The sequence below is a fragment of the Pseudoalteromonas sp. G5_S1_54_S4 genome (assembly GCF_054968565.1).
Map to the genome: position 1 here is coordinate 1 of NZ_JBQKUL010000020.1, position 57,671 is coordinate 57,671.

Annotated in this window: 48 protein-coding genes (1 of these 48 running past the window's edge); 15 read left to right on the plus strand and 33 right to left on the minus strand. The window is 40.2% G+C overall.

Going from position 1 to position 57,671, the window contains the following annotated elements; genetic code table 11:
- Positions 1–81: 81 nt before the first annotated feature.
- Positions 82–939 carry a tetratricopeptide repeat protein gene (locus tag ACTRWE_RS09375; RefSeq protein ID WP_013464241.1) on the minus strand — a complete coding sequence of 286 codons (858 nt, stop codon included), beginning with the start codon at positions 937–939 and terminating at the stop codon, positions 82–84.
- Between the two features lie 109 nt (positions 940–1,048).
- Between ACTRWE_RS09375 and ACTRWE_RS09380 the strand changes: the two genes are divergently transcribed.
- Positions 1,049–2,359, plus strand: a complete 1,311-nt coding sequence (locus tag ACTRWE_RS09380) for a M20 metallopeptidase family protein (protein WP_462879901.1) — start codon at positions 1,049–1,051, stop codon at positions 2,357–2,359.
- 28 nt (positions 2,360–2,387) lie between these two features.
- On the opposite strand, the gene ACTRWE_RS09385 is transcribed toward ACTRWE_RS09380, so the two are convergent.
- The 4 genes from ACTRWE_RS09385 to pomA form a co-directional block, all read right to left on the minus strand.
- Positions 2,388–4,328, minus strand: coding sequence for a DNA topoisomerase III (locus ACTRWE_RS09385; protein ID WP_013464239.1), 1,941 nt, complete (start codon positions 4,326–4,328; stop codon positions 2,388–2,390).
- A gap of 75 nt (positions 4,329–4,403) precedes the next feature.
- On the minus strand, positions 4,404–4,889 hold the full coding sequence (locus ACTRWE_RS09390) for a hypothetical protein (protein WP_462879902.1): 486 nt from the start codon (positions 4,887–4,889) through the stop codon (positions 4,404–4,406).
- A 147-nt stretch (positions 4,890–5,036) separates the two neighbouring features.
- On the minus strand, positions 5,037–5,957 hold the full coding sequence (locus ACTRWE_RS09395; RefSeq protein WP_028834921.1) for a flagellar motor protein MotB: 921 nt from the start codon (positions 5,955–5,957) through the stop codon (positions 5,037–5,039).
- Positions 5,958–5,959: 2 nt separating this feature from the next.
- On the minus strand, positions 5,960–6,727 hold the full coding sequence (gene pomA / locus ACTRWE_RS09400) for a flagellar motor protein PomA (RefSeq protein WP_016900636.1): 768 nt from the start codon (positions 6,725–6,727) through the stop codon (positions 5,960–5,962).
- A 303-nt stretch (positions 6,728–7,030) separates the two neighbouring features.
- On the opposite strand from pomA, the gene xseB reads away from it, so the two are divergent.
- The 3 genes from xseB to dxs all read left to right on the plus strand — a co-directional run bounded on the left by xseB (position 7,031) and on the right by dxs (position 10,141).
- A complete protein-coding gene (gene xseB / locus ACTRWE_RS09405) occupies positions 7,031–7,273 on the plus strand; it encodes an exodeoxyribonuclease VII small subunit (protein ID WP_262976184.1) in 243 nt (80 codons plus the stop codon).
- A gap of 2 nt (positions 7,274–7,275) precedes the next feature.
- Positions 7,276–8,163: a (2E,6E)-farnesyl diphosphate synthase gene (gene ispA, locus ACTRWE_RS09410; protein WP_013464235.1), complete on the plus strand. Its 888-nt coding sequence runs from the start codon at positions 7,276–7,278 to the stop codon at positions 8,161–8,163.
- Positions 8,164–8,278: 115 nt separating this feature from the next.
- Positions 8,279–10,141: a 1-deoxy-D-xylulose-5-phosphate synthase gene (dxs, locus tag ACTRWE_RS09415; protein WP_350607947.1), complete on the plus strand. Its 1,863-nt coding sequence runs from the start codon at positions 8,279–8,281 to the stop codon at positions 10,139–10,141.
- A gap of 62 nt (positions 10,142–10,203) precedes the next feature.
- Here the strand turns inward: dxs and ACTRWE_RS09420 are convergent, their stop codons facing one another.
- The 14 genes from ACTRWE_RS09420 to ACTRWE_RS09485 form a co-directional block, all read right to left on the minus strand.
- Positions 10,204–13,290: a diguanylate cyclase domain-containing protein gene (locus ACTRWE_RS09420; protein WP_462879903.1), complete on the minus strand. Its 3,087-nt coding sequence runs from the start codon at positions 13,288–13,290 to the stop codon at positions 10,204–10,206.
- A 31-nt stretch (positions 13,291–13,321) separates the two neighbouring features.
- Positions 13,322–13,807 carry a phosphatidylglycerophosphatase A family protein gene (locus ACTRWE_RS09425; RefSeq protein ID WP_008110211.1) on the minus strand — a complete coding sequence of 162 codons (486 nt, stop codon included), beginning with the start codon at positions 13,805–13,807 and terminating at the stop codon, positions 13,322–13,324.
- Positions 13,804–14,778, minus strand: a complete 975-nt coding sequence (thiL, locus tag ACTRWE_RS09430; RefSeq protein ID WP_008110214.1) for a thiamine-phosphate kinase — start codon at positions 14,776–14,778, stop codon at positions 13,804–13,806. The genes ACTRWE_RS09425 and thiL overlap by 4 nt, the downstream gene beginning before the upstream one ends.
- Positions 14,779–14,862: 84 nt before the next feature.
- Entirely contained in the window at positions 14,863–15,276 is a 414-nt protein-coding gene (gene nusB / locus ACTRWE_RS09435) for a transcription antitermination factor NusB (protein WP_008110215.1), read from the minus strand.
- 15 nt (positions 15,277–15,291) lie between these two features.
- Positions 15,292–15,756, minus strand: a complete 465-nt coding sequence (gene ribH / locus ACTRWE_RS09440; protein ID WP_008110216.1) for a 6,7-dimethyl-8-ribityllumazine synthase — start codon at positions 15,754–15,756, stop codon at positions 15,292–15,294.
- 98 nt (positions 15,757–15,854) lie between these two features.
- On the minus strand, positions 15,855–16,967 hold the full coding sequence (gene ribBA, locus ACTRWE_RS09445) for a bifunctional 3,4-dihydroxy-2-butanone-4-phosphate synthase/GTP cyclohydrolase II (RefSeq protein ID WP_013464232.1): 1,113 nt from the start codon (positions 16,965–16,967) through the stop codon (positions 15,855–15,857).
- 28 nt (positions 16,968–16,995) lie between these two features.
- Positions 16,996–17,649 carry a riboflavin synthase gene (locus ACTRWE_RS09450; RefSeq protein WP_128583396.1) on the minus strand — a complete coding sequence of 218 codons (654 nt, stop codon included), beginning with the start codon at positions 17,647–17,649 and terminating at the stop codon, positions 16,996–16,998.
- Positions 17,650–17,673: 24 nt separating this feature from the next.
- Complete coding sequence (gene ribD / locus ACTRWE_RS09455) at positions 17,674–18,801, minus strand: bifunctional diaminohydroxyphosphoribosylaminopyrimidine deaminase/5-amino-6-(5-phosphoribosylamino)uracil reductase RibD (RefSeq protein WP_462879904.1); 1,128 nt, start codon at positions 18,799–18,801, stop codon at positions 17,674–17,676.
- A gap of 2 nt (positions 18,802–18,803) precedes the next feature.
- Entirely contained in the window at positions 18,804–19,253 is a 450-nt protein-coding gene (nrdR, locus tag ACTRWE_RS09460; RefSeq protein WP_010390928.1) for a transcriptional regulator NrdR, read from the minus strand.
- Between the two features lie 107 nt (positions 19,254–19,360).
- Positions 19,361–20,617: a serine hydroxymethyltransferase gene (glyA, locus tag ACTRWE_RS09465; RefSeq protein ID WP_013464229.1), complete on the minus strand. Its 1,257-nt coding sequence runs from the start codon at positions 20,615–20,617 to the stop codon at positions 19,361–19,363.
- Positions 20,618–20,885: 268 nt separating this feature from the next.
- On the minus strand, positions 20,886–22,169 hold the full coding sequence (gene thrC, locus ACTRWE_RS09470) for a threonine synthase (RefSeq protein ID WP_138764576.1): 1,284 nt from the start codon (positions 22,167–22,169) through the stop codon (positions 20,886–20,888).
- A gap of 11 nt (positions 22,170–22,180) precedes the next feature.
- Positions 22,181–23,116 carry a homoserine kinase gene (gene thrB / locus ACTRWE_RS09475; RefSeq protein WP_013464227.1) on the minus strand — a complete coding sequence of 312 codons (936 nt, stop codon included), beginning with the start codon at positions 23,114–23,116 and terminating at the stop codon, positions 22,181–22,183.
- A 9-nt stretch (positions 23,117–23,125) separates the two neighbouring features.
- Positions 23,126–25,543 carry a bifunctional aspartate kinase/homoserine dehydrogenase I gene (gene thrA, locus ACTRWE_RS09480; RefSeq protein WP_427684030.1) on the minus strand — a complete coding sequence of 806 codons (2,418 nt, stop codon included), beginning with the start codon at positions 25,541–25,543 and terminating at the stop codon, positions 23,126–23,128.
- Between the two features lie 229 nt (positions 25,544–25,772).
- Complete coding sequence (locus tag ACTRWE_RS09485; protein WP_013464225.1) at positions 25,773–26,141, minus strand: response regulator; 369 nt, start codon at positions 26,139–26,141, stop codon at positions 25,773–25,775.
- 376 nt (positions 26,142–26,517) lie between these two features.
- Here ACTRWE_RS09485 and ACTRWE_RS09490 point away from each other — a divergent pair, with 376 nt between their 5' ends.
- Positions 26,518–28,284 (plus strand): ATP-binding protein, encoded by a 1,767-nt coding sequence (locus tag ACTRWE_RS09490; RefSeq protein ID WP_013464224.1) that lies wholly within the window; start codon positions 26,518–26,520, stop codon positions 28,282–28,284.
- Between the two features lie 73 nt (positions 28,285–28,357).
- A complete protein-coding gene (gene rdgC / locus ACTRWE_RS09495; protein WP_008111993.1) occupies positions 28,358–29,269 on the plus strand; it encodes a recombination-associated protein RdgC in 912 nt (303 codons plus the stop codon).
- 232 nt (positions 29,270–29,501) lie between these two features.
- Here the strand turns inward: rdgC and ACTRWE_RS09500 are convergent, their stop codons facing one another.
- Positions 29,502–30,341 carry an HDOD domain-containing protein gene (locus ACTRWE_RS09500; RefSeq protein ID WP_013464223.1) on the minus strand — a complete coding sequence of 280 codons (840 nt, stop codon included), beginning with the start codon at positions 30,339–30,341 and terminating at the stop codon, positions 29,502–29,504.
- Positions 30,342–30,622: 281 nt separating this feature from the next.
- Between ACTRWE_RS09500 and ACTRWE_RS09505 the strand changes: the two genes are divergently transcribed.
- Positions 30,623–32,323 carry a dipeptidyl-peptidase 3 family protein gene (locus tag ACTRWE_RS09505; RefSeq protein ID WP_013464222.1) on the plus strand — a complete coding sequence of 567 codons (1,701 nt, stop codon included), beginning with the start codon at positions 30,623–30,625 and terminating at the stop codon, positions 32,321–32,323.
- A 382-nt stretch (positions 32,324–32,705) separates the two neighbouring features.
- Here the strand turns inward: ACTRWE_RS09505 and ACTRWE_RS09510 are convergent, their stop codons facing one another.
- Together ACTRWE_RS09510 and ACTRWE_RS09515 are read right to left on the minus strand one after the other, a co-directional pair.
- Positions 32,706–33,236: a protein tyrosine phosphatase family protein gene (locus ACTRWE_RS09510; RefSeq protein ID WP_013464221.1), complete on the minus strand. Its 531-nt coding sequence runs from the start codon at positions 33,234–33,236 to the stop codon at positions 32,706–32,708.
- A gap of 31 nt (positions 33,237–33,267) precedes the next feature.
- Positions 33,268–33,666 (minus strand): HIT domain-containing protein, encoded by a 399-nt coding sequence (locus tag ACTRWE_RS09515; protein ID WP_013464220.1) that lies wholly within the window; start codon positions 33,664–33,666, stop codon positions 33,268–33,270.
- A 107-nt stretch (positions 33,667–33,773) separates the two neighbouring features.
- On the opposite strand from ACTRWE_RS09515, the gene ACTRWE_RS09520 reads away from it, so the two are divergent.
- Both ACTRWE_RS09520 and ACTRWE_RS09525 read left to right on the plus strand, forming a co-directional pair.
- Positions 33,774–35,999 carry a S9 family peptidase gene (locus ACTRWE_RS09520; RefSeq protein ID WP_462879906.1) on the plus strand — a complete coding sequence of 742 codons (2,226 nt, stop codon included), beginning with the start codon at positions 33,774–33,776 and terminating at the stop codon, positions 35,997–35,999.
- A 273-nt stretch (positions 36,000–36,272) separates the two neighbouring features.
- Positions 36,273–37,910 carry a methyl-accepting chemotaxis protein gene (locus tag ACTRWE_RS09525; RefSeq protein WP_462879907.1) on the plus strand — a complete coding sequence of 546 codons (1,638 nt, stop codon included), beginning with the start codon at positions 36,273–36,275 and terminating at the stop codon, positions 37,908–37,910.
- Positions 37,911–37,990: 80 nt separating this feature from the next.
- Here the strand turns inward: ACTRWE_RS09525 and ACTRWE_RS09530 are convergent, their stop codons facing one another.
- The 3 genes from ACTRWE_RS09530 to ACTRWE_RS09540 all read right to left on the minus strand — a co-directional run bounded on the left by ACTRWE_RS09530 (position 37,991) and on the right by ACTRWE_RS09540 (position 40,941).
- A complete protein-coding gene (locus tag ACTRWE_RS09530; RefSeq protein WP_462879908.1) occupies positions 37,991–39,526 on the minus strand; it encodes a M17 family metallopeptidase in 1,536 nt (511 codons plus the stop codon).
- A gap of 110 nt (positions 39,527–39,636) precedes the next feature.
- On the minus strand, positions 39,637–40,692 hold the full coding sequence (gene dinB, locus ACTRWE_RS09535; RefSeq protein ID WP_462879909.1) for a DNA polymerase IV: 1,056 nt from the start codon (positions 40,690–40,692) through the stop codon (positions 39,637–39,639).
- 72 nt (positions 40,693–40,764) lie between these two features.
- On the minus strand, positions 40,765–40,941 hold the full coding sequence (locus ACTRWE_RS09540) for a hypothetical protein (RefSeq protein ID WP_013464196.1): 177 nt from the start codon (positions 40,939–40,941) through the stop codon (positions 40,765–40,767).
- Positions 40,942–41,257: 316 nt separating this feature from the next.
- Here ACTRWE_RS09540 and ACTRWE_RS09545 point away from each other — a divergent pair, with 316 nt between their 5' ends.
- The 3 genes from ACTRWE_RS09545 to ACTRWE_RS09555 all read left to right on the plus strand — a co-directional run bounded on the left by ACTRWE_RS09545 (position 41,258) and on the right by ACTRWE_RS09555 (position 43,810).
- Positions 41,258–41,689: an acyl-CoA thioesterase gene (locus tag ACTRWE_RS09545; RefSeq protein WP_076922037.1), complete on the plus strand. Its 432-nt coding sequence runs from the start codon at positions 41,258–41,260 to the stop codon at positions 41,687–41,689.
- Positions 41,690–41,701: 12 nt separating this feature from the next.
- Positions 41,702–42,754: an aldo/keto reductase gene (locus ACTRWE_RS09550; RefSeq protein ID WP_462879911.1), complete on the plus strand. Its 1,053-nt coding sequence runs from the start codon at positions 41,702–41,704 to the stop codon at positions 42,752–42,754.
- Between the two features lie 123 nt (positions 42,755–42,877).
- Positions 42,878–43,810: an ABC transporter substrate-binding protein gene (locus ACTRWE_RS09555; RefSeq protein WP_096038191.1), complete on the plus strand. Its 933-nt coding sequence runs from the start codon at positions 42,878–42,880 to the stop codon at positions 43,808–43,810.
- Here the strand turns inward: ACTRWE_RS09555 and ACTRWE_RS09560 are convergent.
- The 3 genes from ACTRWE_RS09560 to ACTRWE_RS09570 all read right to left on the minus strand — a co-directional run bounded on the left by ACTRWE_RS09560 (position 43,743) and on the right by ACTRWE_RS09570 (position 48,392).
- The gene (locus ACTRWE_RS09560) at positions 43,743–44,363 is read right to left on the minus strand and encodes a fumarylacetoacetate hydrolase family protein (RefSeq protein WP_350654941.1); all 621 of its coding nucleotides are present in this window, start codon (positions 44,361–44,363) and stop codon (positions 43,743–43,745) included. The genes ACTRWE_RS09555 and ACTRWE_RS09560 overlap by 68 nt on opposite strands.
- A gap of 230 nt (positions 44,364–44,593) precedes the next feature.
- Positions 44,594–47,110 (minus strand): glycoside hydrolase family 3 protein, encoded by a 2,517-nt coding sequence (locus ACTRWE_RS09565; RefSeq protein WP_427684020.1) that lies wholly within the window; start codon positions 47,108–47,110, stop codon positions 44,594–44,596.
- 16 nt (positions 47,111–47,126) lie between these two features.
- The gene (locus tag ACTRWE_RS09570; protein ID WP_427684018.1) at positions 47,127–48,392 is read right to left on the minus strand and encodes a sugar MFS transporter; all 1,266 of its coding nucleotides are present in this window, start codon (positions 48,390–48,392) and stop codon (positions 47,127–47,129) included.
- Positions 48,393–48,643: 251 nt separating this feature from the next.
- Between ACTRWE_RS09570 and ACTRWE_RS09575 the strand changes: the two genes are divergently transcribed.
- The 3 genes from ACTRWE_RS09575 to ACTRWE_RS09585 are packed head-to-tail and all read left to right on the plus strand — an operon-like array spanning position 48,644 to position 52,335.
- The gene (locus ACTRWE_RS09575) at positions 48,644–49,978 is read left to right on the plus strand and encodes a GH1 family beta-glucosidase (RefSeq protein WP_427684016.1); all 1,335 of its coding nucleotides are present in this window, start codon (positions 48,644–48,646) and stop codon (positions 49,976–49,978) included.
- A gap of 15 nt (positions 49,979–49,993) precedes the next feature.
- Positions 49,994–51,322, plus strand: a complete 1,329-nt coding sequence (locus ACTRWE_RS09580; protein WP_024601541.1) for a glycoside-pentoside-hexuronide (GPH):cation symporter — start codon at positions 49,994–49,996, stop codon at positions 51,320–51,322.
- Positions 51,323–51,333: 11 nt separating this feature from the next.
- Positions 51,334–52,335 (plus strand): LacI family DNA-binding transcriptional regulator, encoded by a 1,002-nt coding sequence (locus ACTRWE_RS09585; protein ID WP_290191750.1) that lies wholly within the window; start codon positions 51,334–51,336, stop codon positions 52,333–52,335.
- Positions 52,336–52,367: 32 nt separating this feature from the next.
- Here ACTRWE_RS09585 and ACTRWE_RS09590 read toward each other — a convergent pair whose 3' ends face one another.
- The 5 genes in view from ACTRWE_RS09590 to ACTRWE_RS09610 are tightly spaced (at most 25 nt apart) and all read right to left on the minus strand, a layout consistent with a single transcriptional unit that may run on beyond the window.
- Positions 52,368–54,329, minus strand: a complete 1,962-nt coding sequence (locus ACTRWE_RS09590) for an ATP-binding response regulator (protein ID WP_462879912.1) — start codon at positions 54,327–54,329, stop codon at positions 52,368–52,370.
- A 25-nt stretch (positions 54,330–54,354) separates the two neighbouring features.
- Complete coding sequence (locus ACTRWE_RS09595; protein ID WP_250653179.1) at positions 54,355–54,816, minus strand: response regulator; 462 nt, start codon at positions 54,814–54,816, stop codon at positions 54,355–54,357.
- A gap of 1 nt (position 54,817) precedes the next feature.
- Positions 54,818–56,302: a sensor histidine kinase gene (locus tag ACTRWE_RS09600; protein WP_248474113.1), complete on the minus strand. Its 1,485-nt coding sequence runs from the start codon at positions 56,300–56,302 to the stop codon at positions 54,818–54,820.
- 18 nt (positions 56,303–56,320) lie between these two features.
- Positions 56,321–56,530 (minus strand): hypothetical protein, encoded by a 210-nt coding sequence (locus ACTRWE_RS09605; protein ID WP_028834349.1) that lies wholly within the window; start codon positions 56,528–56,530, stop codon positions 56,321–56,323.
- 17 nt (positions 56,531–56,547) lie between these two features.
- A protein-coding gene (locus ACTRWE_RS09610) for a sigma-54-dependent transcriptional regulator (RefSeq protein ID WP_462879913.1) crosses the window boundary here: on the minus strand, positions 56,548–57,671 show its 3' portion. It continues 217 nt past the right edge of the window; 1,124 of the gene's 1,341 nt are visible here — the last part of the coding sequence; the start codon falls outside the window, past its right edge; it ends in the stop codon at positions 56,548–56,550.

Here is a 57,671-nt window from a genome sequence, read left to right on the forward strand (position 1 = left end):
CCTGCATTTGTCCTCTTTTTAAATGTAGAAAACAAAAAAGCATCTTTAGTTAGATGCTTTTATAAAGGTTCTAATTAGCCGTTAATATAAAATACTATAGAGCTTGCGGCGATATTTAGCGGCTAATGCATCGCCGTCAGGTAAAGAGGCGATTATTGCTAAGAAGTTTGGTTTGGCTTCATCATAGTTAAGATCCTTTTTAAGGATAGTAAAGAGTGCTTCTAATGCCTCTTCTTTCCTTCCCGCTTCATTTAAAAGGTTACTTAGCTGCATTTGCAAATCAAGTTCATTTGGATGTTTAGCGACTTTTTCTTGAAGTTCTTTTATCTGCGGTGAATCGGTTGCCTCTAATGCGGCCTCACATTTTGCCTTAATATTATTAAAGTATGCATCTTGCTCTTTTACATCTATTGTTTCTATTAACGCAGCGGCTTCATCGAGTTTGTGGATTTGTATACATATATCTGCCAGTACTAATTTAATCCTCGCATTTCGACTATCAAGTTCATACGCTTGTTTGGCATAAGTAAACGCGGCATTTAAGTCGCTATTAATCAGTGCTTGCTTAGCCTGCTCTAATAATAAGTCTTGTTGAGCTGGTAAATGTTTAGATAATGCATCACGAACTTGGCTTTCTGTTTGAGCACCCGCTAATACATCAACTGGAGCTGAGTCTTTTAATAATACTAAAGTAGGTAAGGTTTGCAATCCAACTTGTTGGGCAAGTTGAGAGGCAAGTGCCTGCTCTGCATCGCAGTCTAAGTTTGCGACTACTATATAGTTGCTGTATTCAGCAGCTAACTTATCTAAAATAGCTGCTTGGCTAATACACTCTGGGCTTTGTGGAGAAAAAAAGTTAAGTAGTACTAACTTTTGTTGTGATGTTTCACCCAATACTTGCTGAAGGTTTTGTGCGTTAAGACTAACTATATTGCTCATTGAATTATTGCCATGTTCATCTATTTAGGTTTTTATATGGTGATGAAGATAATAATTACAAGTCATCTGTTTAAATCATTTAAATACAATAGAAGGTAGTGAGGGAAATATGAAATTAGCGTATGTAAGTGCATTGTGTTTATTAGTCAGCCCATTATTGAATGCGCAAGCACTTAAGTTGGATCTTGATACCAGCATGCTGGCAATAGAAAAACTTTACTTAGACCTACATCAATCACCTGAATTGTCATATAAGGAAAAGCAAACAGGTAAAAAAATCGCTGAACGACTTCAGAAATTAGGGTTTGACGTAACCGATAATGTAGGTGGTTATGGTGTAGTCGGAATTTACAAAAATGGTCAAGGCCCTACCGTCATGATCAGAACTGATACCGATGGCCTGCCTATAACAGAGCAAACAGGCAAAACTTACGCATCAACTATTACCACAATTAATGATCAAGGTAGTGAAGTTGGCGTTATGCATGGCTGTGGTCATGATATTCATATGAGCTCTTTTATTGGCACTGCAGAGCAATTAATTACGCATAAAAATAAGTGGCAAGGTACTTTAATGATGGTTGCTCAACCCGCTGAAGAAGTAGGCGGTGGTGCAAAAGCAATGCTCAAGGAAGGATTATTTAACAAATACGCTAAACCAGATCATATTATTGCTTTGCATGTAAGCGCTAGCGTTGCTGCGGGTAAAGTGGCAATGAAAAATGAATACACCATGGCCAGTGTTGATTCTGTTGATATTAGTATAAAAGGCAAAGGTGGCCATGGTGCTTACCCGCATACAACTATTGACCCTGTGATCATCGCAGCTCGAACAATACTTGCACTACAAACAATTACTAGTCGAGAGCTTTCTCCACTTGAACCTTCAGTGATAACGGTGGGTTCCATTCATGGTGGCTCTAAACACAATGTTATTTCTGATGAAGTTAAGTTACAACTTACGCTACGCAGCTACAATCCAGATGTACGTAACGCACAAATAGCGGCAATTAAACGTATTACTGCAGGTTTAGCACAAAGTGCAGGCCTCGAGGAATCTCTCTACCCTGTAGTGAAAGTTCATGAAGATGAATCAATTCCATCAACTTACAATAACCCAGTACAAACTAACCTTGTTCGAAACGCTATAAAAAGTGCGATAGGTGATGCAAACGTGCTCGAAACAGAAGCGGTAATGGCCGGTGAAGACTTTGGATTATACGGGCGCACCGACGAAAATATTCCTATCACCTTATTTTGGCTAGGTGGCGTTAACCAACAGCAGTACGCCAAGGCAATAAAAAATAACGAAACACTGCCCTCGTTACATTCAAGTAAATTTGCGCCTGATTATAAAGTAGCACTGCCTACAGGAATAAAGGCAATGAGTAACGCCGCTGTGGCACTATTCAATCAGTAACCTCCAACGCTATATGTAAGCCCTGCGATTAATTTACCGCAGGGCTTTTTTTATAACTCGACTTTTTATACGGCGCTTTTTTTGTACGTTTGGCAAAGCGCTTTTTAGGTGACGTTTTAGGTAACAGTGCAAATGCCTGACTATTGCAGTTCGCCGCTTGGCTTACAAAATTAGTTAAATCGGCTAATAAAGGTTGTATAAACTGCTGATAACTCATTGCTTGCTGTGCAATATCACCTAAACTCGACTCCCATTTTGCAGTTAAGTCGGGGCTTGATAACCCCTCTGGTAATACACTAATTAATGCCAGACCTGTTTCAGTTGCTTTAATTGCTTTTCCCTCACGTTTTAAAAAGCGACGTTTAAATAACAGCTCAATAATGCCTGCACGCGTTGCTTCTGTACCGAGGCCATCTGTTTCTTTTAATATTTTTTTGATTTGCAGGTCTTTTACATAACGGCTAATTCCCGTCATAGCAGCAAGTAAGGTTGCATCGGTAAAATGAGCCGGAGGAGATGTATGCTTTTGCACCACTTCACCTTTAGTACAAGTAAGTGCCATGCCTTTTTCTAAATAAGGTAATGTAGCTTCTTCTTTAAGTTCCGACTTACCCATGAGCAATTTAAAACCTAAGCTTACATCTTGCTTTGCACTTGCTTTAAATAAACCACCGGCTATGGTTACCTCTACTTTGCTTTCGTTGTAAATGTAGTCGGGATAAAACTGAATTAAATAGTGTCGACTTATTAACTGATAAATTTTTGCTTCATCATTGGCTAAACTCACACTTTTTAACTGTTTAGCTGTCGGCACAATGGCGTGATGAGCGGCCACTTTTGCATCATTAAAACATTTACTACGTTGTTTTGCATTTGCCTCATTTACCAGCTCTACTGACTGCCCACCATTTACGGCTATCGCTTTTAAAATAGCAGGTGCGTCTTGGTGATGCTCTCTCGGTAAGTAACGGTTATCTGAGCGTGGGTAGGTAATTAATTTATGACGTTCATATAAAACTTGGCAAATATCGAGTACTTTTTGTGCTGGCATCCCAAAAGCTTTAGCAGCATCTATTTGTAAAGCAGATAAGTTATAAGGAAGAGGCGCGGTTTGTTTTTTTTGCTTTTGCTCAAGCGCTGTTACATTTGCGGGCTGATTAGCAATGCGTGAAGTCACATTTTCGGCTAAGGCTTTATTAAGTACTCTGCCCTCTTCATCTTGATATGGTTCGCACGCTTTACTCGGTATCCACTTAGCAGTAAATGATTGCTGCTCAGGTGTAACAAGATGAGCAAGTACTTCATAAAATGGTTTGGATACAAAATTTGCGATTTCATTATCACGATTTACAACTAAACCTAAAATAGGTGTTTGTACTCGCCCAACCGACAACACATTACCAAAGCCCGCTTTTTGCCCAGCTAGCGTATAAGCTCGCGTTAAATTCATACCAAACAACCAATCAGCACGAGACCGCGCTAAAGCAGATACACTTAAAGGGATAAAATCACGGTTAGCCCGCATAGCGTTGAGTGATTTTTTTACCGCAGTTAAGTTTAAATCACTGATCAATAAGCGTTGAATACTTTGCTTTTTGGTTTGACTAATTTTTGTTTGCTCGATTACTTCATCAACCAGTAGCTGACCCTCACGATCAGGATCGCCAGCATGCACGAGTGTTGTAGCCTGCTTAATTAATTTTTTTAAAATGGTAAGCTGCTTACGGGTTTTTGTTTTAGCTTTTAATTGCCAGTGTTCAGGCACAATAGGTAAATGCTCAAATTGCCATTTTTTAAAACGTTCATCATAGTCATCAGGTTCTGCTTGCTCGAGCAAATGACCTATGCACCAAGACACACAATCACCATTCGCCACTTCAATATAACCATCGTGTTTTTTATGAGGTTTTGGAAGCGCATCTGCAATAGCACGCCCTAATGAAGGTTTTTCAGCAATATAAAGTTTCATAACCACACCCTAACACTGTTCATATAGACAGTAGTTTAGCATATCAGTTTAAAACGGGGGATTTTTTTATAATTTCTAACTTAAAGCTTTATTTCGCTTATTAACAAAAATATATAAAAGAGGCAGGTAACACACTATAACTGTGCCAACATTAATGAGTGGCAGTAAAGTTTTATACATATAAGTGCTATATGATAATTCCCAAAGATGGCGGTCAACTAAACGAAATAATTGTAAAATGGGTGCACCAATAACCACAAGCTGACCCAGTACGCATTGCCACAAATAAACTTTATCTTTGATACCTAAATAAGCAATCAAAGCCATCCAAGATAGATCGTTTAATGCCCAAACTACATAACGGTATATGTAAGTGCCGTCATCAAACTCTTTGAGCGATGAATGAATTAAAGCACCAAAAAGAAAAAAAGAAGCCGTTAATAAAGTAAACCTTAAAGCACAGAGATCTTTTCGTAAATAAAAAACAAAAATAGCTGGGCTCAAAATAAGCACCCAGCTACTGTTTAAAATTTCTAAGATTTTATCAAACCAATCAGGCATGATTACTTGGTAAAATTCGTTTTTTTATCATCGTCATCGCCAGTACCGTTACCAGGCATATTACAATACTTAGTTAACATATTCGCTCCATTACATTTGTTAAGAATGTTGCATTCTATGCTAAAAAAGGTACATAGCCAAGTCATTCTATCTTACATCAATTGGCGCTGACTCTTTTGCCTTACCTTGTAAAATAGATATTTCTACACGACGATTGCGTCTGCGATCTTCGCGGGAATCATTAGGTACTAAAGGTCGCGTTTCTGCACGTCCTACCACCATCATTCTGGTTTTATCAAAACCTGGAACTTTTTGTAATTCACTCGCTACCGCAACTGCGCGTTTAGATGATAAATCCCAGTTATTAATGTAAAGCTCGTTGGATACCTGAAAATCATCCGTATGGCCAGACACCGTAATTTCACCGGGTACATCTTTAAGTAATCGGCCAATATCTTGAATGATAGGTTTAAATTGTGGTTGTAAAAATGCACTCCCCGATGGAAACGAGCCATTTTCTCTAATACGAATTATGATTTGCTGCCCTAAAGATTCAAGCTCAATAGCCCCATCAATAATTTGCTTTTCAAGCTGTTGCGCAATTTTTTTAACTAAGTCATTTATTTGCTCTTGATCAGCAGCAGACACTGCCGTAGCTGCAGCAACTTCCTCTGAGGTACTGCTTGATTCACCACCTCGCTTTTCACCACGTTGCTCTTGACGTCCACCTGCGGAGCTTTCATCTCCCGCCTGAAACTCAAGCATTTGTTGGGTCATTTCAACCGTTTGTTGCTGAATGGTTTCTATAGGAGTTGGCTCAGGTTTACCCGGCGTAAACTCCATAGCAATAACAGATGTCCCTTTTGGAATGTCTTTTACTTCTATTTTATTTTGTACACCAAAAGCAAACTTCATTGAGCCTGCAATTTGTTTAAATTTAAGTACATCCATTTCAGAAAATGCGAGTAAAAGTACGAAAAAGCACATTAATAATGACATTAAATCGGCAAACGTTCCCATCCACGCAGGAAGTCCTGGAGGTGGGCATTTGCACTCTTCATCTGACATAATTATTCCTCAGTATTGACTGCGCGTTTTGATTCAGCTAGATAATTTTTCAAGATCCCTTCAATTACTTTAGGATTTTGCCCGTCTTGAATACCTAATACTGCATCTAAAATTAAGCGCTGATTCATGGCCTCTTCGTCTTTACGCAGTTCAAGTTTTACCTGAATAGGAATGGCTACAACGTTTGCTAAAAACGCACCGTATAATGTGGTTAACAACGCAACCGCCATTGCCGGTCCGATAGCTTTGGGGTCATCCATGTTCGAGAGCATAGCCACTAAGCCTATCAACGTACCGATCATCCCCATTGCAGGTGCAATATCACCTAATGATTTAAATAAGGTTGCCCCCATTTCATGGCGAGTGGTGGTTAACGAAATATCTTTTTGTAATGTTGCACGTACCACATCAGCATCATGCCCATCTACTAGCATATCAACGCCTTTGCGCATAAAAGGATTTGGGATTTCGGCTTCTTCTAAGGCTAAAAACCCGCCTTTTCGAGCAGAGTCAGCTAATTCTACCGCTTTTTCGATTAATGCTTCAGGAGGCTCAATTTTAAACATAAACGCTTTTGCACATACTTTACCAATGCCAAGAAATTGCGACATGGTAAAATTAGATAAAACGATAAAAAGGGAACCACCAAATACAATAACCACAGAAGGGGTATTGTAAAACATAGCGACTTCACCGCTACTACTCATAAACATGGACATGACAATTAAGCCAATTGCGCCAAGGATCCCAATAATGGTTGCTAAATCCACATTCCCTCCAAAGGTTTTATATTTTTTCTTCGCAAGCGTTGTTATTAATTGTTTATCGGCAAGATACTGAAATACTTAAGTGATTTTTATGATAAACGGTAAAATTAAGATTAGTTATATTTTAGATCAACATAGGTAATCAATCTAATTAATCAAAATTAATAATTTTAAAAAATAACGTTGAAACGCAATAAAACCCAATCAACAGCATTTATCTATCAAAAAACAATATCATTCTTTGACCTAGTTTAGCATTCCCCCTAAAATTGGCGTCTAAATTTATTATGTAAGTTGAAAATAAAGATGGCGACTAAAAAACCTGAAAATTTAAGTTTCGAACAAGCACTAGAAGAGTTAACAACAATTGTCAGTGAAATGGAACAAGGTGATTTATCGCTTGAACAGTCTTTAAAGCAATTTGAGCGCGGTATTGCACTTGCGAGCGCATCTTCAGGCAAACTTCAACAAGCTGAGCAAAAGGTGTCGATATTAATGGGTAATGACGAAAAAGCACCGCTTACTCACTTTGATAACGATATGGAATAATCGTGAGCATAAAAGAACAAATAAAACTCGCTCAAGATGATGTAGCTAATACGCTCAACCTTTATTTTGAACAACCTCTTGAAAGCGACAATACTATAAAAGAAGCCACACATTACAGTGTAATGAATGGTGGTAAAAGACTGCGCCCGTTTTTAGTGTACACCACAGGTAAAATACTCGGTGCTGACAAGCGTGATTTAGATGTACTTGCCGCAGCCATTGAATGTATTCATAGTTATTCATTAGTGCATGACGACTTACCCGCTATGGATGATGATGATTTACGCCGTGGTCGCCCTACATGTCATATTGTATATGGTGAAGCACAAGCGATTTTAGCTGGAGATGCACTGCAAACTTTAGCATTTGAACTTATTGCTAAGCACACATTTAAATGTTCGACTGAAGCACAATTAAAAATGATCGCAGCACTAGCGCATGCATCGGGGTTACAAGGTATGGTTGCCGGACAAGGCCGCGATATTGCAGCAACCGATAAGGTTATTACTGTTGATGAGTTAGAACGCATTCATAAACTTAAAACCGGTGCGCTAATAAATTGTGCGATCACTCTTGGCGCACTGTGCGCTCCTAATACAAGCCAACAAACTTTAGATAACTTATCAACTTTTGGATACGCTATAGGGCTTGCATTTCAAGTTCATGACGATATTTTAGATGTTGAGGGTGATACGCTTACTTTAGGCAAGCCACAAGGGTCAGATATTGCAGCGAATAAAGCGACATACCCCGCTTTATTAGGTATGCTAGGCGCTAAGCAAAAAGCACAAAATTTAATACAACAAGCCCATGAGGCATTAGCTAACATTGACGCAGACACAACAGATTTAGCGGCATTGGCTAACTATTTAATTGAACGTGACCATTAAATACAGCTAAAACGTATTAACTCTTAGTATAAAATTATTACTGAATATTAAGTCGCCTTTTAAACCTCGTTTGTTTTGAGGAGGGTTAATATTAGCGAAGGATATATAAAAAACCATGACACTTGATAGCAGCAAGTATCCATTACTTGATTTGGTGAACGAACCAGCCCACTTGCGAGACTTAGCACAAGATAAGCTTCCTGCATTTAGCCATGAATTGCGTGACTATTTACTCAATTCGGTATCGCAAAGTAGCGGTCATTTAGCGTCTGGTTTAGGAACCGTAGAACTTACCGTTGCACTACATTATGTATACAACACACCCGAAGACCGCTTGGTCTGGGATGTGGGTCATCAAGCTTATCCGCATAAAATACTGACTGGCCGTCGTGATCAAATGCATACCATTCGCCAAAAAGACGGATTGCATCCTTTCCCTTTTAGAGATGAAAGTGAATACGACACCTTTAGTGTTGGCCATTCAAGTACCTCAATTTCTGCGGCGTTAGGTATGTCTATTGCTGCACAAAAAGAAGGCAAAGGGCGTAAAACAGTCGCGGTAATAGGCGATGGCGCAATTACTGCTGGTATGGCCTTTGAAGCAATGAACCACCTTGGCGATGTTAAATCAGACATGCTGATCATTTTGAACGATAACGAAATGTCGATATCTGAAAATGTCGGTGCGTTAACCAATCATTTTGCGCGTATTTTATCAGGTAGCTTTTATACCAACATCCGCGAAGGCAGTAAAAAGCTGCTCTCTGGTGTACCGCCGGTAAAAGAGCTTGCCAGCCGTATGGAAGAACACATTAAAGGGATGATGATCCCGGGTACTTTTTTTGAAGAATTAGGTCTAAATTACATTGGCCCAATTGATGGACATGATGTGAATATGTTGGTTGATACGCTGCGCAATATGCGTAACTTAAAAGGCCCACAGCTTTTACATATAAAAACCCAGAAAGGCAAAGGTTACAAGCCTGCCGAAGCCGATCCGATTGGTTATCATGGCGTACCAAAATTTGATCCTGCAACATCAAGCTTACCAAAATCTAAGCCAGGTGCGGCGACTTTCTCAAATGTGTTTGGTGATTGGCTTTGTGACATGGCCGAGCAAGACAGTAAGCTCATGGCAATCACGCCAGCTATGCGTGAAGGTTCAGGCATGGTACGTTTTTCTAAAGAGTATCCAGAACAATACTTTGACGTAGCAATAGCAGAACAACACGCTGTTACTCTTGCTGCAGGTTTTGCTTGTGAGGGCTTAAAGCCCGTTGTGGCTATCTATTCTAGCTTTTTACAACGCGCGTACGATCAACTAATTCACGACGTTGCACTGCAAAACCTACCGGTATTATTTGCTATAGACCGCGCCGGTATTGTTGGAGCCGATGGTGAAACCCATCAAGGCGCCTACGACTTAAGCTTTATGCGCTGTATACCTAATATGGTCATTATGGCCCCAAGTGATACTAACGAATGCCGTCATATGCTTTATACAGGCTATCAAGCTAATTGTCCTGTTGCTGTTCGTTACCCGCGTGGTAGTGCAGGCTCAACAGACATTCAAAGCACTATGCAACAACTTGAAATGGGTAAAGCAAATGTAATTAAAAAAGGTACTAAAGTGGCTATATTGTCATTTGGTACCTTGCTTGAAAACGCACAACTTGCCACTGATGAGCTCAATGCCACTCTAGTAAACATGCGATTTATTAAGCCACTTGATACGGCATTAATTGATGAGCTGATTAATGATCACGATATTATTGTAACCCTAGAAGATAACGCGATTGCGGGCGGTGCAGGCTCTGCAGTTAATGAATATTTATCGAGCATTAAAGCCGATGTAAAAGTGCTTAACTTAGGTATTCCTGATGAATTCATTAAACATGGCACACAACAGCAAATGCACGATGAAATGGGGTTAGGTGAACACGGTATTTTAACTTCAATTAAATCATTTATGAGCTAACACTTATCGTGTTTAATAAAAAAGGAGCCATTGGCTCCTTTTTTATTGCTCATCTATAACCTCTAGCGCATCCATACCTTAATATCGGCTAGACCATTGCTTTGTAACAAACCAATTTGCTGTTCAACATTGGGGTTTTGCTCAAACTCAAATGCATCTAATTGCTCGTCAAAGGTAATATTAGCGACGCCATCGCCGCCGCGTTTTTTAACTTGATGTAATGCTATGTCAGCTAGATTAATTGATGTTTCCCAGCTAATAACTTGCCCACCTAAGAGAGGTAACGGATAGAACGACCACCCGACTGACGCTGTTATATTGGTTGTTTCACCGTTAGGAAGCTGAAACGAATAATCAGCAATTGCTTGGCATAATTCATATACATAGCTGTCGATTAAATTACATTTAAAATCGCGCAATAACAGTAAAAACTCATCACCACTCCAACGGGCAACATAATCAGAACCTTGGGTACGCGAGTTAAGTAATGCCGCTACTTGTTGTAAACAGCTATCTCCAGCAATAGGACCATAGGCATCGTTAATGCGGCTAAAGTTATCTAAATTAATAATTAACAACACCAACGATTTACCTTGAGCCTGCAATGACTGCGAGTTACGCTGAAAATGCTCAATATCTTTTGGTAGTTGATCAAACAAAAAACGGCGACTTCTCAGCCCTGTTAGCTCATCAGAGTGACTAACAAGTTTAAGCTGAGAGTTTACTTGGTTTAATTTATCGTTTGCTTGGCGAAGCTCAAGGGTTCGCTCAGTAATAAGCCCCTCAAGAACCTGCTGCTTACGTCGCTCTTGAACTTTAAATACCCAAAACACCAAATAAAAGAGCAACACAAAACCACTGGTGATCAGTAATCTAAAATATATAGTTTCACCAAATCGTTCAGGCACCACAAAAGCGTATTCGGCCGATTGCGCTTTGCCCCAATCTTCACCTTGACGTTTTGTCTCTAATTCAAATAAAAACATACCTGCTGGTAAGTTAGTGTAAATTGCTTCTCGGCGGGTATTTGCATAGCGCCAATCATTATCAAGTCCATTGAGTTTATACCTAAACTCTATACTTGCAGGTGCATAATAATCGATAGCGGTATAGGTAAGCGTTACATCACGCTCGTCAGTTTTAAGTACTGGCTTTTTACCTAACGCAGCCGCAGCAAGTTTTCGTGATGGCGTGGTTAAAGTTTCTATAGTTGGTTTAAGTGAACGCAGTCCAAATAATTCTACGTCTTTAGGAATTTCTACAACGCCTTGCAAGCTGGGATACCAAATTGAATTATCCATATCAACCACCGCATCATGGCCTAAACCATTACAGCATTGACTTGCTTTACCATCGAGCTGTCGATCAAATGAAGAGATCACTTCCTCCACTTTTAGGCTTTCAATGTTGGCTTTGAATTGCTCAACTGGCATGCGATAAACCCCTTTCATGGTGCTTACCCAAATGCGTTTTGTAGTATCATCGTACTCAAGACTAAATATAGAACCATATGGCAGCCCATTGGCGGCATCTAATTGCTGCCACTGCCCTTGTCCACTGCGATAAAACAAACCATCATTCAACGAGCCAATTAAAATCCCCACGCCTTTAATGTGTAAAATGCTAGTAACGTACGCACTTTCCAAAGTGGTTTGGTCGCCTATTTTTTCTATCCCGCGTTCAGTAAAGTAATACGCCCCTTTACTGGTACCAATCACCCCAAAATTTGGTTTATCTAAAACATAGGTTACAAACTTACTGCCTAAAAAAGCATTGTACGCAAAAGGGTTTAACCCGTTGTAATTTAAACGATATAAGCCTCGCCCAGTGCCCACCCAAAAGCCGCCTTTAGTCGACGTACTAATAGCAAATACAGGATTATCACTTAGCGCACGGGCAGGGAAACTATATAAGGTATTCGACTCGTAGAAAAACAAACCTCTACCAGTGGCAACATAAAGACGATTGCCGTCAAACTGTAAGTCATGTACTGAGGCGTTACCATACTTGGTACTGTTGATGACATTGATAAACGTTTTATCGGCATCGAAATAACCTACGCCGCTTTTGTTGGCAATCCATAACTTACCATCTGGTGATTTACTAATGGCCATAACCGCTTCGGTCATTTTAGAAATGGCTGAATGGCGCTCTATTCGCCCTTCGTGAGCAAGCCAAAGTCCCTCACTAAAACTCGCTAACCATATATTATTTTCATCATCTCTAAATATATCGGCAAACCAAATACTTTGATCTAATTGACTGGGCTCAACCCATTGCCAATCATCCGACTTCCCTCTGAACAATAAGCGCCCATAAGTCGATACCCACAAGCCACCATTGCCATCACTCATAAACTTATAAACGGCTGAGTTGTTAGCGTTAGGCAGCGGAAATGGGCGTAGCTCATCATCTAAATCTAAAAAGTAAGCGCCTAGCTCAGAAGCAAGATATAAATTGCCATTTAAAAAGGATAAGTCGTGAACAATTGTTTGTGCTAAACGATCAGGCAAGGCCACTTTAGCGGTAAGCTCTAAGCGCAATTTAGAAAAATCAGACGCGCTTTGCGTCAGGCGTAATAAATTACGGTCGTTAACCAGCCAAATTCCCTCTGGTGAGAGCGCCATTTTACTGACTGACCCTACTATTTGGGTGATCGCAGTGGCATTTACGATAGGGCTCGGATTGTTTAGCTGGTCGCGCAGCTCTATCTGGCCTCTGTCTATGTAATAAAGCCCATTAGCTGCTATCCAAATACTGCCTTTAGAGTCTTCAAGAATATCTCTAACAGGGCCTTTAATATTAAACTCTTGTGCGGTTAGCTTTTCTGGGTCTATAACAACGAGGCCGTTTTTCGTGCCTATCCATAATAGTCCTTGGCCATCAATCAGTAATTTATTGATGCCATTGCTGGGTAAAAACAGACTATTTTGAGTGTTGTAATTAGTAAAAGTGTTACCATCAAATCGGCTTAATCCGAATTGCGTACCAAGCCACATGTAGCCTTGGTTATCTTGCACCACACTTTTGAGGGATTGTGAGGGAAGTCCGTCTTTAATGTTCCATTGTTTAACTACGTAATCAGTAATTGAAGCCGTACTTGGCATGGCACACATCAAGAGTACACAAACCAATAAAAATCGCATCATAGTGCTGCCACCTAGTTAAACAAATAATAAATTAAAAGGGTAGTAAACCTACTTTTATCAATGCTTGCAAACAAATAAGCGAAAAAATACCTGCAAGTACATCATCGGCCATAATACCAAACCCACCATGAGCACGTTTATCAAGTATACGAATCGGCCCTGGCTTTGCTATATCAAAAAAGCGAAATAGTAAAAAGCCCACTAATAATGTTTGCCAATTCAGTGCTGCACCAATCATCGTTATATAGTAACCAGCGACTTCATCCCAAACAATAGCGGGGTGGTCATGAACTTGGAGGTCATCAGCTGTTTTTCCACATGCCCAAATACCAAATATACTGATCACCACCGCAAATACAATTTGTAACCATAACGGAAAATGCATGGTAATAAAAATAAACGGTAACGCCGCTAAAGTACCAAATGTACCTGGGGCTTTAGGCGCAAGCCCTGTACCAAAACCCAAACCAAAAAATTGATGTGGGCGTTTTAAATTAAATAATCGGTTTTTATTCAAACCTGCTCCTTGGAAAAGTGCTCAAAGCCTTTGTGCTCAAAAACAAACTTTTCACCTTGGTGTAATAATTCTATATTCCCGTCACCACTTTTGATTTGGCCGATACAGGTTGCTTCTACACCGTATTGGCGCAACTTAATATCGAGCATACTCTTATTGCTGTCTGGGACAGTGTAAAGTAGTTCATAGTCATCGCCATAGTTGAGTATAAAAGGAAGCTGTTGCTCAAAATCAAGACTCGCTTGCATCGCATCAGAAGTAGGTACATTTTCAATATTGATTGTTGCACTGACCTGTGACAAATCCAAAATGTGACCTAAATCAGCAAGTAAACCGTCTGAAATATCAATAGCTGATGACGCTAAGCCACGCAAAGCTTGTCCGGCGGCCACGCGTGGCGTTGGAAAGTTTAAACATTTATTAATATGCTTTAAATGTTCAGGTGCAACTGGCAAACCTTGTTTTTTTGACTCAATAGCCAAACCAGCATCACCTAGCGGTCCGGTTACAAAAATCCAGTCGCCCACTTTTGCGCCACTTCGACGCAGTGCTTTACCTTCAGGAACCGTGCCTTTTGCACAAATAGTAATACTGAGTGGGCCTTGAGTCGTATCGCCACCAATAATTTGTACATTAAAGTACTCAGCAATTTCATGCATACCGTCAGTCAGTTCTGCAATCCATTGTGGATCGATACTTGGCAACGTGAGTGCAACCGATACCCATGTAGGCTCTGCACCCATGGCAGCTAAATCACTTAAATTTACTGCCAGAGCTCGATGCCCTAATGCGCGAGGAGAGATATCATGAAAAAAATGCACCCCAGCAACTAAGGTATCTGTTGTTACAGCAAGCTGACAGTTTGCTGGTACAGTGACAAGCGCACAGTCATCTCCAATCCCTAAATTAACATCGCGACGAGTGATACCGCGACCTTTAAAGTAGTGATTAATTAATTCAAATTCCTTCATACACAAAAAAGCCGACCTATGCCGGCTCTCCTTTTTAACGGTTATTTATAACAACTCACTGAAATTAATATGCAGCTTAAGTTGTTATGACTTGCGTAACTGTTTTACAGCTTTATCAAGTACACCGTTTACAAATTTATGGCTATCTTCAGCGCCAAACATTTTCGCTAATTCAATGCTTTCATTGATAGCCACTTTGTAAGGAACATCTTCACGAAATTTAAGCTCGTAGCTGCTTAAACGTAAGATTGCACGTTCAACTTCGTCTAATTCATCAAATGGACGAGTTAAATGAGGCGATACAGCTTCGTCTAGTTGCTTATGATTTACGGCAACTCCACGCGCTAAATCTTTAAAATATTCAACATCAATTTTAGTCACATCGTTTTCGATCAACATTTGTTGTTCGATATCGGCAATTGCATTGCCGCTTAATTGCCATGAATACACGGCTTGAAGTGCTAAGATACGTGCTTTACGTCTTGCTGCTGGTTTCACAAAAATTCCTTAAACTTAAATTTTATCTAACACATTAACCATTTCAAGCGCACCTAAAGCAGCTTCGCCACCTTTGTTACCCATTTTGGTACCTGCGCGCTCAATTGCTTGCTCAATGCTTTCAGTGGTTAATACGCCAAATGCAACCGGGATATCATACTCAAGTGATACTTGTGCAAGCCCTTTATTTGACTCGCCAGCGACGAGATCAAAGTGAGGCGTGCCCCCTCTGATCACCACACCTAAGGCGATAATTGCATCATATTCTTTTTTTGCTGCAACGCGTTTCGCTGCTAAAGGTAATTCAACCGCACCGGGTACATAAATCACGGTAATATCGTCTTCTGATACTCCACCAGTACGTTTTAGCTCATCAACAGCACCTGCAAGCAAGCTACTACCAATAAAGTCATTAAAACGAGAAATGACAATGGCAAACTTTTTGCCTGGAGCGTATTTATTACCTTCAATAATTTTCATTTGATAACCCTAAAAATAAGTTTAAGCGATTTCATTTCGGTTGCGCAAAAATTGATGCGCATTATACCACATAAATAAAATAATAACCTAGCGCGTAATTATTGTGGCTCTACGTAGTCAACCACTTCTAAATGGAACCCTGATAATGCATGGTATTTTTTAGGTAAACTCATCAAACGCATTTTTTGAATACCTAAATCAGCCAGAATTTGCGAACCCACACCTACGGTGCGCGAAGTACCTTGAAATTTACGTGGCGTCACATTTTCACCCGCATCAGCTGCGGCAAATGCTTTCACTGTGGCTTCTAACTCTTCAGTGCTTTCTTGCTTACCTAAAATAACTAAGGCGCCATTATGCTCAGCAATATAAGCCATTGCTTGCGATAAACCCCAACTACGGTCAGCATTGCGATCAGAGAGTAAAATATCGTTAAAGGTACTTTGTAAATGCACACGTACTAAGGTCGGTTCTTGTTGTTTTATTTCACCTTTAAGCAATGCATAGTGTAACTGCCCATCAATGGTGTCTTTGTATGTCACTAAGTCAAACTCACCATGTTCAGTTGGCAATTTACATTTTGCAACTTGCTCAATTGTGGTTTCGTTTAGGTTGCGGTACTCGATCAAATCAGCAATGGTGCCAATTTTAATATCATGTTGCTTAGCAAATACTTCTAAATCAGGACGACGCGCCATGGTGCCATCTTCATTTAGGATTTCTACAATCACTGATGATGGCTCAAGCCCTGCTAAACGCGCTAAGTCACACCCTGCTTCTGTATGCCCGGCACGTGTTAACACGCCGCCTGGTTGCGCCATAATAGGAAAAATATGACCTGGTTGTACAATATCGCTTGGAACAGCGCCTTTCGCGATGGCAGCTTGAACAGTGCGGGCACGATCCGCTGCAGAAATACCTGTGGTAACCCCTTTTGATGCTTCAATCGACATAGTGAAATTAGTTGAGAATGCGGCACCATTATTTTTTACCATTAATGGTAAATCAAGCTGCGAGCAACGCTCTTGAGTCATCGTTAAACAAATTAGTCCACGGCCATGAGTCGCCATAAAGTTAATCGCTTCTGCACTAATGTGTTCAGCAGCAATAATTAAATCGCCTTCATTTTCTCTGTCTTCATCATCCATTAAAATAACCATTTTACCGGCTTTAATGTCATCAATTATTTCTTGTGCGCTGTTTAAATTCATAAGTTGCTCGTATAAGTTGTCAATGTCGTTATTTTATAAAGCCCGCTTTAGCGAGTAAGCTCATCGAAATATCTGAACCCGTAGGTTGCTCAGCCCCTCTAACTAGGCGCTCTAAATAACGTGCTATTTGGTCGACCTCTAAATTAACTTGGGTGCCAACTTTAAAGTCAGCTATGGTCGTTTGCCCGCTGGTATGCGGCACAATCGTCAGTTTAAATTTATTACCTTCAACCGCATTAACCGTCAGGCTAATACCATCAATACAAACCGACCCTTTGTAAGGAATGTATTTCATTAAATTTTCATCGGTGGCTAACCAATATTCTGTTGCTCGCGCATTGGCATTAATCGCTGTGATAGTGGCAATGCCATCTACATGGCCAGACACTAAATGACCACCGAGACGCGAGACAGGTTGCATCGCCTTTTCTAGATTAACGGTTTGCCCTAATGCGTAATGTGCAAACCCTGTTAAGCTAATCGTTTCATTTGATAAGTCTGCACTAAAGCCATCAATATGCTTATCAACAACCGTCAGGCAGACACCATTGGTTGCAATACTGTCACCTAACTTAACATCACTCATATCAAGGTTTTTACTTTGGATACGAATAGCTAAATCACCTTGTTTTTTTTGTAATAACGCAATTTTACCTGTCGCTTCAACTATTCCAGTAAACATAGTGCTACTCTTTATATAAAATGATTAATGAGCTTTTTTGTGTGCTGTGATACGTAAATCATCACCGATTGGCACACACTCATTAAAAGTTAAATTAATGGTATTTTGCATACTCATTAACTCTGGGAAATTTAGTAAACTTTTAGCATCGCTGCCCATTAATTTAGGAGCAATGTAAAAAATAAACTCATCAATTAAATCAAGTTCTGTCATTTTACCGGCCAGTGTCGCTCCGGCCTCTAGCCACACATTATTAAACTGCAATTGGGCAAGCGTGTGTAACACGGCCAGTAAATCTACTTTATTATTATTTTCAGGTACTTCAATCTGTTTAACAAAATGAGGCCACTGATGCGATTTATCAACCTTGGTGGTAAATATTATCACCTCACTTTGAATTGAAAATAAGGCAAGATCAGGGGTAAGTCTGTTTTGTGAGTCAATAACAACGCGAACCGGTTGGCGCAGTGGTAAATCAGTTGGTAAAGAATACGGTAACTCTTCTGGGCGCACATTTAATTTTGCATCATCCATTAATACCGTATCGGCACCGGTTAAAATTGCACAGCTTTGTGCTCGGTATAGTTGCACATCTTGGCGCGCTGCGGGGCCAGTTATCCATTTACTTTGCCCGTTTTTAAGCGCCGTTTTACCATCTATACTTGCGGCCATTTTGCAAGTCACAAAGGGTAATCCCTGCTCCATGCGCTTAAAAAACCCAAAGTTTAATGCGCGAGCTTGCGCTTCAAGTAACCCGTAAGCGACTTCTATACCAGCATCCGCTAAAATTTTCAGACCTTTGCCTGCAACTTGCGGGTTGCTGTCAACCATTGCGGCAATCACTTTTTTAACACCGGCTGCTTTTAGCCCTTCAGCACATGGCGGTGTTCGACCATAATGACTGCAAGGCTCAAGTGTTACATAAGCGGTTGCGCCTTTGGCATTTTCACCAGCCATAGCCAGTGCGTTTACCTCTGCATGACCTTGACCCGCTAACTGATGAAACCCTTCACCTATTATTTTATTATTTTTTACGAGTACGCAGCCAACATTAGGATTAGGGGTTGTCGTAAAGCGCCCTTTTTTTGCCAGTTCAATAGCGCGAGCCATGTAGCGTTTATCATCCTCTGAAAACGAACTTTGCTTGGTCATTACTATTCCCCTAAGCGGGCTATTTCTTCACCAAATTCGCGTATATCTTCAAACGAGCGATATACAGAGGCAAATCTTACATAGGCCACTTTATCTAACTTTTTAAGCGCTTCCATAATGCACTCACCCACCAAATGGCTAGACACTTCGCGTTCGCCAGTGGCACGTAACTGCGACTTAATAATATTAACCACTTCATCAACTTGCTCAGTGCTTACGGGGCGTTTTTCGAGGGCGCGAGTTAAGCCATTTAGTAACTTATCTTCATTAAACGGTTCGCGGCTGCCATCTTGCTTGATGACCCGTGGCATCACTAATTCAGCCCCTTCAAAGGTGGTAAATCGTTCGTGGCATTCATTACATTCACGACGTCTACGTACTTGGTGTCCCCCACCTACAAGGCGAGAATCAATAACTTTAGTATCTTTGGCGGTGCAAAAAGGGCAATGCATAACTGTGTGTTTCCGTTTTAAAAACAAAAAATGGCCGCTATCATAGCGGCCATTATCATAACAAAAATGTGTGCAGTTGTGATCTAAATTACTATTTTACTCTTGGATTAAGCGTAAACAGGTAATTTTGCACAAATTGCTTTCACTTTTTCTTTTACTTGCGCTTGTACTGACTCATCTTCGATGTTGTCTAGTACATCACAGATCCAGCCCGCTAACTCTTTTGATTCAGCTTCTTTAAAGCCACGACGAGTGATTGCTGGTGAACCAATACGCAGACCAGAGGTAACAAATGGTGAACGTGGATCGTTCGGTACTGAGTTTTTGTTAACCGTGATATTCGCATTACCTAGGGCAGCATCTGCATCTTTACCTGTGATATCTTTGTCGATTAAATCAAGTAAGAATAAGTGGTTGTCAGTTTTACCCGATACTACTTTGTAGCCGCGCTCTTGTAATACGGCAACCATTGCTTGTGCATTTTTAACAACTTGTGCTTGGTATGTTTTAAACTCAGGTTGAAGTGCTTCTTTAAATGCAACCGCTTTAGCAGCAATAACATGACATAAAGGACCACCTTGGCCACCTGGGAAAACAGCGCTGTTTAGCTTTTTGTAAATTTCTTCATCGCCACACGCAGAGATGATTAAACCACCGCGAGGACCCGCTAATGTTTTGTGTGTTGTGGTTGTTACAACGTGAGCAAATGGCACTGGGCTTGGGTAAACACCCGCAGCAATTAAACCTGCAACGTGCGCCATATCAACAAATAAGTAAGCACCTACTTTGTCTGCAATTTCACGGAACTTAGCCCAATCAACAATACCTGAGTATGCAGAAAAACCAGCAATAATCATTTTTGGTTTGTGCTCAAGTGCTAACGCTTCAACTTGTGCGTAATCAATTTCGCCAGTTTCTTCGTTAAGGCCATACTGAATTGCGTTGTATGTTTTACCAGAGAAGTTGACGTGTGAGCCGTGCGTTAAATGACCACCGTGCGCTAGGCTCATGCCTAATACAGTATCAAGTGGGCTTAAAAGAGCTTGGAAAACAGCAGCATTCGCTTGTGAACCGGCATGAGGCTGTACGTTTGCGTAATCTGTACCAAATAATTCATTTGCGCGGTCAATAGCAAGTTGCTCTACCACGTCTACGTGCTCACAGCCACCGTAGTAACGTTTGCCCGGGTAACCTTCAGCGTATTTGTTAGTCAGCTGAGAACCCTGCGCTTCAAGTACGCGTGGGCTACAGTAGTTTTCAGATGCAATTAACTCAATATGCTCTTCCTGACGTGATGTTTCTTTGCTCATCGCGTCAAATAACTCTGGATCAAAGTCCGAAATATTCATGCTACGTTCTAACATTGGGGTCTCCTGGGCAACGTGTATGGGTATTTTTTAGAGGCTTTATTGTACGCTTAAAACGACGTTTTGCCTACGCTCTTAAGTTGAGGATATTTAAACAGGGATTGAAACTATTTCACAGCATTTTGATGATGATATTTTTTTATAAACTAATAACAATTTTAAATGAATTTTATTTACTACATTTATATAGCTTATGTGTTATATCTAAAGCGATGCATAAACAAACAAAAAAAGCGGCCTAAGCCGCTTTTTTTATCTGCCTTTTTTAGGCAAGCTTTTTAAACAATTCTGTACGCAAAACATCATAATCGTTGTGCATATCAGTGGCTAAACACGGTTTTGCTAATGCATCAGCTAACGGCTTTGGCATATCTAATTCAACATTAAGGATATCCTCAACGCTGTCTTTAAATTTGGCCGGATGCGCAGTCGCTAAAAAAATCCCCACAGCATCTGCCGCCTTATTTTCTACAAGACCTTGGTAAGCAATTGCGGTGTGAGGCTCTGCAATATAGCCAAGCTGTTGAATTTTTTTCATCACTGTTTGTGTTTGCTGTTCATCAACACTCACCGAATAAAAGTTATCATAACTAAACCAGTTATTATCTAACATTGATTGCACACGTGGCCAGTTATTAGGTTTACTCACATCCATTGCATTTGAAAGCGATTCAATTGTCGCATTAGGCGTCCAATTTTTATCAAGCATAAAGCGCGGTACTGTGTCGTTTTGGTTTGTAGTCGCACTTAGTTTACCAACTGGCATACCAATAACCGCGCCAATCATAGCCGCACACACATTACCAAAGTTACCACTCGGTACTGAAATATGCGCTGTAGCACGCTTTTCTTTTGGCAGCTGTGCAATGGCTTCAAAGTAATAACACACCTGCGCGACTAAACGGCTAATGTTAATTGAATTTGCTGAGTTTAAACCTAACTTCGATTTTAGCTCTTCATCTAAAAATGATTTTTTAACCAATTCTTGGCAATCATCAAAACTACCCTCAATCGCATAACAGTGAATGTTGTCACCAAGCGTTGTAAATAACTTTTGCTGCGCTAATGAAATTTTACCTTTAGGGTATAAAATAACGACATCAATATTTGGTTTGTTATAAAAAGCATGCGCTACGGCAGCTCCGGTATCACCCGATGTTGCAGTTAAAATAGTGACTTTTTCACCTTGATTAAATTGCGCCAAGCACTCGGCCATAAAACGGCCACCAAAATCTTTAAATGCCAGTGTTGGCCCGTGAAATAACTCTAAGCAATAGGTATTATCTTCAACTTCCACCAGCTTAACCGGAAAGTTAAACGCATTCTTAACCATCTGGGCAACAGTATCACTTGGTAGCTCGTCACCAATAAGGTGCGATAAAATTTTGCCGCTGCGAGTAACAAAGTCCATATCTAGTAATGCATCAACATCACTTAATGGCGCTAACGACTCTGGAAAAAACACACCTTGATTACGCCCTAGTCCTGTTTTTACAGCTTCAACAAACGACACTTTTTGTGAATATTCTTTTAAATTATGTAATTGCATGACTCTTTATCCTATAAAACATTTAATTGACGCGTGCCGTCGTTATCTAATTTACAAATATGGCAAAAGCCTTGTTCGTTGATGTAATTTTCCTCTAGCCACTGCGCGCATTGCTCTGCCGCTTCAAGCGTTTTACATACACTAAACAAGGTCGGCCCTGCGCCTGAAATACTCACAACTTCAGCACCCAGTGCTGGTAAGCTTGCTTTGGCATCACTAAAGCCGCTTATAAGTGGCGCACGGTATGGCTCTGCTATTTCGTCTTTCATAATGCTTAATGCATCATCAAAACGCCCTGTTAACAGTAAGCTACTAAACGCCGATAAACGCTGAGCAAACTCAACCCCGGCATGCATACTTAGCTCTTTTGGTAAAACAGAGCGCGCTTTTGCGGTATTGAGCGAAAAACCCGGAAATGCGGCAACGTAATACCAGCTTTCATCAACAGGTAAAGCAATAGATTTATCAGGAATTAAATCACCGGTTAACTGTAAGCCACCTAAATAACACGGTGTGATGTTATCGTAATGGCGCCCCCCACTTACAACGGCTTCAAAATCTGCCATAAGCTCAATGAGCTCTACTTGGCTTAAATTAGTTTTGGCAAATTTATCCAGTGCTGCAAATGTCGCCACCACAGAGCAGGCACTTGAGCCTAATCCCGAACCAATCGGCAAATTTTTCCTAAGTTCGAGCTTTACCGCAGGCATATCAGGCGCAACATGCGCTCTAAAGTGCACTAAACACTGATACGCTAAATTTTCTTGCGCATCACTAGGTAGCTTATGTGCATAGTCGCCTGTACAAATAAATTCATCACTCGATGCGGCACTAACAACCGCCACATCACCTAATAAACCGCCATCAATGGGCGCAAGTGCGGCGCCCAGCGCATCAAAGCCAACGGCAAAATTACCAATAGACGCCGGAGCATATACTTCAATCATGACTGACTCCTAGCGAGATAATGTTTTTAATATGTCTGCAAATACACCCGCAGCCGTTACTGCAGAGCCAGCCCCATAACCACGAATTACAAACGGACGCGGTTGGTAGTATTGGCTTAAAATAGCCAGCGCATTTTCACCATCACGAATAACATTCAATGCGTGTGATGAATCCACCGCTTCGATTCCGACCTTACAGTGACCATTTTTAATTGTGCCTACATAGCGAAGTACTTTACCTTCACTTGCTGCACTTTGAACACGGTCGTTAAAACCAGCATCTAAGCTAGGTAATTTCGCCATAAACTGCTCAACATTGTCACCTTGGGCAAAACCTGGCGGTAAAACTGACTCCACTTCAATATCGCTAAGCTCTAATTTCATACCGGCTTCGCGTGCAATGATCAGTAATTTACGTGCTACGTCAGTTCCCGATAAGTCATCGCGCGGATCGGGCTCTGTAAACCCGCTTTCTTTGGCTTTAATTGTTGCTTCAGAAAGTGATAAACCATCTTCTAGTGCACCAAACATGTATGAAAGCGAACCTGATAAAATACCACTAAACTCAAGTAACTCATCACCTGCACCAAACAACGATTGCAAATTATCGATTACAGGTAAACCTGCACCTACGTTAGTTTCGTATAAAAACTTACGATTATTTTTATGTGTTGCTGCAATTAAATCTTGGTAATACGTATATGAGCTCGTGGTGGCTTTTTTATTGGCAGCCACGACATGAAAACCTGCATTTAAAAAATCTACATATTGTGCAGCCAAGGCATCTGATGAAGTACAGTCAACTAGCACTGGATTAACTAAATGATTTTGCTTAACAAACTGCTCGACCAATTTTAAATCAAACGCTTGCTCTGACTGCGCCAGTTTTTGCTGCCAATCATCAAACGCAATCCCCTCACCATCAAGGTGTAATTGACGAGAGTTGGCAACACCATATAGGTTTAATTTAATATTACGCTTTTCAAGCCATGCTTGTTGACGCTCAAGTTGGTTAATTAGCTCTTGGCCGACTAAGCCACAGCCCAATAAAAACACATCAATTGAAGGAACATGAGTAAAGAAGTTTTCATGGCAAATTTTAACCGCGTCATTACATAATTCACCGTCAATAACGGCTGAAATAGCACTTTCTGTTGAATCTTGCGCTATGGCAACAATGTTTACTTGCGCTTGTGCAAGCGATGCAAAAAACTTAGCCGCTAACCCCTTATGGGCACGCATGTTATCACCAACTAACGTTACTATTGCTAAATTACGTTGCACATTTACCGGCTCAATGAGCCCCGCTTTTGACTCTAAGTCAAAGGCTACTTGCAACGCACTTAACGCTAGATTTAAATCGCTTTCATGCACACAAAAGCTAATGCTAAATTCACATGATGACTGGGTAATGAGTACAATTGACACGTTATCATGTGCCAATGCATTAAATACCTTAGATGCCATGCCTACTTTACCTTTCATGCCCGGGCCTGAAACGGTTAGCATAGCTAAATTTTGTAGGCTTGAGAGTGCTTTTACTGGTTCATCAGATACCGTATCGTTACTAATTAGCGAGCCTTGCGCATCTGGGTTATGGGTGTTTTTAATTTCGCATGGCACCCCTGCTTTTGCACACGGTAAGATAGTTTTAGGGTGCAATACTTTAGCGCCAAAATAAGAAAGTTCCATCGCTTCTTTATAAGATAGGAAATCAACCTTAGTGGCTTTTTTGATATAACGCGGATCGGCGCTATATACACCATCAACGTCAGTCCATATTTGGCACACTTGCGCCTCTAAACACGCCGCAGCAATCGCTGCCGAGTAGTCAGACCCATTACGACCAAGCGTTGTGAGCTCCCCTTCATCATTACTTGCAGTAAAACCAGGCATAATGTAAACCGTCGCAGGGGATTCTTTTAACACAGCTTGAAAACGTGCCTTACTGGCCACTAAATCCGCTTCTGCGTCTATGTATCCGCCGGTTGAAACAATACAATCTGTTGCTTGTAAATAATGCGCGTTATGATCGGCTAATAGACTTTGCATTAGCGATACGCTAACACGCTCACCAAAACTAATAATGAATGCTCTGACCTGATCAGGGCAGCACTTTATCAGTGCAATACCATCAAGCTTATTTTTAAGTTCGTTAAAGTCAGGCCAGTTTTGAACTGCTCCTTGCTTTTCCTCTACCGCTGCTTTAAGCATGTTGCATCGGCTAGTCAGTGAATGCCATTGTTCGCTAAAGTCATGCCCCTGCTCTGCAGTACTAGCTAAATTAACTAACGAGTCAGTCATGCCACCTGGGGCTGACAGTACTAGTAACATTTCATCTTTTAATTGTGCCTTAGCGAGTGCAGCAACTTGCTCTAAACAGGCAAAATCAGCGAGCGATGAGCCACCAAATTTTAATACGCGCATTTTTTATGTTTCCTCATTCCATAAAACGAAAAAAGGCCTGTGTTCTAAGTGAACACAGGCCTTTAAATTTGTTGCACCGACCTATGCCACTATCCAGTAAGAATGGTGGTTGTAATAATAATGGTCGTTACAAGACTAAATGTTTTCATAGCTTAAGACTGCCTTAACAAAGGCTATTCTGTCAACCCTAAATTAGAAGATAAAACAGTCTTTTTCATCATGAAATTTATTAATAAATGCCAAACTTATGCAAAACGTCGTTAAGTTGTGCTTTATTAATCGGTTTGTGAATAAAATCGATTGCGCCGAGTTGCGCTACGCGATCTCGCATTTTTTGTTGAATATCTGCAGAAATTACCAATACATAAGTTTCTATTTTATTTGCTTTGACCTGCTCAAGCACTGCAATCCCATCCACTTCAGGCATGGTTAAATCAAGACACAGGAGATCGAAATGCCTTTGACGCAATTGCTCCAACGCCTCTTTACCGTTAGTTGCTTGCTGAATATCGGCATCAATACATTCTTTTAAACAGCGCATTACCTGTTTGCGAGCAACGGTGGAATCATCACAGACTAAAATAGAAAAACGCATCATAATGACTCATTAATTAAACTCATACAAAACACCAAAACCCACTGTAAAATTAGTTGGTTGCCCAATCCGCAACAGTCAAAGTTATAACCAAATTAGCAACGAGCAGATTATTTATTGTAACTTTTATTAACGTTATCAATAAAATGCTTAATTGCACAATACAAATTAGTAAATTAACTATTTTCAAGTAAAAAACAGCCTATCCAAACCAACAGTTTTCAAATAGAAACCCCATGGATATAGAACAGAATGATTGCTTATTTAACAACGCTAAATAGCAATATTATAAAATATATGTTTATTTTTAATCATTTATTAACTAATGTTTATAAGCGTACATTAACAGTTGAATAATTTAAGGAAATATAAGCCTCCCATGCCGCAAAAAAGTCTTTCAACAAAGTTACTCACTCGGGTTTTATCAGTTTATTTTATACTGACCTTTGTGGTGACCTGCGGGCAAATTTTCGCAGAGTACGTCAATACTAAAGATTACATACGCGATGAACTTGGCACATTACAAAAGACCTTTGGTAGAAGTTTAACCAGAGCAATTTGGGAGCTAAATATAAAGCAAACCACCACAACCGCCGAAGGATTACTCGATATACCTATGGTTGAGGGGGTTATTATTCGTGACGATAATGGCGCTATTATTTCTCAATTAGGCCGCGCGCTAAATATTCACAATCTTTACAGCCAGCAACTTGTGCAAGAAGATGTCATGGTAGAGGACACCAAAGCCGGTTTATTTGGCTATACATTCCCACTTATTTTTGAGTTTTCAGGACGAGCAACGCAAGTAGGCGATGTTACTTTATTTTCTAGTCGCGATGTAATTTTTAGTCGCATTATGCTCTCTATCTACTTTTTGATTGGTAATGCCATGATTAAAACAACCTTTTTAATCATCTTATTTTTAATTGCATTTAGAAAGTTACTCACTGAGCCCCTTACTCAATTAACCGAGCAAATTGAATACCTTGAGTTAGAAGAGCTTGATGGTCAACAGGTTAAAATAGTCACCGATGAAAATAACGAGCTTAAAGTAATGGAACGCTCTTTTAACAATCTGATTTCGAAGGTTGTTGAGTATAAAAAAGAGTTAAAACAAACTCAGCATGACCTAATTGAAAGCAATCAAAAACTGGATCAACAAAACTTACAACTTGAACAGGATGTTGCGCGTAAAACATCAAATTTAAGCCAAGCAATGATCGATCTACAGCAACAAAAATATGAACTAGAGCGACAAAAAGCAGTTTTAACAGAGGAAGTCGATTTACGAAAGCAAACCGAACAAGAACTGTTAAGCAAACAAACTCAGCTGCAAAGCTCGCTCGATGAATTAAGCTTTGCGCAAGAGCAACTGGTTGGCTCAGAAAAAATGGCGGTATTAGGCGGCTTAGTGGCGGGGATCACTCATGAAATTAATACCCCTATTGGTATTGGCGTTACTGCCACCTCTTTTTTACAAGAGCGGTTAACCGAAATAGAAACTGCGTATAAAAATAAATCATTATCGTCTGCGGCGTTAGAAGGCTTTATTAATGATGCAGCACAAAGCGCTCAACTGCTCTCTCACAACTTAGAACGTGCCTCAGATTTAATAACCAGCTTTAAACAAATTGCGGTAGATCAGGCCAGTGAAGCCCTAAGAACAATTAACTTTAAAGACTACATCAACGAAGTTATACGCTCTTTGCACCCACAAATTAAAAAAACATCTCACAGCATTCGCCTACATTGCCCAGATGATTTAATTATTAACTTACCTGCGGGAGTCATTAGCCAAATATTTACGAACCTAATTATGAACTCATTAGTGCATGGTTTTGAAAATATAAACAGCGGCCAAATCACCATAGATGTGAATACTGATGAAAACGACCTCATCATTAATTATCAAGATAACGGTTTAGGTTTAAAACCGGCTCAACTAAAGCGTTTATTTGACCCATTTTTTACCACCAAGCGTGATGAGGGTGGCAGCGGCTTAGGTGCCCATATTATTTTTAATCTAGTAAAACAAACGCTTAATGGTAAAATTGAAGTAAGTAGTGAGCCTGGGCAAGGGTTACACTACCGTATTTCGTTCCCTAAAAACATGTCATCTCCCCTGCCACTTTTTAAACTCGATTAAGCTAAATCAGCCGTTTCTAGAAGCGGCTTTTATTGCTATGATTGCACAAATTTTTTAAATGGATCATTCCCCTATGTGGTTTAGTAACCTTATATGCTATCGCTTTAAACAAGACGTTTCATACACACAAGAAGACTTTGATAAGGCATTAGAGCAAGATCTATTTCGTCCTTGTACTGGCCAAGAGTTGGCAACATTTGGTTGGACAAAAGCATTTGGTAAACATGGTGAAACTCTTTCTCATTTCTCGCAAAAAAGTATTTTAGTGTGCGCTAAACGTGAAGAAAAAGTATTACCAGCCTCGGTAATAAATGAGCTGGTAGCAGAAAAAGTTGATCAGATTGAAGCCGAAGAAAATCGCCCAGTAAAGAAAAAAGAAAAAGATGAATTAAAAGAAAACATCTTACACACCTTATTGCCACAAGCATTTAAAAAATCGAGCTTGCAGTTTGCTTTTATAGACCAAGAAAATGGGTGGGTGGTAGTTAATAGTGCAAGCTTTAATAAAGCAGAGGAACTACTTGCTCTATTACGTAAATCATTAGGGACATTACCCGTTGTTCCTGCGTTTGCTAATTATGATTTAGACGTATTTTTAACTGACTGGCTTACTAACTTTAGTACTCCAGAGGGCTTTGCAATTGGATCAGACGCTGAACTTGAAGAAGCTGATGACAGTGGCGCCCAGGTAAAACTTAAAGGCCATGACCTATCGTGTGACGAAGTGAAGTCGCACCTTGAAAGTGGTAAGCGCGTTACTAAGCTTGCCCTTGATTGGCAAGAGCGCGTTAAATTTATGCTACAAAACGATGGCTCAATTAAACGTTTGAGCTATTCAGAAACACTTAAAGAAGAAAATGCCGATATTCCTAAAGAAGATATGGCGGTTAAACTAGATGCTGATTTTATTCTTGCATCTGAAGAAATTAAGCAATTGCTAGAAGAGCTTACACAGGGCTTAGGTGATGCTGACGATTTAGCGTAAAAGCTTTATTAAATAGTATTAAAAATATAAGCACGATATTAATCGTGCTTTTTATTGTTCAAAAACAAGTTATACCAATTGCATTAAATTAGTGATTTATTATAGCGACAAAGAAATAAGTCGATAACAAGGCAAAAATTATGATACATAGTTGTTCTATATAAATAATTTTTAACGCAGGTAGCGGATTATTTAATACGCTAGAATAATCATGTTTTTAATAAAATTGGTATTAACTAAACATTTCTTTTACGTCTTCAACCATATGCAAATACTCTTCACTCTCTAACATTTCTAATGAAGGAAATATGCCTTTATCAATATACGTTTGCAGCGCTGCTGACTTATCAGATACTTGTAAGGTTCCCTCAAGGATTGCACCAACACGAATGAAGTCGATATAACTCACCTCAGCAGTACGATGATTCACATCTGCCCAGTGCTGCGCGACCTCAACAAACACATCAGGAAATTCCCACGCTTTCATGATTGAACCACCAATTTTACCACTTAAACGTTGAATCGCATGGGCTAAAAAGCTGGGGCTTGCAAACACTTCAGGGTGACGCTCTGCTTCAGTTAAAATGGGTAACACCCCAATATTATAAACTAATGAAGCTAATGTAATGGCATCGCGATTTAGCGATGTATGGGTATTTCTTTTTAAGTAAAACTCCATTAATGAAATAGAGTGCGAGGCCACATGCAGCGTTTTATGCCACGCCTTTCCCATGTAGCCTTTTATTAACTCGTTGTTAGATACAAATAACTGCTCCATCGCCATGGCTGTGGCAATATTTTTTATTTGCCTAAGCCCAATACGTGTAACGGCTTGGTGCAAGTTAGACACCTTTACAGCTCGGCCCATAATTGCACTATTTGCGACTTTGATCATCCGCGCCGACAATGCAGGATCATGTGCTATCACATCTGACATTTGCATCAAATTAACATCGGGGTTATCTGCGGCTTGGCGAACCTTAATCGCTACCTCAGGTAACGTAGGCAACACCAGTGTGTCGTTGTTAATTCTGTCAACTAAAATAGTGAGTAAGGCATTTTCTGTAGACATAAAATATCCCTTTGCTTAATGACCTACACTTTACAGCAAGTCTTATATTATTAATTATTTCAAAGCTTAGTAGTATTAAACATATACCTAAAATAGAAAGAATTGTAGATAATTATTGATTATTTACCAGCGGCCCCTCATTAGTGCACTCTAACGTCTAATACTTGCTATTTGCTAGTATGTTTTGCTTTAATGCAAGCATGCTAAGGCACACTAATACTCATTCAGTACCTTAACTTACAGTATACAAGTTATAAAATAGACTTTTTAAAGGCAATATAATGATCTTAAATAAAATTAGCCAAGCAATACTGCTCTCTGGCATCGTTTTTCTTAGTGCCTGTTCTGAGCAAGCACCGTCTTCAAACAATACGCCGCAAAGCTCAGCGCCAACGGCTTCTCAAGCGCCTTCTGGGCCAACACTCGTTAATATTGACCGTCAACGCTTAGACATATACACAGACTTTAGCTTACAAAGCGATTTGTCACACTTATCTGAGAACCAAAAAGCCATGGTTGCCAAGCTTATTGATGCTTCAAAAATTATGGACGATTTATTTTGGAAACAAGCATTTGGTGAAGATAAACAAAGCTTTTTAGCACAATTAGATGATGAAAAAGTACGTCAGTTTGCTGATATTAACTACGGCCCATGGGATCGCTTAAATGGCGATGAAGTATTTTTATCTGGCTATAAAGAAAAGCCGCTTGGGGCAGGTTTTTATCCGGCCGACATCACCAAAGAAGAGCTTAATAACGCTGATGTAAAAGATAAAACAGGGCTTTACTCACTTATTAAACGCGATGAACTAGGTAATTTATACAGCACGCCTTATTCAGAAGAATATGCCGTAGAACTTGCCCAAGCAGCTAAGTTACTTAGAGACGCTAGCAAATTAGCTGACGACAAAGAATTTGCCAACTACCTAAACTTACGAGCTGACGCAATACAAAGCGATGACTTCCAAGCCTCTGACTTTGCTTGGATGGATATGAAAAATAACCCTATCGATGTTGTTATTGGTCCAATTGAAAACTACGAAGACCAATTATTTGGTTACCGTGCTGCCTATGAATCGTATGTACTAATTAAAGATTTAAAATGGAGCGAACGCCTGGCTAAATTTGCTGCCTTTTTACCTGAGCTGCAAAAAGGCTTACCTGTTGATAGCAAGTACAAGCAAGAAGTACCAGGATCAGATGCTGACTTAAATGCCTACGATGTTGTTTATTATGCTGGGCACTCAAATGCCGGCAGTAAAACCATTGCAATTAACTTACCAAATGATGAGCAAGTACAGCTAGAAAAAGGCACACGTCGCTTACAGCTTAAAAATGCAATGCGAGCGAAGTTTGATAAAATTTTAGTTCCTATCGCAGAGCAGTTAATTGTGCCAGAGCAACGTAAACATATTACCTTTGATGCATTTTTTGCTAACACTATGTTCCATGAAGTAGCTCACGGTTTAGGAATTAAAAACACCATAACGGGTAAAGGTACTGTTCGCCAATCACTTCAAGAGCACGCTAGCGCCTTGGAAGAAGGTAAAGCCGATATTCTTGGTTTATACATGGTTGAACAGTTACTTAAAAAAGGTGAAATCACTGAAGGAACGTTAGAAGATTACTACACCACTTTTATGGCGGGTATTTTCCGCTCAGTGCGCTTTGGTGCTTCAAGTGCACATGGTAAAGCAAATATGATCCGCTTTAACTTTTTTGCTCAAGAAGGTGCCTTCTCTAAAAATGAAGACGGCTTGTATAGCATCAACATGGATAAAATGGGCGACGCTATGGCTAAATTATCGCGCCTTATTTTAACCCTGCAAGGTGACGGTGATTACGAAAAAGTAGATCAACTGATTGCGACTCATGGCGATATTAAAGCGGAACTTGCTAAAGATTTAGAAAAGTTAAGCAAAGCGAACATCCCTGTAGATGTGACCTTTAAACAAGGTAAAGATGTGCTTGGCCTTAATTAATAAAAGCTAACCACATAAAAAAAGCGTTACACTGTAACGCTTTTTTTATCTAGGGTCTGTTGACCTTTGCGGATTAAAATTTGTTCAAACTAGGGGCGATTTAATCGCGGCGCGAGGTTTGCAACCTAGTGGGCTAAGTAAAAACCGAGCAAAGCTTCCGCGTCCTGCTCTCGCCCCTTACCTACATCCATGTAGGCAACAAAGAGTAAATCGCCCCTAGGCAGAACCCTTCGGGCAGCGCCTGTTTGGCATTGATGCTGCGTTATCGCCTATTTATGGGGAATAACCACACCAGATAGGCTCTGCCTTGCCTAAATACCAAACAGACTGCTGCAAATTCAACCTTGAAAGGTCAACAGACCCTAATTACTTATCAGTCTAATTATTTATCACTCATCACTTTACGAACAACCGGCTCAAGGCTTGCCATTCCCCACTGCTTACCGGTTTCAATCGCAGACTCAATATCAGCGCCTTGTTGATGAGCTGAAATAGCCATTAGCGCACCAACACGATTACTGCTCGCACAATGAACAACCACTGACTCACCTTTAAGTTCTTCTAAAAGGCTAGCTAATCGTTTTGCATTGTCGATGTTTACATCTTGTGCACCTGCAATAGGAATTGCGTGATAGCTCATTCCTAAAGAATTGACTAACGCGCCTTCATCCCAGTCTTGCTCATCTGCTGCACGTAAATTAATAACATGCTTAACATTAGCTTGTGACAGTTGCTTAAACTGCTCATCAGTCGGTTGCGCTGCTGAAAAAACTAAGTTGTTATGTGCTGCAAAGTTTTTAATATTAGCGTTATTTACCACATCTATAGCTACTGGCTGCTCGCCCGCTATCACTGCTGACACTGCAATCGCTGCAATAAATACACTTGTACAGAGTTGTTTGATTAATTTCATACTATCCCCTCAAAGTAACTCATTTTGATTTTTAAAAATGCGCTTTTAATTGCTCTATCTGCTCATTAGTATAAGGCACACTCGGAAACTTGCCCCATACCGGCGCAGGCCACGCAATATCTGTTTTAAAACGCGCGATATGATGAATATGTAGTTGTGGCACCATATTACCCAATGCGGCTACATTTAACTTATCAGGATTAAACACCTCCATTAACAAATGACTGAGTTTCGCTGACTCGTGTAAATAAGTAATTTGTTGCTGCTCGGTTAAATCAATAATCTCTTTTAAACCCGCTATTCTGGGGACCAATACAAACCAAGGATATTGGCTGTCGTTTAATAGCAACACCTTACAAAGTGGCCAATCAGCCAGTTCAATACAATCTCTTTTCAGTTCAGGTGCTAAGGTAAATGATGTTTTGCTCATGTTAAAGTCCTTAGATTATTTTACCGCACACTTTATAGCATTTAGTTGCAGTTGCACACGCTTGTGCTTTACCATCGAGATAATTTTATGTAAGTAAAGGCAATCCTGTGTTAAAAAAACTAAAACACCTCTCACTGGCAATTCCCCTACTCGCGGGCGCATTAAGCGCAGAAGCTGAGCCGCTAACGCTTGAGCGTATATTTGATGATCCGAGCTTAGCAGGCAAATCTCCGGTACAACTTAAGTTTTCGCCTGATGGTAGCCGGGTTACCTACTTACAAGGTAAAACCGATGACTATAACCGCTACGATTTATGGGAATATAATTTAAAAGATAATACCAACCGGTTGTTAGTTGATTCGGCGCAGTTATTTTCAGGCCCAGAAAATCTCTCCGATGAAGAAAAAGCACGCCGCGAACGCCAACGTATTTTTGGAAAAGGCATCCTTGAATATAAATGGTCAAAAGATGGGAAAGCACTGTTATTCCCTCTTAATGGCGATCTTTATTACTATGACTTAGATGCTAAAAATAGTAAAAAGCTGACTAACACAGACGCATTTGAAACCGATGCGCGTTTCTCTCCAAAAGGAAATTTCGTATCCTTTATCCGAGAGCAAAACCTATATGCACTAGAGCTGGTTTCAGGTAAAGAAATTCAGTTAAGTAAAGATGGCGGTGGCGTAATTAAAAACGGCATGGCCGAATTTGTGGCGCAAGAAGAAATGAGCCGTATGACCGGTTATTGGTGGGCAAATGATGAATCTAAAATCGCCTTTACTCGCGTTGATGAAAGCCCTGTTCAAGAAGCGATTCGTAACGAAATTTATGCTGATGAAGTAAAACTATTTAACCAGCGTTATCCATTTACTGGCACCAATAATGTTGACATTCAACTTGGGGTGGTAAAGCTTAATGATCAAGCAGTTGACTGGATTGACTTAGGCGACGATAAAGATATTTATATTGCCCGCGCTAAGTGGCTAAACGACAGCAATACGCTCTCTTATCAATGGCAAAACCGCTCGCAACATAACTTAGAACTACGTTTTTACAACACTAAAACAAAACAGCAAACCGTTGCTTTAACTGAAAAAAGTGATACCTGGATCAACTTGCATTTTGACCTTGAATTTTTAAAAGATAAAAAGCATTTTGTATGGGCCTCAGAGCGAGATGGATTTAAGCACCTTTATTTATATCGTAATAACGGCCAACTTATCCGCCAGATTAGCGCAGGTGATTGGGTCGTAGATAGCCTAAAAGGGATAGATGAAAAAAATGGCGTTGTTTACTTTGCTGCACGTAAAGATACCCCGCTAGAGAGCCATTTATACAGTGCGCCTTTATTTAAAAAAGGGGCTATGAAGCGCATTACTGAAAAAGGCCAATACCATAATGTCGTTCTAGCGAAAGATAATAAAACTTTCATTGATAATAGCTCATCGGTTAATAAGCCAAATTCAGCTGCACTGCGCAAAATTAATGGTGAGTTTATTACGTGGCTTGAAGAGAATAAGCTTGATGACTCTCACCCACTTACCCCGTATCTAACTGATTTAGCCCAGCCCGAATACGGAACAATTACCGCTGAAGACGGCCAAATTATGCATTACCGTTTATTTAAACCAGCAAACATGGCAAAGGGTAAAAAGCATCCGGTTATTGTAAACGTTTACGGTGGTCCTCATGCTCAGCGAGTAACCAATAGCTGGCGCAGCAAAAACTTATACTTTCAATACATGGCGCAACAAGGTTATGTAATTTTTCAACTCGATAACCGAGGCTCTTACAATCGCGGTAAAAAGTTTGAAGATGCGATTTATAAGCACTTAGGCGTTGTAGAAGTGGCGGATCAAATTAAAGGCGTTGAGTTTTTACGTACCCTTGATTACGTAGACCCTGCTCGCATTGGTATTTATGGCCACAGCTATGGCGGTTACATGGCGCTGATGACTATGTTTAAAGCAGGCGATTACTTTAGCGCGGGTGTATCTGGTGCTCCGGTTACCGACTGGGCTCTATACGACACCCATTACACCGAGCGCTATTTAGGTCACCCTGATACTAACGCAAAAGGTTATACCGACAGTGCGGTGTTCCCATACGCTGAAGGCTTAAAAGGCCCATTAATGATTTACCATGGTATGGCCGATGACAACGTATTATTTACCCATGCCACTAAATTGTTTAAACAGCTGCAAGATAACAATCAACAGTTTGAAATGATGACTTACCCGGGTTCAAAACATAGCCTTCGCGGTAAACAAGTTCAAACTCATTTACATCAAACTATTACAAACTTCTTTAACCGTAATTTTAATACAAACTAACTAATATTGGATTAATTATTCGACTAAAGGCTGATACAAGTATCAGCCTTTTTTTATGCAAATAAGCTATATTGAAACGTCAACAAACAATAATAAAATTCACTTTAAGCGTCTGTTAAATAAAAGTCCGGCCTTTTCTCTTTATTGTATTCACGCAAACTAGCTAACAAAGTCAGTATTAAAAATACAATATAAGGAAAATAAAACCGTATTAGCCTATATTTTAACTATGCTTATTTAAGAGAAATAATGCTCTGATACGGGAATAAATTTATGCCAAACCTTCGTCGTTTTACTATATTTCAACGTCTAGCCATTTTGGTAGGAATTGTGATTTTTGGTTTAATTGTATTGAGTATTTCGAGTTTGAGTAATCAATATAAATCGCTTAAAAATGAGCAATATCTAAAAACTAAAAATGTGGTGGAAACTGCATATAGCACCATTACACACTACGCAGCGCTTGAACAAAACCAAACACTCACCCGCGCACAAGCACAATCTCAAGCGATGGCCTCAATACGCTCATTGCGTTACGATGATACTAACTATTTTTGGATCAACAATTATCAGCCAGCCATGGTAATGCACCCAATTAAACCAGCCCTTGAAGGGAAAGATTTAACGAATAATAAAGACCCTGATGGCACCCCTTTGTTTGTTGAAATGGTTGATGTTGTTAAAAAATCCGGCGAAGGCTATGTGCCTTACAAGTGGCCAAAACCCGGCAGCGACAAACCCGTAGATAAAATTGCGTATGTAAAAGGCTTTAATCAATGGCAATGGATCATCGGCTCGGGCGTTTACCTTGATACCATAGACAACACCTTTTCGCTGCAACGTACTATTATCGTTATCAATGTAATGATTATGATCGTCGTTGTCGTACTTTTTAGCTACTTTATTGGTCGCAGTATTTTAACGCCGACTCGTTTAGCAGCAGAAATGATGAAAGATATCTCTCAAGGTGAGGGGGATTTAACCCGTACTCTTAACGAAAATGGCAATGATGAAATATCTCAGCTGTCGCGGTCATTTAACTTATTTGTATCCAAAATTAGAGAGTCTTTGGTGCTGGTTGCCAAAAGCGCAAACGATGTCAACGAGCACGCCCATACAGTCGATGATTCTAGCAAAACCAGCCAATCATTCATTGAACTTCAAAACGACAGCTCAACCCAAGTAGCCGCGGCAATGGAGCAAATGACTCATCAAATTCATGATGTTAGCCGTAATGCCGAAGCTGCTGAGCAAGCCGCAAATGATGCTGCTAGTAATGCATCAACGGGTAAAAATGTAGTGTCGAAAACCATTACCGCCATTGAAACCCTCTCTAGTAATATAGAAACCGTGAGCAAAGTGACCGCCGACCTTGCTCAAGAGAGTAATAATATTGGCTCAGTACTTGATGTTATTAGAAGCATTGCTGAACAAACCAATCTGTTAGCGCTAAACGCAGCTATTGAAGCTGCAAGAGCAGGTGAACATGGAAGAGGCTTTGCAGTTGTAGCCGATGAAGTAAGAACACTTGCCAGCCGGACAGGTAAAAGCACTGATGAGATTCAAGCTATGATAGCTAAGCTGCAAGAAGGGGCTAAAGCTGCAGTTGAAGCGGTAAAATCTAGCCAAGAGATTTCTATTTCTACGGTTGAACAAGCCTCTTCAGCTAATGCATCACTTGATGAAATAGACAGGCTGGTATCGGTGATCACCGATATGAACGGCCAAATTGCTCGCGCCACAGAGCAGCAAACATCAGCCGCAGACGAGGTGAATTTAAGAATTAACGATTTATCACAATCTACAGAGCAATCATTGGGTAACACCAAAGATTTAACTCACGCTAGCGACAAACTCAAACAAAGCAGTGTTGAGTTATCAAGCGTGGTATCGCGCTTTAAGCTTAGTTAACCTGAACTCCGGATAATAAATATCTTCCACCAATTAAAAAGCCCTGATTTTCAGGGCTTTTTAGGATTATTTATAGAAAATTATAAACAATAGCGGGCAAATAAACTGCTAACTGCCGCTGCAGTTGGTTTACCATGTTGCCAGTCGCCGCCTTCAACGCCACTACCAGCAATATCCATATGTACATAAGGAAGTGGTAAAGTAGATTCATTTCCATGCTTATTTAATCCACCTACCACAGCTAAAAATGCCATAGGGAATTGATGGCCGCGCGCTGTGACAGCAGAAGCCGCATTATTACTAGAAAGCACATCGTCAGCTAAAGTGCGTGGTTTTATAAAATCATAATCTTCACGGCGTGAACGCGACACTTCAGCACCGTCAGCCCATAAATCACCACAATCGGCTAATTGGCGTGAAATATTAGCACTACGCGCGGGCCCATTTTCTACATAAGCACCATAAGGCCCCATCGCGCGCGCAGCGTGCCCTGTTAAGGTTGCCACTGTAAACAACGTTGGATTTATTTCATTTTTAGCTAAGTCTTTCATTTCACTAAGTAAATCACCCATAGCTAAACGCCCTTCGGCATCGGTATTACCAATACGTACTCGCACACCTTCACGGCTAGTAATTATTTCATCAGGGACAAAACAATCTGAACCAATAGAGTTGCGTACAACCGCTAAAAAGGCAATCACTTTAACTCCTTTAGGCTGATAATCGGCTACTGCTTTCATAAATCCAGCAACCGAGGCCGCACCGCCTTTATCGCGGCTCATGCCCGCCATAAAACCACCGACTTTTAAATCTGCACCGCCCGTGTCATAGACTAAACCTTTACCAACAAACATCAGTGTTCGGGTTACTTCGCCCTCAGGCACGTATTCAAGTTTAACAACGCGTGGATGATGACGCTCTACCGCATACGATGCGCGAGCAACGGTACTTAGCATGGGGTAATGCTTATCAATGGCAGCTAAATCATCAATCACATCAACGCTCACCGCACTGTTTTCAAATAACTCAGTACAATAATCAGCAAAACGTGGGGGAGCCATGCGTTCAGGCTCGGTGCCACATAAATCACGTGCGGCATATTGCCCCGCAGCTAACGCATTGACTGCTTTGATTGTTTGCTCATTGGCATCAATTAAGCCTATTTGAGTAATAGGTTCAATACCTTGACCATGAAACTCACGCGCTTCTAGGGGTTGCCATAATGCTTGGCATGCGCCTAAGTAAGCCACTTCAAGAGCATGTTGATAACGGCTATCCGTATTTAAAGCGGGTAAATAAATAGCAGGGTTAACACTACCTGATGCTTTTGCCTCATTAATGGCTAATTTGGCTGCATCAAAATAACGACGAACGTCGTCATAATCTCTGTTTAAAGGGCCTGTTGGCGCTAACACGACACGTTTACCGGCAATCACTAACAAGGTGACTTGATTGCCTATGCGAGAGTCTACTTGGGCTTGGTCTAAAATTGCATCACGCAGTGGCGTATTTGGTAAATGAGAAAAGTCGTTGCTGATAATAATAAGTGCATCATGCGATGTACAATCTAGGCTTGCACTTACCGGCTTAGCCAGTACTGCTTTTGGATATGCCATAAAAAAGGATCCTGTTAGAAAACGTAGTCCCTATTATTATTTATTTAGCAATTTATAACCAGTGAACTGCGATAACCTGCTTACTTACTGGCAACTTGGAGTTACACGTTTTACACATCTAAAATACTGAGCTGTAAATTATGCTCTGGTTGATTTTTAATACCCACGCCAATTCCTAATAAGCGCACCGGTTGTTGTAATCCACGTTGATAGGCTTTGGCGAGTAACTCTTTAAAAATAGCCGTGTTTAATTGATGCGCAGCTTGATCTGCTGAGGTCACTACAAAATTAGCAAATTTAACTTTAACACTTAATTTATTAATTTTATGTTGTAGTTGCTGTTTATTTAATCGAACCAAGAGTTCATCTAACAGTTGCGGTAATTGTTCAAGGCATTCATCTAGGCTGTTTTTGTTGTATTCATAAGTATGTTCCACACTCAATGACTTACGTACCCGCTCGGTGGAAACGCGCCCTATATGCTCACCCATGCACTTTTGATATAACGACACACCAAAATTACCCACATGCTGTTGCATCCAATTAGCCCCTTTTTCGCGCACATCTTGCCCCGTGTATAACCCTTTTAAATTAAGCTTTTCTAGAGTTACTTTACCCACTCCAGGAATTTTACCTAATGGCAATTGGGCTAAAAACGAGTCAACCTGCTCAGGCAATACCACAAATTGCCCATTAGGCTTATTTTCATCACTGGCTATTTTGGCAATAAACTTTATTGGGGCAATACCTGCAGATGCAGTCAGTCCTGTGGTATTAAAAATATCGGCACGAATTTGCTCAGCAATTAACGTTGCACTGCCCTTAAAAGCAGTACTGTGAGTTACATCTAAATATGCTTCATCAAGCGAAAGAGGTTCTACAAGGTCAGTATAGCGGTTAAAAATGGCGCGGATCTGTGTTGATACTTGTTTATAAACAGCCATTCTGCCAGGCACAATAACTAAGTCAGGGCAAAGCTGTTTGGCATGATAGTTAGACATAGCAGAGCGCACCCCATACTCTCTAGCAATATAGTTAGCGGTAGAGAGCACTCCACGGCGACTATTTCCGCCAATTGCCAGCGGTACGCTTGCAAGCTTAGGATTGTCGCGCATTTCTACGGCCGCATAAAAGCAGTCCATATCTATATGAATAAACTTTTTCATCACACAATAACAACTGTTTATTTATACAGCCATTATTGTGGAATCACTTTTAATTAGCAAGCATGTTATTGCTTAAAAAGAGCGTTTACTTTTCTTTGGCTTATTAAAACAATACATCCAAAATAAAATTTCTAAAGAAAAGCCTAATAAAATCAAAACAATTGCCCCAGCCTCATTACCCATAGCGTAACAAGTAAACGACGCTATAAAAACGGTGCATGCCAATAACCAATTAATTATATTCTGCATAGTTATCTCCTTGTGTGTTAATAGTTACTATAGCCATGAATTTAAAGAGGTACAATTTTTACTCAATGGTTTTTATTTAGCACTGTTGTTCTTTTAAGGTTAAGGTTTGTTCAATCTGAGGCAGTTTACTCACGGCGCGAGGTTTATAGCCTAATTGTTTAAATAAAAAAGGCGCAAAGCTTCCATGTCCTGCTTACGTCCCTTATTTACATCCATGAGGGCAATACAGAATAGCTCCACCCCTAGTTATAATTCCCTTGAGCTCATCCGACCATATTGCTAATCTAAATGCTTTAAAATTAAGAGCAATAAATACATGGAAACGTTTAAACAACAATACCCTATTCATACCGATATCACTGTGGCATGGGGCGATATGGATGCCCTACAGCATGTTAATAACTGTGTTTACCTGCGTTATTTTGAAATAGCCAGAATCGATTTTTTAAATAAATTAAATTTATTTGATACCATCAACTCAAAAGCTACGGGGCCTGTGATCAGTGAAAATAATATTCGCTATAAGCGTCCAGTTACCTTTCCCGACACATTGAGCGTAGGTATTACCATTAGTGATATTAAATCTGACCGCTTTGTAATGAACTACAGTGTGTTTAGTCATGCGCAAAACGCGATAACAACCACAGGCATGTCAAAAGTGGTGATGTTTGACTTTAAAACAGGCCAAAAAGCCACGATCACTGAGCCATTGTTATCGGCTTTAAAAGCAAACTCTCAAACCGAATAATTAGGATTAGCAATGCAATATAGTCAATTAGGCAGTAGTGGTGTTAGCGTTTCAAGAGTGTGTTTAGGTAGCATGACCTGGGGAGTACAAAACACTCAGCATGATGCCGACCAACAGATAGCCTATGCGCTTGAGCAGGGTGTGAACTTTATTGATACAGCAGAAATGTATGCTGTTCCTCCCTCTCCCGATACCTACGGTAAAACAGAAGAAATTATAGGCAATTGGATAGCACGTAATTCACAAAAACGAAAAGACATTGTTATTGCAACTAAAATTGCCGGTAATGGGCTTTCTTGGGTACGTGATGGCGGTGATATTACTCGCCAAGCTGTTATTGATGCCGTTGATCAGTCTCTAAAACGCTTACAAACAGATTATATTGACTTATACCAATTACATTGGCCAAATCGTCGCACTCCTCATTTTGCAAGGCAATGGCCTGGTATGCTTAAATTTACCGAGGTAGATGCAAAACAACACACCGCTGATATGCTTGATATTTTAGAGGGGTTAGATGCGTGTGTTAAAGCAGGAAAAATTAAGCATTGTGGGCTTTATGATGATACGCCTTGGGGAATTAGCCAATTTTTAAATTTATCAAAAGAGCATAACTTGCCAAAAATGGTGTCTATCCAAAACGAGTTTAGCCTAGTACATGCCAAAGATTGGCCTTATTTAATAGAACAATGTGTACATGAAGATATTGCTTATTTACCTTGGTCACCATTGGCCGCAGGGCTATTAACCGGTAAGTACCTAAATGGAGCGCGCCCTGAAGGCTCTCGCTGGACATTTATGCAGCGTAACGGTATTTTTCGTGATACGCCACAATCACAACAGGCGACCAAAGAGTATGTTGAACTTGCCCATGCACACACTATCACCCCAGCTCAATTAGCGCTGGCTTGGTGTAATCAAGTTGATGGAGTCACATCATCCATTATCGGCGCCACCACTATGGCGCAATTAAAAGAAGACATTGATGCGTTTGACCTAACACTGAGCGATGACGTGTTATCAGCGATTGATATCATATTCAGAAAGAACCCAATGCCTTACTAATGAAATTAAGCAAAGAGTAAATGTTATTCAATAATGTTGATTCTTTGCTATTCTTTATGTTTATTTTTTAAGCGCTAAGGTATAATTAAATACAGTCATTTAATAAAGAATTATCAGCTTTTTATGGATACAGCTCGTTATTTCTGCCTGCTATTTTTAATATTCTCGAGTAACAGTATTAGCCAATCTAAAAATCAGCTCACTGAAATTTTATGGCTACAAAGCAATACACCACCTTTTCACTTAGACTCAGAGAATACTCAAATGGGCTTGTGTGACAATTTAACTAAGCAACTTATCAGTAGTATAAAGGATGTAAAACATACTCGATTATTTGTTCCACAAAAACGAATTAATAAATATATCAAAGAAGGCAAAAATGTCTGCTTTCCATGCGTAATCCATAAAAAGAGCACCAACGAAGTCTATACATACTCACGCCCTACCTCTATCTACCCTGAGTTTAGTATTATTACAACTAACCAAAAAGCAGAAACACTTACTAAAGCACATGGTAATCCTATAAATTTAATTAGTTTACTTAGCGATGAACGCTTTACCTATGGACAAGCCGCAGCACGACGTTTTTCACCACACATAAATATGATTATTGAAAACTCTTTGAGCCATCATAACGTGTCCTTGAGCTTAAGTAGTGATAATGAGAGTGGCGTTGTGATCGATAGGTTGAGGCATGGCTTTTTAGACTACTCGCTCGATTACCCTTTTATGGCCAGTTACTTTAACCAGCAACAACACCCTATAAAAATCGTTAGCATACCCATAGCTCAAAATACGCGCTCATTAATCAAAGGAGCTGTAGGCTGTGCGACTAATGCGCCTAATGATTTTGCTAATCAGGCAATTAAGAAAATTAATGCGGCATTAGAAAGTGCCATACTAGAATCAGCGGCTCATCAACTAAGCCAGCGACACTGGCTAAGTGAACATATCGATAATTTTGATAAACAATATTATCAACACATAATTAACTTTGACTCACAGACCAATGATGCTCCAATAAACACTGCTGACCAGAATAAAGAGCAACGTTGAACTCTCGTCCAGTACTAACCATCCCTACGCCAGCAGGCGTGCCAGTCATAATAATGTCGCCTTCTTCGAGGCTCATAAACTGACTAACCTCAGCCAATATTTGTGCAGGTTGGTGCAACATAAGTTGGCTATCACCATGTTGAACCGGCTTGCCATCAATATGTAATTCAAATATAAACGATGTCATCTCTGGCGTTAACTCAATAAAATCACTAAATAATGCTGAGCCATCGAATGCTTTAGCACGTTCCCACGGCAAGCCCTTTTCTTTTAAACTGCTTTGCAAAGCTCGCTTAGTCAAATCAAGTCCAATCCCTACGCCTGCAAGCTGCTTATTTTTTATCACAAAGCATAATTCAGTTTCATAATGCAACGTATCACCGTTATGGGAAGAGAGTAAGGTATTAGTGATCGCGCTATTAGGCTTATTAAAAATTACCATTTGCTCAGGGTGTTCGTTGTTTAATTCAGCAATATGCGCACTGTAATTGCGCCCCACACAGACTATTTTTGAAGGTTGTATGCTCTGAGAGGCTAGTTTTATATGATTCATTTTCTCACCTGTTAATTACATAACGCATTTAATATTTTGGCATACTCTCAAATTATTAACGCAAAAGCGAATGCAGTTTATCATATTTATGTGACTACTACTGAGCTGAAAATAACCAATCACATAGAATGGAATAAAAGTAAGAAGGGACTAATTTGGCAGGTTTTTGTACTACGCTTTTAAAATAAAAAGCAGGTACTCTCAGTACCTGCTTATTGATAGATTATTGACTACTTACAAGTAACACTACCTTGCTCGGCAGCATTTGCTGTAATAACCAGCTTAGCAATAGATACATGCCAATCACCTTGCGTGCTTAACTGCCAAGGGGTGAACACTTGTGCTAAGTCAACACCTTGCTCTGCAAAACAACTTAAGTTGATGTTTAATGTTTGCCATTGACCTGATTGCTCAAGGTTATCAGTAATATCAAACTTACCCTGACAACTCTCACCACACCCCATACCAACCCATAACGGACTAGCCGCGGCTTTATCTACTTTAATTTGTATTTGCAGTTGGCCATTACTCTCAACGTATGAGCGTAAGTCAGATGGAAATGCCGCGGCTAAATTAACCCCAGCCATTGCTTGGCCATTAAAACGAATAGCGCGTGCATCTTCTTGCACCTCTTTATCAAATGTTTGGATGCTCACCGCACCTAATGACTCGCGACTGCTCGCCACCGTTTTTTGTTGCTCGCCACTTTTTAAAACCAGTGACCACGGTGCTTTAATTGCACGCTCAAACAATACTAAATCATCCAGTTTTTCAGTCTGTTGAGTTTGCTCCACCAAGTCATCTTTTAAGACATTACTATCGTTGTAAGTTAAACCAAAACCATAAGGAAGTAATGGGCTGTAAGCTTCGTCGTTACGGTTTTCATTATCAATTGGATTATTAGGCCAGGAAAACGATAGCTTGCCTTTAAAGTCATGATTAATTGAACCGTCTGCATTTTTAAACAAGACATCGCTAATAGCATCGCCTTCACTACCTGGAAGCCAAATAGCAACGAACGCATCACTGGCGTTAAGCTCAGCATTAACCCACATAGGGCGACCGCTTATAAATAATGAAACAACAGGGATTCCCGCATCTTTAAACTTACGCAGTAGCGCTAAGTCGCTTTTATTACCGCGCTGGTATTCGAGGTTATCAACATCACCATTACCCTCTGCGTATGGTTGCTCACCAAACACCACAATGGCGACATCAGGGCGTGCTGTATATTCCCCTTCAACGCTCAGCGCTGCACTGCCACCAGCTTGCTCTACAGTATCTTTAATACCTGCATAAATAGAGCTGCCACCAGGAAAATCACTGTTTTTATTACCTGTACCTTGCCACGTAACGCTCCAACCACCCGACTGCATACCTATGTTATCAGCCCCTATGCCTGCAACTAATACGTTGGTTTTAGGTGATAATGGCAGTAACTGCTGCTTATTTTTAAGTAATACTAAAGACTCGCGTACAGCCTGTTTAGCCACTGCACGGTGATCGCTACTACCAATAATTTCAGTTTTTCCAGACAGGGGGCGCTTCGCAGGGCTTGGTTTATCAAATAACCCTGCACGCATTTTAACGCGTAAAATACGCGTTACTGCATCATTAATTCTACTGAGTGGGATTTCACCGCTATTAGCTTGGTTAACCAAGTTGCTAAATAATGGTTTCCACTCATCCGGTGCCATGTATACGTCTAAGCCCGCATTAGCCGCTTGAGCACAGTTACTATTAGAACAACCTTTAACCTGCCCGTGGCCATTCCAGTCACCGACAACAAAGCCATCAAAACCCATCTTATCTTTAAGCACATCGGTCAGTAAATATTTACTGCCGTGAATTTTTTCACCATGCCAGCTATTAAACGAGGCCATTACCGTTTGTGCACCTGCACCTAAACCACCAACATAACCTTGAGCATGAAGCGCAAATAATTCTTCTTCAGAGGCGATATTATTACCTTGATCATCGCCATTCACAGTACCGCCATCACCTAAAAAATGCTTAACCGTACTGACTACACGCGTATCTGACAAAAAGTCTTCATCAACAGCGCCTTGTAAGCCTTTAACAATTGAGGCTGAATACGCTTTTACTATTTCAGGGTCTTCAGAGTAGCCCTCGTAAGTGCGACCCCAACGATCATCTCGCACTACGGCAACCGTAGGTGCAAATACCCAGTCAATACCGGTAACCATAACTTCACGCGCCGTTGCTGCGGCAATTTTTTCAATAAGTTCAGGGTTGTTCGCCGCCCCTAAACCAATATTATGCGGAAACAAAGTCGCACCAATCACATTGTTGTGTCCATGTACCGCATCGGTGCCCCACATTGTAGGAATCGTGCTGCCATCGAGGGAATCATCAATAGACGCTTGATACATCTTTTCAGCTAAATCAACCCAGTCTTCCGGGGTTGCATGTTTATTGTTATTTGGAAACGAGCCACCGCCGTTTAAATAGGAGCCAAAGCCATATTTACGCATATCTTCAACCGTAATATGACGAATTTCAGGTTGGATCATTTGCGCTATTTTTTGCTCTAGCGTCATGCTCTTTAACATATCTGCGATTTTTTGCTCCATTTGAGCATCGCTTTTAATACCGGTTTCTATTGTTGGCCAAATTTCTTTTTGATTTGTCGCATCGCTAGCACTGTTAGAGGGTTGCGAACAACCGCTGCTGGTTATTGCTGCTAGCATCAGTGCAGTGACTGAAAAAGTTCGTTTAATAATCATAGCATTCACCTAAAACTTAAAGACGAGTTGACGTTGTTTTTTTTGCACCAAACAGCGCGAAGTAAGTAATATATAAATAGCAGCCAATAGGCAGTATAAGCGCTAACTGCACACCGATATTGTCAGCCAGCATACCTTGTAGTAATGGAATAATAGCTCCACCTACAATCGCTAAGCATAAAATACCCGACCCCTGTGAGGTGTATTTACCCAAGCCTTGAAGCGCTAAACTAAAAATAGTAGGGAACATAATAGAGTTACACAGACCAACCAATAAAATAGCCCACATAGCGAGTGACCCTTGACCTGTCATTGCAATTAATACTAACACACCGGCCAAAATACCATGACAAGCTAACACCTTGGCTGCATTTAATTTTTGCATAATCGCAGCGCCAGCAAATCGCCCTATCATTGCACCTGCAAAATAATAGCTAATATAATGTGCAGCTTGTTGCTCTGGTAAACCTGCAATATGGTCAAGGGTTAAAAAGCCGACTAAAAAGCTACCAATCGCAACTTCAGCACCTACATAAACAAAAATACCAATAGCGCCCAAAATAAGATGGCGATATTTCCAAACACTGCCTAAGTCAACAAACTCAGTGTCACCTTGATTTTCAGCTTCACTATCAATCGCTTTACCGAGTTTAGGTAACTTCAAAAAAGCAAAAATAATAGCCAGTGTCAGTAAACTTGCACTGAGCATTAAGTAAGGGAACTTAACTTGTTCGGCTGTAGCTTGACTAATTTCAGACAAAATCAACCAACTACCAAATAATGGCGCAACCGTTGTTCCTAAAGAGTTAAAAGCTTGGGTCATGGTTAAACGCGAAGACGCTGTTTTTGCAGGCCCTAATACGCTTACATAAGGGTTAGCAGAGACTTGTAAAATAGTGATCCCTGAAGCAAGCACAAATAAAGCAAGTAAAAATAGTTCGTAAACATGTGCCTCTGCAGCGGGGTAGAATAATGCACACCCTATCGAAGCGACAACCAAACCAACAACAATACCAAATTGGTAACCTATTTTACTAACGAGTTTTCCTGCAGGAATTGACATAACAAAGTAGGCACCAAAAAAACAAAATTGTACCAACATTGCTTGGGTGTAATTAAGGGAGAACATTCCCTTTAAATACGGAATTAAAATATCGTTCAGGCAAGTAAGAAAACCCCACATAAAAAACAAGGTCGTAAGCGATGTTAACGCAAAGGTGTGTGTAGACCCTGGTTTTTGGCTGTTTTCTACTGCCGGTAGTGGCTGTGTGATATGTGCCATAGTATAATCTCTAATTATTTATAATTATCAGATTGTTACCTCTATTTAATTGCGTTTAGTAAAACTTAAAAAGCAGATAATAGTTGCAACACCAAATGTAAGCGCTTACATTTATAGCATACAGAGAAAATTTATCAATTTATTTACAAATAATATTGTAAGCGCTTACATTGCTGTATTATACCATTTCTATTGCTTAGCTAATTACGGTAAAGCGCATTATTATTGCAAGCTTAAGGACGTATCTCATTGTGTTTAAAACAATTTATTTGCCAGGCACGTCAGCCCTTTTAAAATCGCCGTTTATTTTTGGTGTTGCCACGGCCTCTTTTCAAATAGAGGGAAGCCACAACACGCGATTGCCATGTATTTGGGATACTTTTTGTAGCAAACCAAACACCATTGCAGATAACAGTAACGGTAATCACGCCTGTGAGCATGTAAAATATTGGCAACAAGACGTTCAAATGATTGCCGATTTAGCCGTTGATGCCTATCGACTTTCTATTTCTTGGCCCCGCGTTTTACACCAAGATGGAAGTTTAAACATTCAGGGCATGGCGTTCTATAAGTCATTACTACAGGCTCTTAAAGCACGCAATATTAAAACTTATGTCACTTTATATCACTGGGATTTGCCACAACATTTAGAAAACAACGGTGGTTGGCTAAATCGCGATACCGCGTATCAATTTGCTCATTACGCTCATATAGTAACTCAGCAACTAGAGGGCTTAGTGGATTCTTATGCGACCTTAAACGAACCGTTTTGTAGTGCCTACCTAGGCTATGAAATAGGGGTACATGCACCAGGCATAAAAAGTCAAAAAGCAGGACGCCAAGCGGCGCACCACTTATTACTCGCTCATGGACTTGCGATGCAAGTGATACGCAAAAACTGCCCTAAGATAGAGGCCGGTATTGTGCTTAATTTTAGCCCTGCCTATCCATTTACTCCTGACGATGAACGCGCTGCTAAATTAGCCGATGACTACCATAACCAGTGGTATATTCAAGCAGTGCTGGAAGGCCGCTACCCTGAAGTGATTAAGGAGCTTGCAAATGATGCAAAACCTGATGTTGCAAATGGCGACATGGCAATTATTAGCCAAAAAATCGATTTTTTAGGGGTTAATTACTATACTCGTATCCATTACAAAAATACGCCAGATCATTGGTTTAGCGAAGCTCCTTTAGAGAATATTGCCACCACTGATATGGGCTGGGAAATATACCCACAGGGATTGTGTGAACTCCTACTTTCATTAAATGATCGTTACACGCTACCCAAAGTATATATAACTGAGAACGGTGCAGCGATGGCCGATGTATTAATAGATGGAAAAGTAGATGACATACATCGTATCAATTACTACCATACACACCTTAATGCCGTTCATAATGCCGTTGAGCAAGGCGTTAATGTGCAAGGCTACTTTGCATGGAGTTTAATGGATAATTTTGAATGGGCCTATGGCTATGAAAAACGCTTTGGGCTAGTCTATGTTGATTACCAAACTCAACAACGCACCTTAAAACAAAGCGCAATTGCGTATCGTGATTTTCTTAAACAGCGCCAAAAATAATAATGAGTGGCTTTTATGCTGAGTAAAAAAGAAAAAATAGCTTATGGCCTAGGTGACACGGCCAGTAATATTATTTTTCAAACCGTAATGCTATTTTTAACCTTTTTTTACACGGACATTTTTGGTATTTCGCCTGCTGTTGTTGGTACCCTTTTTTTAGTCGTCAGAGTCATTGATGCAGTTACAGACCCAATAATGGGCGCCCTGACCGATGCCACTCATACAAAATACGGTAGCTACCGACCTTACCTACTTTGGCTTGCCATCCCCTTTGCTGTTATAAGCGTAATTACCTTTACTACCCCCGCGATGGATGACGGCAACAAAATTATTTACGCGTTCGTTACCTACACCTTGCTAATGTTGGTTTATACCGCAATTAACATTCCTTATTCGGCACTTGGCGGCGTACTCAGTAGCAATCCTAACGAACGGGTATCTATTCAATCATATCGATTTGTGTTTGGCATGCTGGGGGGGTTATTGGTTACGAGCTGCACTTTACCTTTAGTAAAGTGGTTTGGGGAGGGTAATAACGAGTTGGGCTATCAACTCACCATGCTGGTTATGAGTTGCCTTGGTGTAGTGTTATTTCTAATTTGTTTTCGTTACACCAAAGAGCGGGTGATCAATCCACCACATAAATTATCTTTAAAAACACAACTTCACGTTTTATGGCAAAATCAGCCGTTTAAAATATTGTGTATGGCAGCACTGATATTATTGACCAGTATGGTGCTGCGCACGACATTAGCTATTTACTATGTAAAGTATGTTCTTGGAAAAGAAGATTTAATCACCGAATTTGTGACTTTAGGTATGGTCGGTAATATTATAGGCTGTGCGTGTGCGCAACCTTTAAGTAAACGCTTAGATAAAAAAACGGCTTATATTTATCTGCAATATATTTCTGCCATATTGAGCTGTTTTGCTTTTTTTGTCCCTAATGAGCAAGTTTTACTCGCCTTTTTAATGTATTTTTTATGGTGCTTTTTCACTCAAATGGCGACACCTTTATTGTGGGCAAAAATGGCAGATGCTATTGACTACGGAGTTTGGCAAAATGGTCAACGACTCACAGGTTTGGTTTATGCAAGCGTGGTATTTTTTATCAAATTGGGGCTCGCATTAGGCGGCGCTATAGCGGGTTGGTTACTTGCGTATTATCAGTATCAAGCCAATGTAGAATTAAGCGAAGCAACTAAAAGCGGTATTTTAACCTCATTTACACTCTACCCTGCTATTGGCAGTATACTTGTGGCTTTAATAATGACTAAATACAACTTAGATAACAAAACCATAAAAAAAATCACCGCCGATTTAACACAAAAAAGTAATTTGTAACAAGGAATAGTATGGCCACCATTTATGAGGTGTCAAAGCTTGCAGGGGTATCACTTGCCACTGTTTCAAGAGTAATGAACAACAATGCAAACGTAAGTGATGCAACCAGAAAAAAAGTGACTTTAGCGATGGAAGAATTAGGCTACCGCCCAAATTCTATTGCGCAATCGCTGGCCTCTAATTGCTCTAATAGTGCTGGCTTATTGGTTTCTGAGTTAAAAGGTCCTTTTTATGGCCCTATGATGAGCGGCATAGAAAACACCCTCAGAAAACAAGGTAAACACGTTATTATTACCGCAGGGCACAGTGACGCAGAGCGGGAACAACAAGGCATAGAGTTTTTAATTAGCCGTAATTGTGATGCACTTATTTTGCATGTTGAAGCGGTTAGCGATGAATATTTAATAAAGCTGAGCAAAGGTAAAACGCCGTTTGTTTTACTTAATCGCCATATTCCTGAGCTCGCCGATCGCTGTATTATTCTTGATAATGTTAAAGGGGGCTATTTAGCGACTAAATACATTCTTGAGTCTGGTCACAAAAACATTGCTTACATTAGCGGCCCTTTATGGAAAAAAGACGCTCAAGAGCGTTTAAACGGACATAAACAAGCACTTGCTGAACATGCCATTGAGTTTGATGAAAACAGTTTGTATGAAGGTGACTTTATAGAAGATAGCGGCTACGAAGGATTTTCTGCTCTTTATAAAAATAACCCCGCCATTACTGCCTTAGTGTGCGCCAATGACGAAATGGCAACGGGTGCAATGGTCAGTGCCAGAGAGCATGGCATTGAACTACCCGCACAACTTTCAATAATAGGCTACGATAACGTGTTCTTTACCCGCCATGTATACCCCCCTTTAAGCACTATTAATTACCCAATAGATGAAATGGGAAAAGTAGCTGCACAGTGGGTACTGAGCCATGTATATCAAAAAAGCGTACAGCCTATTCAAACTTTATTTCAGCCCGAATTAGTCATACGCCAATCGGTCGTTAATATTACCTAGCTAATTATTATATAAATTGGCAAATAGTGGCGTTAAACAAGTTTACTTAATAGCGCCAAGTTTATTGGTTTAAGCAAAACTTGCTCTATTTCTAGCTGCCTAATGTGTACGGCATCAGGCTCCATTCCACTAATAATAACTCGTTGAATATCAGGATAGTGTTCTTTAATAAACCCAGCAAGCTCTAAACCTGAACCATCGGGTAAATGCATATCGAGTAATACTTTGTCGTAATTACTGTTATGCTCAAGCGTCGCCTTACAGTCTTTGACACTTGTTGCTATATCCGTGTCTACATCCAAACTTTCTAATAATAACTGAGTAATTTGTCCGGCATCAGCATCGTCTTCCACTAATAAAAAACGCTTTATATTAGTATTATGTTTTGGCGCTGGTTGTATCGATGAAACACGTTGTGTTTTTTTCCCCAGCGCTGACTCTAAGCATTGGTAAAGTAAGTTGGAATCCACAGGTTTAGCAATCATATCATCAAACCCTAGCGCGGTTAGTTCGTTATGAATACCTTTCATGGTGGCCGCGGTTAAAGCAATAATCGCCCCTTTAAACCCTAACTTTCTAAGTTCAATGGCAGCTTCTTTCCCACCCATCACCGGCATATGAATATCTAAAAATATGATATCGTAAGCGGCGCGCCCCTCTGCGAGTTGCTTTTTAACCTTATCAAGCGCTTGTTTGCCATTATCAGCATAATCTACATCTGCACCCGCTGAGCCAATTAAATGGCCAACTAACACACGTAAATCGCGTAAATCATCCACCACCAACACTTTACCACTTACTTCGCATGGCGCTACTTTTTGCTGCATGTTGGGGGTTAAATCAAGTTTTAATAAATTGCGCTCTACCTGTCTGATATCACCAGGGTATAAGGAAATGGTAAACGTTGAGCCCTCACCTACATAAGAATCTAATGAAATAGTACCCTGCATACGACTAAGTAGCTCAGAACAAATAGCTAATCCCAAGCCCGCACCACCTACTGAGCGCGACTCTACATCTGCAATTTGCTCAAAAGGCTTAAAGATGAGTGCTTGTTTTTCTGGAGCAATACCCAAGCCTGAATCTTTAATGCTAAAAAAGAGCATTTCACGATCAGCCTCCGTCTCTGTCCATGCGTTAACGATAATTTCGCCTTGCTCGGTAAATTTTATCGCATTATTGATCAGGTTAATGAGAATTTGTCGAACCCGAGTAGCATCTACACGAATAACTAATGGCAAAGGCTCCAGTGATTCAAATTTTAATGATAAACCTTTATCAAGGGCTGATACACGCATTAGCGTAAACACGTCGGCCATTAGACTATCAAGATTAACATCCCCCAAGCTTAGCTCAAGCTTATCGACTGCAATTTTAGATAAATCTAAAACATCATTCAGTAAGCTCAATAAGTGCTTGCCATTACGATAAATAACACCCAACTCATTTTCAGCTTGCTTGCTAAAGTCACTGAGCATAAGTAGTTCGGTATAGCCTAAAATAGACGACAAGGGAGTTCGTAGTTCGTGGCTTAAATGCGCTAAAAAGCGGTCTTTTGAACGGTTTTCAGCCTCCGCTTTTAAACGTTCAACTCGCTCATCTTCTACATCGCGGCGCGCTAAAGCATAACGAATAGAACGGGCAAACCGGCTACCACTCATTTCACTTTTAACTAAGTAATCAACCGCACCAGCATCAAGCGCAGCCGAATCTAGCGCATCGTTAGATTGCCCCGTTAACATGATAATAGGCCCACAAAAGCCATTCTTAATCGCTTGCTTTAAAACACTTAAGCCATCTGAGGCACCTAAGCGATAGTCAAGCAGGCAAATATCATGCTCATTTTTACTTAGTACATGTATTGCCTGCTCAGGAGAGCTTATCCACTCTATGTTAAACACATGGGAACTGAGCTGCTCTAAATAGTCACGAGTAAGAATATAATCATCTTCATCATCTTCAACCAATAGCAGTTTCGTTGCCTTTGCTAACATAGCGTCTCCTATTTTAATTATATGCTTAATCGTGAAACGTGCTTGGTAGCTCTACAAATTCAACCCAGTATTTACCTAACGTTTTCATCAACTCAACTAAACCATCAAAAGTTACTGGCTTGGTAATATATGACGCCGCACCTAAATCGTAACCTTTAACCATATCCTCTTCTTGCTTTGAAGTAGTTAAAATAACAACGGGAATACCTTTTAAATTAGGGTTGGCTTTAATCGCTTGAAGTGCTTCACGTCCATCCATTCTCGGCATGTTTAAGTCGAGTAAAATCAAGCCAGGTCTTGGTGACAGGGTTTTATCTTCAAACTTGCCTGTACGCTCTAAATACTCTAAAAGCTCTACACCGTCTTCAACAAAGTGTAATTCATTTAAAACGCGACTTTCAGCGAGGGCATCTTGGGTTAATAAACGATCATCTTCATCATCGTCTGCCATTAAAATGGTAATGGGTTTTACGTTTGTTAATGGCATATTATGCCTCTCCTTGTAATGTGAACAACTCTGCATCCACAGGTAGTTTAATAATGAAGGTTGCGCCTTCGTTAGGGGTGCTTATTGCTGTAATAGTTCCTCCATGTCGCTCTACAATTCTGCGACATACAGATAATCCAACGCCGGTTCCTTTATATTGAGAACGCCCATGTAAACGCTGAAATGGCACAAATATTTTATCTGCATACTCAGCTGAAAAGCCGATACCATTATCTTTTACAGTAATAACATGCCAACTTACTTTACTATTATGGTCTTCACTAAACTCGCTAATTCGTTCAAAGCTAATATCAATAACAGGGTTTACGTTAGGCGCTCTAAACTTAACAGCATTTGAAATTAAGTTTAAAAACAGCTGATGCATTTGACTCGGATCAGCCTGAATGATTGGCATATCAACCGTTATCACTTGCGCATTAGACTCGTTAATGGCTATTTCTAAATCGCTTAAAACATCATTAAGTATGCTATTTAGATTGGTGTCGGTAAAATCTTTACCTCGAGTTGTTACTCGAGAGAACTCTAATAAATCATTAATTAAATTAGACATGCGCTGCGCAGCATTTTTCATTCGAGCAATGTAGTCAGTTCCTTTTTCACCTAACTCGTCTTTAAACATGCTTTCAAGACGATCGCTAAATGCTTGAATTTTTCTCAGCGGCTCTTGCAAGTCATGACTGGCAACAAAAGCAAACTCTTCTAACTCACGGTTACTGCGACTTAACTCATCAGAATATAACGTAAGTTCTTGGGTACGTTCGGTCACTTTACTGGCTAAGGTTTCGTTTTGCATTTCGAGCTCAGCTCGATATACCGCCGCATTTTTTAAGTTAAGCCGCGCAAGTAAAAACATACCACCAATAAGTAAAGCACTCGTGATGGCTGTAATTGCAAAAGTGATTTTTGCCTCGTTTTTTATTTGCGCTAATTTAGAAAAGTGACTGACTTTAAATAACAGCTCTCGATCTTGAATATCATTAACAAGTACACGAATCTCTCGGTATAGGTCACGCCCTTTATGAGAGTTGAGTATGAGCATTGCACGTTCTTCTTTGTCATTTAATGCTAATTGAACTGTGCTTTTAAGCTCAGCAATTTTACTATCAACTAATAAGATTAACGTTGCAATACGCTCAGCTTGCCCCTCAATTTCAGAGTTTAAAGAGCGAACATAATCGGTTTGCGATTCAATTTGTGCAACCGCATCGTAATATGGAACTAAGTAATCATCGTCCTGCGTTAATAAATACCCGCGCTGCCCTGATTCAGCCTGCACTACAGAGAGATGCATTTGCTCAATGGCTGTACTTAGCATATTAGTATTATCTAAACTTTGCTGAGTACGCGTTAAGCCTTGTATGGTATTAACCGCTAAAAATGCATTACCTACAATAATGCATAGTATTATGGAGATAAATAACGCCCATATAACATTTGCTTTGCCTTGCTGTTTGCGTTTAATCATTTATCGTCCTGGTTTTTATTATTTTGAGTCTGAAATAAGCTGTAAACTGTCACTACATGCTTGGCAATTAACAATTATTTTATCGAGTGCCTCGAGTGCTTTTTCAACGGGCATATCGTTTTCAAGTACTAGCTTGATAAGCTCAGCATTCATTGAAATACGATTTAACGGTGCTCGCGCATCATGTACTAGTTCGTTTAAAGGCTTTATTTGTTTAGTTAATGCCATACTATCCTCATGTTATTTTATTTATATTCGCCAATGCCACCATATGCGTTAAGGCGGTTATAAAGCGTTTTAGTACTTATACCTAACATTTGTGCAGCCAATGTTTTATTACCTTGTACTTTATCGAGTGTTGCATGAATAAGCTCTTTTTCAACTTCTTCAATGGTTTGCCCTGCAGAAACCTGATTTTCCTGAGCTTGATTATTTACTCGTGAAAAAGGTGACTCTAGGTTATTTGGCAGTGCCACATCGCTTGTTTGTGGATCGCTCATAATAAAAGCGCGGTGAATAGCGTGACGAAGTTCGCGTACATTACCTGGCCAGTCGTACGTTTGCAGCTCTTTAAGTTGCTCGTTCGTCCAGCTAAAAGCAGTGCCATTTTCGTCATTTAACTGCTCTAAAAAAACTTTTGCCAGTAATGGAATATCGTCTTTTCGTTCACGTAATGGCGGTATATCAATAGGAAATACGGCAAGCCTAAAGTAAATATCTTCACGTAAAATATTATTTTGGGCTAAATCGATTAAAGAACGGTTGGTCGCAGAAATAACGCGGCAGTTAGTTGGAATTTCTCGGTTGCCACCTACCCTTGTTACTTTTTTTGTTTCTAATACGCGCAATAAATTAGGCTGCATGCCAATGGGCATTTCAGTGACTTCATCTAAAAATAAGGTGCCATTATTTGCCTGTTCAAACACGCCCTCTTTGCGGGCTATCGCCCCTGTAAAGGCACCTTTTTCATGACCAAATAATTCACTGCCAATAAGCTCTTTTGAAAGGGCGCCACAGTTGCTAGCAATTAAAGGTCCTTCGCATTGACTGGCATTATGAATCGCTTGTGCAACCACTTCTTTACCGGCACCACTTTCACCTACTAACATTACGTTAGCCTGTGTTTTAGCAACACGTTCTATCATAGTATAGAGCTTTTGCATTGCCTCAGATTCACCAATTAAGGTATCAAAATGATGGGTGATAGCGTTTTTATTAGCTTTTTTAACAGTTTTTTTAGGACCATTTAAAACCAGTTCTAAATCTTCTCGCTGCAGCGGCTTTAATAAATGCGTTACATTGGGCTCACACATATCGGCTAAAATCCCCTTAACCGATGGGTGCCCTGAAATAAGCGTGACTTTAGGAG

Bases quoted from the DNA above. Each gene is read 5' to 3' on its own strand.
- ACTRWE_RS09375 (WP_013464241.1), bottom strand. From the start codon at position 939: ATGAGCAATATAGTTAGTCTTAACGCACAAAACCTTCAGCAAGTATTG.
- ACTRWE_RS09380 (WP_462879901.1), top strand. From the start codon at position 1,049: ATGAAATTAGCGTATGTAAGTGCATTGTGTTTATTAGTCAGCCCATTA.
- ACTRWE_RS09385 (WP_013464239.1), bottom strand. From the start codon at position 4,328: ATGAAACTTTATATTGCTGAAAAACCTTCATTAGGGCGTGCTATTGCA.
- ACTRWE_RS09390 (WP_462879902.1), bottom strand. From the start codon at position 4,889: ATGCCTGATTGGTTTGATAAAATCTTAGAAATTTTAAACAGTAGCTGG.
- ACTRWE_RS09395 (WP_028834921.1), bottom strand. From the start codon at position 5,957: ATGTCAGATGAAGAGTGCAAATGCCCACCTCCAGGACTTCCTGCGTGG.
- xseB (WP_262976184.1), top strand. From the start codon at position 7,031: ATGGCGACTAAAAAACCTGAAAATTTAAGTTTCGAACAAGCACTAGAA.
- dxs (WP_350607947.1), top strand. From the start codon at position 8,279: ATGACACTTGATAGCAGCAAGTATCCATTACTTGATTTGGTGAACGAA.
- ACTRWE_RS09420 (WP_462879903.1), bottom strand. From the start codon at position 13,290: ATGATGCGATTTTTATTGGTTTGTGTACTCTTGATGTGTGCCATGCCA.
- thiL (WP_008110214.1), bottom strand. From the start codon at position 14,778: ATGAAGGAATTTGAATTAATTAATCACTACTTTAAAGGTCGCGGTATC.
- ribH (WP_008110216.1), bottom strand. From the start codon at position 15,756: ATGAAAATTATTGAAGGTAATAAATACGCTCCAGGCAAAAAGTTTGCC.
- ribBA (WP_013464232.1), bottom strand. From the start codon at position 16,967: ATGAATTTAAACAGCGCACAAGAAATAATTGATGACATTAAAGCCGGT.
- ACTRWE_RS09450 (WP_128583396.1), bottom strand. From the start codon at position 17,649: ATGTTTACTGGAATAGTTGAAGCGACAGGTAAAATTGCGTTATTACAA.
- ribD (WP_462879904.1), bottom strand. From the start codon at position 18,801: ATGACCAAGCAAAGTTCGTTTTCAGAGGATGATAAACGCTACATGGCT.
- nrdR (WP_010390928.1), bottom strand. From the start codon at position 19,253: ATGCATTGCCCTTTTTGCACCGCCAAAGATACTAAAGTTATTGATTCT.
- glyA (WP_013464229.1), bottom strand. From the start codon at position 20,617: ATGTTAGAACGTAGCATGAATATTTCGGACTTTGATCCAGAGTTATTT.
- thrC (WP_138764576.1), bottom strand. From the start codon at position 22,169: ATGCAATTACATAATTTAAAAGAATATTCACAAAAAGTGTCGTTTGTT.
- thrB (WP_013464227.1), bottom strand. From the start codon at position 23,116: ATGATTGAAGTATATGCTCCGGCGTCTATTGGTAATTTTGCCGTTGGC.
- thrA (WP_427684030.1), bottom strand. From the start codon at position 25,543: ATGCGCGTATTAAAATTTGGTGGCTCATCGCTCGCTGATTTTGCCTGT.
- ACTRWE_RS09485 (WP_013464225.1), bottom strand. From the start codon at position 26,141: ATGATGCGTTTTTCTATTTTAGTCTGTGATGATTCCACCGTTGCTCGC.
- ACTRWE_RS09490 (WP_013464224.1), top strand. From the start codon at position 26,518: ATGCCGCAAAAAAGTCTTTCAACAAAGTTACTCACTCGGGTTTTATCA.
- rdgC (WP_008111993.1), top strand. From the start codon at position 28,358: ATGTGGTTTAGTAACCTTATATGCTATCGCTTTAAACAAGACGTTTCA.
- ACTRWE_RS09500 (WP_013464223.1), bottom strand. From the start codon at position 30,341: ATGTCTACAGAAAATGCCTTACTCACTATTTTAGTTGACAGAATTAAC.
- ACTRWE_RS09505 (WP_013464222.1), top strand. From the start codon at position 30,623: ATGATCTTAAATAAAATTAGCCAAGCAATACTGCTCTCTGGCATCGTT.
- ACTRWE_RS09510 (WP_013464221.1), bottom strand. From the start codon at position 33,236: ATGAAATTAATCAAACAACTCTGTACAAGTGTATTTATTGCAGCGATT.
- ACTRWE_RS09515 (WP_013464220.1), bottom strand. From the start codon at position 33,666: ATGAGCAAAACATCATTTACCTTAGCACCTGAACTGAAAAGAGATTGT.
- ACTRWE_RS09525 (WP_462879907.1), top strand. From the start codon at position 36,273: ATGCCAAACCTTCGTCGTTTTACTATATTTCAACGTCTAGCCATTTTG.
- ACTRWE_RS09530 (WP_462879908.1), bottom strand. From the start codon at position 39,526: ATGGCATATCCAAAAGCAGTACTGGCTAAGCCGGTAAGTGCAAGCCTA.
- dinB (WP_462879909.1), bottom strand. From the start codon at position 40,692: ATGAAAAAGTTTATTCATATAGATATGGACTGCTTTTATGCGGCCGTA.
- ACTRWE_RS09540 (WP_013464196.1), bottom strand. From the start codon at position 40,941: ATGCAGAATATAATTAATTGGTTATTGGCATGCACCGTTTTTATAGCG.
- ACTRWE_RS09545 (WP_076922037.1), top strand. From the start codon at position 41,258: ATGGAAACGTTTAAACAACAATACCCTATTCATACCGATATCACTGTG.
- ACTRWE_RS09550 (WP_462879911.1), top strand. From the start codon at position 41,702: ATGCAATATAGTCAATTAGGCAGTAGTGGTGTTAGCGTTTCAAGAGTG.
- ACTRWE_RS09555 (WP_096038191.1), top strand. From the start codon at position 42,878: ATGGATACAGCTCGTTATTTCTGCCTGCTATTTTTAATATTCTCGAGT.
- ACTRWE_RS09560 (WP_350654941.1), bottom strand. From the start codon at position 44,363: ATGAATCATATAAAACTAGCCTCTCAGAGCATACAACCTTCAAAAATA.
- ACTRWE_RS09565 (WP_427684020.1), bottom strand. From the start codon at position 47,110: ATGATTATTAAACGAACTTTTTCAGTCACTGCACTGATGCTAGCAGCA.
- ACTRWE_RS09570 (WP_427684018.1), bottom strand. From the start codon at position 48,392: ATGGCACATATCACACAGCCACTACCGGCAGTAGAAAACAGCCAAAAA.
- ACTRWE_RS09580 (WP_024601541.1), top strand. From the start codon at position 49,994: ATGCTGAGTAAAAAAGAAAAAATAGCTTATGGCCTAGGTGACACGGCC.
- ACTRWE_RS09585 (WP_290191750.1), top strand. From the start codon at position 51,334: ATGGCCACCATTTATGAGGTGTCAAAGCTTGCAGGGGTATCACTTGCC.
- ACTRWE_RS09590 (WP_462879912.1), bottom strand. From the start codon at position 54,329: ATGTTAGCAAAGGCAACGAAACTGCTATTGGTTGAAGATGATGAAGAT.
- ACTRWE_RS09595 (WP_250653179.1), bottom strand. From the start codon at position 54,816: ATGCCATTAACAAACGTAAAACCCATTACCATTTTAATGGCAGACGAT.
- ACTRWE_RS09600 (WP_248474113.1), bottom strand. From the start codon at position 56,302: ATGATTAAACGCAAACAGCAAGGCAAAGCAAATGTTATATGGGCGTTA.
- ACTRWE_RS09605 (WP_028834349.1), bottom strand. From the start codon at position 56,530: ATGGCATTAACTAAACAAATAAAGCCTTTAAACGAACTAGTACATGAT.